The organism is Pseudomonas sp. GM49, assembly GCF_000282355.1.
In the GTDB taxonomy this organism is placed as follows: domain Bacteria; phylum Pseudomonadota; class Gammaproteobacteria; order Pseudomonadales; family Pseudomonadaceae; genus Aquipseudomonas.
Genome location: NZ_AKJL01000276.1, coordinates 1 through 57,671 on the forward strand (window position 1 = coordinate 1; position 57,671 = coordinate 57,671).

The 57,671-nt window shown below is 59.0% G+C and carries 50 protein-coding genes (1 of these 50 running past the window's edge); 28 read left to right on the forward strand and 22 right to left on the reverse strand.

Annotated features, from left to right (window positions below):
* Window positions 1-190 precede the first annotated feature (190 nt).
* Window positions 191-2,083, forward strand: coding sequence for a penicillin-binding protein 2 (gene mrdA / locus PMI29_RS05430; protein WP_008002401.1), 1,893 nt, complete (start codon window positions 191-193; stop codon window positions 2,081-2,083).
* Window positions 2,084-2,122: 39 nt separating this feature from the next.
* Here mrdA and PMI29_RS05425 read toward each other — a convergent pair whose 3' ends face one another.
* From PMI29_RS05425 to PMI29_RS05390, 8 genes are read right to left on the reverse strand one after another with little or no spacing between them, the layout of a single operon-like run.
* Complete coding sequence (locus PMI29_RS05425; protein ID WP_008002403.1) at window positions 2,123-3,253, reverse strand: glycosyltransferase family 4 protein; 1,131 nt, start codon at window positions 3,251-3,253, stop codon at window positions 2,123-2,125.
* Window positions 3,254-4,384, reverse strand: coding sequence for a glycosyltransferase family 4 protein (locus PMI29_RS05420; RefSeq protein ID WP_008002406.1), 1,131 nt, complete (start codon window positions 4,382-4,384; stop codon window positions 3,254-3,256). It abuts the gene before it with no gap.
* Window positions 4,368-5,741, reverse strand: a complete 1,374-nt coding sequence (locus PMI29_RS05415; RefSeq protein WP_008002409.1) for a glycosyltransferase family 4 protein — start codon at window positions 5,739-5,741, stop codon at window positions 4,368-4,370. The genes PMI29_RS05420 and PMI29_RS05415 overlap by 17 nt, the downstream gene beginning before the upstream one ends.
* Window positions 5,738-6,997, reverse strand: coding sequence for an ABC transporter ATP-binding protein (locus PMI29_RS05410; RefSeq protein WP_008002411.1), 1,260 nt, complete (start codon window positions 6,995-6,997; stop codon window positions 5,738-5,740). Before PMI29_RS05410 ends, PMI29_RS05415 begins: the two co-directional genes overlap by 4 nt.
* Complete coding sequence (locus PMI29_RS05405) at window positions 6,997-7,794, reverse strand: ABC transporter permease (RefSeq protein ID WP_008002413.1); 798 nt, start codon at window positions 7,792-7,794, stop codon at window positions 6,997-6,999. The genes PMI29_RS05410 and PMI29_RS05405 overlap by 1 nt, the downstream gene beginning before the upstream one ends.
* Window positions 7,795-9,237 (reverse strand): mannose-1-phosphate guanylyltransferase/mannose-6-phosphate isomerase, encoded by a 1,443-nt coding sequence (locus tag PMI29_RS05400; protein WP_008002415.1) that lies wholly within the window; start codon window positions 9,235-9,237, stop codon window positions 7,795-7,797.
* Between the two features lie 3 nt (window positions 9,238-9,240).
* Window positions 9,241-10,212, reverse strand: a complete 972-nt coding sequence (gmd, locus tag PMI29_RS05395; protein ID WP_008002417.1) for a GDP-mannose 4,6-dehydratase — start codon at window positions 10,210-10,212, stop codon at window positions 9,241-9,243.
* A complete protein-coding gene (locus PMI29_RS05390) occupies window positions 10,209-11,123 on the reverse strand; it encodes a GDP-mannose 4,6-dehydratase (protein ID WP_033052661.1) in 915 nt (304 codons plus the stop codon). The genes gmd and PMI29_RS05390 overlap by 4 nt, the downstream gene beginning before the upstream one ends.
* Window positions 11,124-11,547: 424 nt before the next feature.
* Here PMI29_RS05390 and PMI29_RS05385 point away from each other — a divergent pair, with 424 nt between their 5' ends.
* The 5 genes from PMI29_RS05385 to PMI29_RS05365 are packed head-to-tail and all read left to right on the forward strand — an operon-like array spanning window position 11,548 to window position 17,390.
* Complete coding sequence (locus PMI29_RS05385) at window positions 11,548-13,248, forward strand: glycosyltransferase (protein WP_033052663.1); 1,701 nt, start codon at window positions 11,548-11,550, stop codon at window positions 13,246-13,248.
* Window positions 13,242-14,546, forward strand: a complete 1,305-nt coding sequence (locus PMI29_RS05380; RefSeq protein ID WP_008002423.1) for a glycosyltransferase — start codon at window positions 13,242-13,244, stop codon at window positions 14,544-14,546. The genes PMI29_RS05385 and PMI29_RS05380 overlap by 7 nt, the downstream gene beginning before the upstream one ends.
* Window positions 14,543-15,409: a class I SAM-dependent methyltransferase gene (locus PMI29_RS05375; RefSeq protein WP_008002425.1), complete on the forward strand. Its 867-nt coding sequence runs from the start codon at window positions 14,543-14,545 to the stop codon at window positions 15,407-15,409. Before PMI29_RS05380 ends, PMI29_RS05375 begins: the two co-directional genes overlap by 4 nt.
* On the forward strand, window positions 15,406-16,563 hold the full coding sequence (locus PMI29_RS05370; protein WP_008002427.1) for an acyltransferase family protein: 1,158 nt from the start codon (window positions 15,406-15,408) through the stop codon (window positions 16,561-16,563). The genes PMI29_RS05375 and PMI29_RS05370 overlap by 4 nt, the downstream gene beginning before the upstream one ends.
* On the forward strand, window positions 16,557-17,390 hold the full coding sequence (locus PMI29_RS05365; RefSeq protein ID WP_008002429.1) for a class I SAM-dependent methyltransferase: 834 nt from the start codon (window positions 16,557-16,559) through the stop codon (window positions 17,388-17,390). Before PMI29_RS05370 ends, PMI29_RS05365 begins: the two co-directional genes overlap by 7 nt.
* A gap of 70 nt (window positions 17,391-17,460) precedes the next feature.
* Here PMI29_RS05365 and PMI29_RS05360 read toward each other — a convergent pair whose 3' ends face one another.
* The 6 genes from PMI29_RS05360 to PMI29_RS05335 form a co-directional block, all read right to left on the reverse strand.
* The gene (locus tag PMI29_RS05360) at window positions 17,461-18,249 is read right to left on the reverse strand and encodes an SDR family oxidoreductase (protein ID WP_008002430.1); all 789 of its coding nucleotides are present in this window, start codon (window positions 18,247-18,249) and stop codon (window positions 17,461-17,463) included.
* 59 nt (window positions 18,250-18,308) lie between these two features.
* Window positions 18,309-19,856 carry an amino acid ABC transporter permease/ATP-binding protein gene (locus tag PMI29_RS05355; RefSeq protein ID WP_008002432.1) on the reverse strand — a complete coding sequence of 516 codons (1,548 nt, stop codon included), beginning with the start codon at window positions 19,854-19,856 and terminating at the stop codon, window positions 18,309-18,311.
* Window positions 19,857-19,920: 64 nt separating this feature from the next.
* Window positions 19,921-20,715: an ABC transporter substrate-binding protein gene (locus PMI29_RS05350; protein ID WP_008002434.1), complete on the reverse strand. Its 795-nt coding sequence runs from the start codon at window positions 20,713-20,715 to the stop codon at window positions 19,921-19,923.
* Window positions 20,716-20,760: 45 nt separating this feature from the next.
* A complete protein-coding gene (locus PMI29_RS05345; RefSeq protein ID WP_008002436.1) occupies window positions 20,761-21,831 on the reverse strand; it encodes an isopenicillin N synthase family dioxygenase in 1,071 nt (356 codons plus the stop codon).
* 14 nt (window positions 21,832-21,845) lie between these two features.
* Window positions 21,846-22,697, reverse strand: coding sequence for a sugar phosphate isomerase/epimerase family protein (locus PMI29_RS05340; RefSeq protein WP_008002438.1), 852 nt, complete (start codon window positions 22,695-22,697; stop codon window positions 21,846-21,848).
* 435 nt (window positions 22,698-23,132) lie between these two features.
* Window positions 23,133-23,834: an EthD domain-containing protein gene (locus PMI29_RS05335; protein ID WP_008002440.1), complete on the reverse strand. Its 702-nt coding sequence runs from the start codon at window positions 23,832-23,834 to the stop codon at window positions 23,133-23,135.
* Window positions 23,835-24,122: 288 nt separating this feature from the next.
* On the opposite strand from PMI29_RS05335, the gene PMI29_RS05330 reads away from it, so the two are divergent.
* Window positions 24,123-25,313 carry an MFS transporter gene (locus tag PMI29_RS05330; RefSeq protein ID WP_008002442.1) on the forward strand — a complete coding sequence of 397 codons (1,191 nt, stop codon included), beginning with the start codon at window positions 24,123-24,125 and terminating at the stop codon, window positions 25,311-25,313.
* Window positions 25,314-25,433: 120 nt separating this feature from the next.
* Here the strand turns inward: PMI29_RS05330 and PMI29_RS05325 are convergent, their stop codons facing one another.
* From PMI29_RS05325 to PMI29_RS05305, 5 genes are all read right to left on the reverse strand, one after another.
* Window positions 25,434-26,207, reverse strand: coding sequence for a DeoR/GlpR family DNA-binding transcription regulator (locus PMI29_RS05325; RefSeq protein ID WP_008002448.1), 774 nt, complete (start codon window positions 26,205-26,207; stop codon window positions 25,434-25,436).
* A 55-nt stretch (window positions 26,208-26,262) separates the two neighbouring features.
* On the reverse strand, window positions 26,263-27,264 hold the full coding sequence (gene pdxA / locus PMI29_RS05320) for a 4-hydroxythreonine-4-phosphate dehydrogenase PdxA (RefSeq protein ID WP_033052658.1): 1,002 nt from the start codon (window positions 27,262-27,264) through the stop codon (window positions 26,263-26,265).
* Window positions 27,265-27,269: 5 nt separating this feature from the next.
* The gene (locus tag PMI29_RS05315; RefSeq protein ID WP_008002452.1) at window positions 27,270-28,550 is read right to left on the reverse strand and encodes a four-carbon acid sugar kinase family protein; all 1,281 of its coding nucleotides are present in this window, start codon (window positions 28,548-28,550) and stop codon (window positions 27,270-27,272) included.
* A complete protein-coding gene (locus PMI29_RS05310) occupies window positions 28,547-29,560 on the reverse strand; it encodes a 2-keto-3-deoxygluconate permease (protein WP_008002454.1) in 1,014 nt (337 codons plus the stop codon). Before PMI29_RS05310 ends, PMI29_RS05315 begins: the two co-directional genes overlap by 4 nt.
* 401 nt (window positions 29,561-29,961) lie before the next feature.
* Window positions 29,962-30,846, reverse strand: a complete 885-nt coding sequence (locus tag PMI29_RS05305; RefSeq protein ID WP_008002456.1) for a LysR family transcriptional regulator — start codon at window positions 30,844-30,846, stop codon at window positions 29,962-29,964.
* Window positions 30,847-31,010: 164 nt separating this feature from the next.
* On the opposite strand from PMI29_RS05305, the gene PMI29_RS05300 reads away from it, so the two are divergent.
* The 6 genes from PMI29_RS05300 to PMI29_RS05275 all read left to right on the forward strand — a co-directional run bounded on the left by PMI29_RS05300 (window position 31,011) and on the right by PMI29_RS05275 (window position 36,104).
* The gene (locus PMI29_RS05300; protein ID WP_008002458.1) at window positions 31,011-31,757 is read left to right on the forward strand and encodes an SDR family NAD(P)-dependent oxidoreductase; all 747 of its coding nucleotides are present in this window, start codon (window positions 31,011-31,013) and stop codon (window positions 31,755-31,757) included.
* A gap of 67 nt (window positions 31,758-31,824) precedes the next feature.
* Complete coding sequence (locus PMI29_RS05295; protein ID WP_008002460.1) at window positions 31,825-32,673, forward strand: alpha/beta fold hydrolase; 849 nt, start codon at window positions 31,825-31,827, stop codon at window positions 32,671-32,673.
* 58 nt (window positions 32,674-32,731) lie between these two features.
* A complete protein-coding gene (locus tag PMI29_RS05290) occupies window positions 32,732-33,481 on the forward strand; it encodes an SDR family NAD(P)-dependent oxidoreductase (RefSeq protein ID WP_008002463.1) in 750 nt (249 codons plus the stop codon).
* A 44-nt stretch (window positions 33,482-33,525) separates the two neighbouring features.
* Window positions 33,526-34,275 (forward strand): SDR family NAD(P)-dependent oxidoreductase, encoded by a 750-nt coding sequence (locus PMI29_RS05285; RefSeq protein WP_008002465.1) that lies wholly within the window; start codon window positions 33,526-33,528, stop codon window positions 34,273-34,275.
* Window positions 34,276-34,331: 56 nt separating this feature from the next.
* Complete coding sequence (locus PMI29_RS05280) at window positions 34,332-34,979, forward strand: glutathione S-transferase family protein (protein WP_008002468.1); 648 nt, start codon at window positions 34,332-34,334, stop codon at window positions 34,977-34,979.
* A gap of 207 nt (window positions 34,980-35,186) precedes the next feature.
* The gene (locus PMI29_RS05275; RefSeq protein WP_008002470.1) at window positions 35,187-36,104 is read left to right on the forward strand and encodes an alkene reductase; all 918 of its coding nucleotides are present in this window, start codon (window positions 35,187-35,189) and stop codon (window positions 36,102-36,104) included.
* A gap of 190 nt (window positions 36,105-36,294) precedes the next feature.
* Here the strand turns inward: PMI29_RS05275 and PMI29_RS05270 are convergent, their stop codons facing one another.
* Entirely contained in the window at window positions 36,295-37,284 is a 990-nt protein-coding gene (locus tag PMI29_RS05270) for a LysR substrate-binding domain-containing protein (RefSeq protein WP_162130687.1), read from the reverse strand.
* A 96-nt stretch (window positions 37,285-37,380) separates the two neighbouring features.
* Between PMI29_RS05270 and PMI29_RS05265 the strand changes: the two genes are divergently transcribed.
* From PMI29_RS05265 to PMI29_RS05240, 6 genes are all read left to right on the forward strand, one after another.
* Entirely contained in the window at window positions 37,381-38,550 is a 1,170-nt protein-coding gene (locus tag PMI29_RS05265; RefSeq protein ID WP_008002477.1) for a M20 aminoacylase family protein, read from the forward strand.
* A 59-nt stretch (window positions 38,551-38,609) separates the two neighbouring features.
* Entirely contained in the window at window positions 38,610-39,398 is a 789-nt protein-coding gene (locus tag PMI29_RS05260) for an ABC transporter substrate-binding protein (protein WP_008002478.1), read from the forward strand.
* A gap of 100 nt (window positions 39,399-39,498) precedes the next feature.
* Window positions 39,499-40,188 (forward strand): ABC transporter permease, encoded by a 690-nt coding sequence (locus tag PMI29_RS05255; RefSeq protein WP_008002481.1) that lies wholly within the window; start codon window positions 39,499-39,501, stop codon window positions 40,186-40,188.
* A complete protein-coding gene (locus tag PMI29_RS05250; protein ID WP_008002482.1) occupies window positions 40,185-40,895 on the forward strand; it encodes an ABC transporter permease in 711 nt (236 codons plus the stop codon). The genes PMI29_RS05255 and PMI29_RS05250 overlap by 4 nt, the downstream gene beginning before the upstream one ends.
* 20 nt (window positions 40,896-40,915) lie before the next feature.
* Window positions 40,916-41,683: an ABC transporter ATP-binding protein gene (locus PMI29_RS05245; RefSeq protein WP_008002484.1), complete on the forward strand. Its 768-nt coding sequence runs from the start codon at window positions 40,916-40,918 to the stop codon at window positions 41,681-41,683.
* A gap of 561 nt (window positions 41,684-42,244) precedes the next feature.
* Window positions 42,245-43,084 (forward strand): 5'-nucleotidase, lipoprotein e(P4) family, encoded by an 840-nt coding sequence (locus tag PMI29_RS05240; RefSeq protein WP_008002486.1) that lies wholly within the window; start codon window positions 42,245-42,247, stop codon window positions 43,082-43,084.
* A 401-nt stretch (window positions 43,085-43,485) separates the two neighbouring features.
* Here PMI29_RS05240 and PMI29_RS05235 read toward each other — a convergent pair whose 3' ends face one another.
* Window positions 43,486-44,697, reverse strand: coding sequence for a patatin-like phospholipase family protein (locus PMI29_RS05235; protein WP_033052659.1), 1,212 nt, complete (start codon window positions 44,695-44,697; stop codon window positions 43,486-43,488).
* Window positions 44,698-45,024: 327 nt separating this feature from the next.
* Here PMI29_RS05235 and mhpA point away from each other — a divergent pair, with 327 nt between their 5' ends.
* Both mhpA and PMI29_RS05225 read left to right on the forward strand, forming a co-directional pair.
* Entirely contained in the window at window positions 45,025-46,683 is a 1,659-nt protein-coding gene (gene mhpA, locus PMI29_RS05230) for a bifunctional 3-(3-hydroxy-phenyl)propionate/3-hydroxycinnamic acid hydroxylase MhpA (RefSeq protein ID WP_008002491.1), read from the forward strand.
* 2 nt (window positions 46,684-46,685) lie between these two features.
* Window positions 46,686-47,333 carry a TetR/AcrR family transcriptional regulator gene (locus PMI29_RS05225; RefSeq protein WP_008002493.1) on the forward strand — a complete coding sequence of 216 codons (648 nt, stop codon included), beginning with the start codon at window positions 46,686-46,688 and terminating at the stop codon, window positions 47,331-47,333.
* Here PMI29_RS05225 and PMI29_RS05220 read toward each other — a convergent pair whose 3' ends face one another.
* On the reverse strand, window positions 47,334-48,590 hold the full coding sequence (locus tag PMI29_RS05220) for an NADH:flavin oxidoreductase/NADH oxidase family protein (RefSeq protein ID WP_008002495.1): 1,257 nt from the start codon (window positions 48,588-48,590) through the stop codon (window positions 47,334-47,336).
* Window positions 48,591-48,941: 351 nt separating this feature from the next.
* Here PMI29_RS05220 and PMI29_RS05215 point away from each other — a divergent pair, with 351 nt between their 5' ends.
* The 7 genes from PMI29_RS05215 to PMI29_RS05185 form a co-directional block, all read left to right on the forward strand.
* Window positions 48,942-49,556 (forward strand): TetR/AcrR family transcriptional regulator, encoded by a 615-nt coding sequence (locus tag PMI29_RS05215; RefSeq protein WP_007984994.1) that lies wholly within the window; start codon window positions 48,942-48,944, stop codon window positions 49,554-49,556.
* Between the two features lie 86 nt (window positions 49,557-49,642).
* A complete protein-coding gene (locus PMI29_RS05210) occupies window positions 49,643-50,734 on the forward strand; it encodes a VOC family protein (protein WP_008002497.1) in 1,092 nt (363 codons plus the stop codon).
* 175 nt (window positions 50,735-50,909) lie between these two features.
* Window positions 50,910-51,866 carry a fumarylacetoacetate hydrolase family protein gene (locus PMI29_RS05205; RefSeq protein WP_008002499.1) on the forward strand — a complete coding sequence of 319 codons (957 nt, stop codon included), beginning with the start codon at window positions 50,910-50,912 and terminating at the stop codon, window positions 51,864-51,866.
* Window positions 51,867-51,868: 2 nt separating this feature from the next.
* Complete coding sequence (locus PMI29_RS05200) at window positions 51,869-53,770, forward strand: acyl-CoA synthetase (RefSeq protein WP_008002501.1); 1,902 nt, start codon at window positions 51,869-51,871, stop codon at window positions 53,768-53,770.
* A 152-nt stretch (window positions 53,771-53,922) separates the two neighbouring features.
* On the forward strand, window positions 53,923-55,242 hold the full coding sequence (locus PMI29_RS05195) for an OmpP1/FadL family transporter (RefSeq protein WP_008002502.1): 1,320 nt from the start codon (window positions 53,923-53,925) through the stop codon (window positions 55,240-55,242).
* Window positions 55,243-55,500: 258 nt separating this feature from the next.
* On the forward strand, window positions 55,501-57,405 hold the full coding sequence (locus PMI29_RS05190) for a sigma-54-dependent Fis family transcriptional regulator (RefSeq protein ID WP_008002505.1): 1,905 nt from the start codon (window positions 55,501-55,503) through the stop codon (window positions 57,403-57,405).
* On the forward strand, window positions 57,405-57,671 hold the 5' end (the start) of the coding sequence (locus tag PMI29_RS05185; RefSeq protein WP_008002507.1) for an ABC transporter ATP-binding protein. The gene runs 1,452 nt beyond the window's last position; only the first 267 of its 1,719 coding nucleotides appear in the window; its start codon is at window positions 57,405-57,407; the stop codon falls past the right edge of the window. The genes PMI29_RS05190 and PMI29_RS05185 overlap by 1 nt, the downstream gene beginning before the upstream one ends.

Genomic DNA, 57,671 nt, shown 5'->3' on the forward strand with positions numbered 1-57,671 from the left:
CGAAACCCCAATTGCGAAAGCAGTTGGGGTTTTGTTTTTGGCGTGAAAAAACAGGAGCGGCCCATTCAAGGTCAATTGTAAAAAAAATCACACAAACCTGACTCCACGGTTTTGCTAAGGTGCAGTTCATTTTTAATGGACTGAGTCTGCGCCCACGGATCGGCATTCTTTTCAAAGAGTTGCTGCACAAGTGCCTGAACCGATACCGATCAAGGACCACGAAAAAGAAACACACCTGGTCAACAAGAGACTCATGGCTTGCGCCTTGTTCGTTGTCGCCATTACCTGTGTTCTGGTGGTACGCCTGTATGTCCTGCAGGTTGTCGAGTTCGACTATCACTCGACCATCTCCGAAAATAATCGCGTACATGTCCTGCCGATTACACCTACACGCGGATTGATCTACGACCGCAACGGCGTACTCCTTGCGGACAACCGCCCCAGCTTCAACCTGACCATCACCCGTGAGCGCGCCAGCGATGTCAACGCCGAGCTGGACGAGGTGGTCAATCTCCTGCACTTGTCCGCTGAAGACCGCTCGCTGTTCGACAAGGCGATGAAGCAGGCACGTCACCCCTTCGTACCCGTGACGCTGTTCTATGAGCTGAGCGAAGAACAGATTGCCGTACTCGCGGTCAACGAGTTTCGCTTGCCCGGCATCGATGTCGAGGCGCAGTTCGTGCGCCATTATCCGTTCGGCGAGCACTTTGCTCATTCGATCGGATACGTCGGTCGTATCAACGAGAAAGAATCAAAGGCTCTGGATACGGTCGAGTACCGAGGCACCCAATCCATCGGCAAGACCGGGATCGAAAAGTTTTACGAATCGGAACTGCATGGCCACGTGGGTTACGAGGAAGTCGAAACCAACGCCCAGGGCCGGGTATTACGAGTACTCAAGCACACCGATCCGGTGCCCGGGAAAAACATTGTACTGAGCCTCGACGTCAAGCTTCAGGAAGCCGCCGAGCAAGCCCTGGGCGATCGTCGTGGCTCCGTAGTCGCGCTCGATCCGTCGACCGGTGAAGTGTTGGCCATGGTCAGCAACCCGAGTTTCGATCCGAATCTGTTCGTCACCGGTATCAGCTCCAAGGAGTACTCCACGCTACGGGACTCCATCGACCGACCGCTGTTCAACCGTGTGCTGCGCGGTCTCTATGCGCCGGGTTCGACCATCAAGCCGGAAGTGGCAATCGCCGGCCTCGATGCAGGTGTCGTCACACCACAGACCCGTGTGTTCGACCCCGGTTATTATCAATTGCCGGATGTCGATCACAAGTACCGCAACTGGAACCATAGCGGCGATGGTTGGGTGGATATGGATGCGGCGATCATGCGTTCCAACGACACCTACTTCTATGACCTCGCACACAAGCTCGGTATCGATCGCCTGCACGACTACATGGCAATGTTCGGACTCGGTGAGAAAGTCTCTCTCGATATGTACGAAGAATCCCCCGGCCTGATGCCATCCCAAGCCTGGAAGCGCGCCACGCGTCGTCAGGCATGGTTTCCGGGCGAGACGGTGATTCTCGGTATCGGTCAGGGCTACATGCAGGTCACGCCGTTGCAATTGGCCCAGGCCACGGCGCTGATTGCCAACAAAGGGGTGTGGAATCGCCCGCACCTGGCCAAAACCGTGGACGGCGTCGCGCCGGTGGATGAGCATCCAATGCCGAACATTCTGCTCAAGGATCCTCGCGACTGGGAACAGGTCAACCATGGCATGCAGATGGTGATGCACGATGCTCGCGGGATTGCCCGGGCCGCCGCCGTGGGGGCGCAGTACCGCATTGCCGGCAAGAGTGGTACCGCGCAAGTGGTGGCGATCAAGCAGGGCGAACGTTACAACCGGGAGAAAACCCGCGAGCGTAACCGCGACAATGCCTTGTTCGTCGGTTTCGCCCCGGCCGAGCACCCGAAGATTGTGATTTCGGTAATGATCGAAAACGGCGAGGCGGGTGGACGTGTCGCCGGACCGGTCGTCCGGGAGATCATGGACGCCTGGCTACTCGATCGGGAAGGGCACCTGAAGCCGCAGTACGCAGCGCCGAGCAAGGCGCCGGGCGATCCTCACGTCTGACCCTCATGGCTTCACAGCACGGGCTCGCGGCCGGTTGCATCATGCGTAGGCGAGGTTTTTTTCTTCCAGCAATTCCTCATACAAGGCCGCCCATTTGCGACCCATTTCGTCCGCCGTAAACAGATTCTGATAACGGGCCTGCGCCTTCTCGCCCATTTGCGCCGCTAGCACCGGGTTTTCCCAAAGCGTGCGCATCGCCTCGCGAAACGCCGCTGGATTGCTCGGCGGCACCACCAGCCCGGTCTCGTTATGGATATTGATGTAACTGGTGCCCGTGCCAATCTCACTGGAGATCATCGGTTTGCCATACATCGCGCCTTCGAGCAGCGAAATGCCGAAGGCTTCGGAGCGCAGGTGCGATGGGAACACGATGGCGTAGCTCAGTTGCAGCAGCGCTACTTTGTCCTCGTCCCCCAGACGCCCGAGGAAGTGAACATTGCGTAAACCCAAGGCGGACGCCTGGGCATGCAGCTCTGCTTCCATTGGTCCGGCACCGACAATCACTGTCGGGTAATCCAGGTCCTTCAGGGCGTCGAGCAGGATGTGCAAACCTTTGTAGTAGCGCATCACACCCACAAACAGAAAGAACTTGTCGCCAAGCTTTTGCCGCCAGTGAGCCGTTCGATTGCTGTCCGGCTGTGGGTAACCTGTCTTGTTCAATCCATAGGGGATCACTCGGGTCTTGTGCTGAAACTGTTGCAACACATCACTGGTGTGCAGGTAATTGGGCGATGCAGCGACGATCCGGTCGGCGCTGTGCAGAAAGCGATTCATCAGCGGCCGGTAAAGTTTGAGCAGGTGTTTCTGGCGGATAATGTCCGAGTGGTACGTCACCACGCAGGGTTTGTTCAGGCTGCTGGCGAAATGCACCAGGTCCATGAACGGCCAAGGAAAGTGGTAATTGACCACGTCGGCCTCGGCTGCCAGCTCGCGAAACTGTTTGAAGACGCTCCAGGAAAACCCTGTGGAGGCGAACTGAATGTCGAGTCTGGCTCGTTGGACTTCATGTTGAGCGATCTGCATCACCGGCGGTGTCGGATCGGCACTGAGTGTCAGCACCTTGCCTTCAACGCCGTGCAGGGCACCGCTTTCGCACAACTGGAAAATCACTTGTTCGATTCCGCCGACCGAGTCAGGCAGGTACGTCTTGAAAAAATGAAGAACCCGCATTCAACCTCCCATTGCCTGGCGGTAAGCGCTGGCCGTGACCTGCGCGCAGCGTTCCCAGGTAAAAAGCCTTGCCTGTAGCAATCCGGCTTCCCGGCATGCCTGCCAATGCGCTAGATCCTCGATCAGACGACTCATTGCATCGCGCAAGCCGTCGGTTTCATCCGGTTCAACATAGTTACCCGCAGAGCCTGCCACTTCGGGCATGGCCGAACGTCTGGTCAGAATGACCGGCGTGCCGCAGGCCATGGCCTCCAGCACCGGCAGGCCAAAACCTTCGTAAAGCGACGGAAAAATCAATGCCCGGGCACCGGCCAACAGCTGCGCAACGTGCTCGTCAGGCAGATAGCCCAGCAAACAGACATGACCGCCCGCCAGGGCATGGTGCAATTCTTCGCTGAACTGCTCGCGCTGCCAGCCGGCCATGCCGACGATCAGCAATGGAAAACGCTGACGGACTGATTCCGGCAATCGGGCGTGGGCGCGCAGTGCGAGCGACAGATTCTTGCGCGGTTCCAGGGTGCCGACACAGAGGAAGTATTCCCGCGCCTCGACGCCATGGGTCTTGAGTACGGCGTCGATAGCCTCGGGGGACCGCGGGTGAAAACGTGCGGCTACACCCAGCGGCGCGACAACAAACCGCTCCTTCGGTAGCCTGAAATGTGCCTGGGCTTCGTCAGCAATGTGTTGCGAGTCGGTAAGAATCAGGCTTGCCTGGCGCACGCCGTCGGCCACACGCCGTTCGATTTCTCGCAAGCGCGCCGGTGGCTGCGTTTCGGGATAGTGCAGGTGAGTCAGGTCATGCAGGGTGATGACGGTCGGGCCGTCGAACGACAGCGGCCACAAACTGGGTTCGTGGTAGAGGTCGATGGCTTGCGCGCGGCCTTGATCGAAGCGTTTCTGCTCCAGCCACCGTCGGGCCTGATAGGCCCCCGGAATCTGCCGCAGCAATGGCGTCAGTCGGGAATAACCGGGCATGGCCGCTTCAGGCAGCACAGCACTCCAGCCCCAGCCATGAAACAGCGCCAGTTCAATATCCGGTTCGCCCGCCAGGGCGTTCGCCAGTTCGGCAACGTAGTGGCCGATGCCGGTGCGCGGCGCCTGGAGGATGCGGGCGTTAAGGGCAATTCGCATGCTGACTCTCAGGCACCTTCGCATCGCTGTGCAGGTTGCGCTGGATGCGTCCGACCAGTTGCGCACTCGCCTCAGGCCAGCTCAGCCAATGCCAGTTATCCAGGTTGAGGGGCGCGGGGAAGGCGCCGCCGCTTTCCATGTCAATGACCAGGTCGGCCAGGTTCTGTGGATCGGCGAGGTCGAAGTACGCCATGTACTCACCGCCGATTTCGCGGAACACCGGGATATCGCTGGCCATGGCCGGCAGGCCTCGCTGCATGGCTTCGACCAGCGGCAAACCGAACCCTTCGACGTAGGAGGGGAACACCAGCGATGTCGCATGGGAATAGGCGTGTTCCAGGCTCTTGTCCGTGAGGGTGTTGAACATGAACAGACGCTGGTTCAATTGTGGATGCTGGCGGATACGCTCGATCAGCGCCTCGCACTTCCAGCCAATCTTGCCAACGATGCACAACCGGGCCTTGGACCCGGCCGCCCAGGCGCGTTCGAGCGCGTCCAGCAAATACGCATGGTTCTTGCGCGGCTCGATGGTACTGACCATCAGGAACACCGGGTCCGGCGTCTTGAACATCTGCAGCAGCCCCGGGTCGACGGCTGAACGGGCATCGGTCAGGTCGAGTTCAGAGCCGAGGTGAAAGTAGTCGAACCAACGTTGCTGCACCTGCCTGGAGCCGATCCTGCGGGTCATCTCCTGGCGAACCTGGTCACGGATGGTGGTCGAGATCGCGACGTAGCCATCGGCGGTGCGGGCGATCCAGTCGAACCATTCGTTGAAGACCTTCACCAGCCCGGCGTCGCAGAACTGCGGGTGGGTCAGGGGAATCAGGTCGTAGATCACCGAAATGATGCCGACCCCGTCACGCTTGAGTTGCTCGGCCAGGGGGAAGAAGTTGGCGTGCCAGGACGAATCCAGCAGCACCAGTTGATCGCCGGCGCGATGCTGCAACGGCACGCAGCGCTCGGGAACCTGGTCCTTGAGTACCCGATCGAGCATGCGCATCGGTAGGCTCAGGCAGGCGAACGCGGTGAGGCGACAACCGACATAAAGCACCCGGCGGGCGAACTTCGATGTGCTGAAAGGACGGCGCCGCTCCAGTGCGCGATGACGCAGCCAGTACAGATTGGCGAACTGTTCGAGCTTCACCCGCAGACTCATCAGGTCCACTTTGACGGTTGGCAAGGGCGCCAGGCTTTTCACCTCGAACAATGCGCCATTGAGCATCACCACCGGTATGCATTCACGCCGGGTGTCTGCGGCCGGCAATTGCTGGATTACATTACGAACGACCCGTTGAATGCCCGAGTTGGCTTCCGGGTGTTCGAATACGTAGGTACATTCCACCAACAGTCTGGTCATCGTGTTTCCCCAATGGATTCCACCCGATTCTCACTGGAACGGGTCACGCTGGTCTGCGCTTCGAGCCAGGAGCACCCTACGAAGTCCTCCTGGCGATTGTTGATCACGTGGAAGACCAGCCCGTAGTCACGCCATTCGAAATTGCGATCCAGGTGCGAATCCAGCCGCGACAGGCTCAGGGCCACCGAATAATTGCCCTTGCCCAGGCGCATGTCGAAGGCAAAACGGTAGGTGATGCGTTCGCCGGCACTCAGGTCGGTGAGGGCTTTGTCGACCCGATGGGTATTGATGCCGTACATGGGCTGGCCGAGGCGATCCTTGATCATGAAACCGAGAATCAGCCGCTCGATGTCCTGGCGCACCTCGACCTGCACTTCCAGGACCATCGTCTGACCGACTTCTGCCACCTCCACCGAACGGCCTTTCGGGTCCAGCAGGCGGACACTGAGAATGCCCGCTTCGCCGGTACCGGAAATGGTCTGTACCTGCCCGTTGGCGAGCATTTCCTGGCGAACTATCTGGCCCTCGCGCTGGGCGAGCATGGCGTTGTAGTAGTCCATCACTTCTTCGGGCTTGCCACGCATGGCCATGCGACCGTTTTCCAGGAGGATGGCGGTGTCGCAGATCGACTGGATCGCCGAGCGGTCGTGGGACACGATCAGCAACGTGGTGCCGGCCTTGCGGAAATTGCGGATGCGATCGAAGCTTTTGTGCTGGAAGTAGGCGTCGCCCACGGACAGCGCTTCATCGACGATCAGGATATCCGGCCGCCGTGCGGTGGCCACGCTGAACGCCAGGCGCATCTGCATGCCGCTGGAATAGGTGCGAACCGGATGGTCGATGGCCTCGCCGATTTCGGCGAAGCTCTCGATCTCTGGCATCAGCGCTTCGATTTCTTCCACTTGCATGCCGAGCAACTGGCCGGCCATGAAGGTGTTCTGCCGCCCGGTGAAGTCCGGGTGGAAGCCCATGCCCAGTTCCAGCAATGCCGCCACGCGACCTTGCAGCTGGATGTCGCCGCAGGTGGGCTGGGTGGTGCCGGTGATCATCTTCAACAGCGTGCTTTTGCCGGCACCGTTGACCCCGACGATACCCACGGCTTCGCCCGGCTGAATCTCGAAATCGACCCCCTGCAGCACCCAGTGCAACTGATGTCGGGTGGGGGAAAACGGCACCAGCCATTCGAACAGACGGCTCCAGCGATTCGGGTACTGCTTGTAGGCCTTGCCCAGGCCACTGACACGTATATGTCCCATCAGAGCTCGTCCACCATTTCACCGACACGCTGACGGAACAGCCGCAGCGCCATCCCACAGAACAACAGGCCGATCACCAGCAACGGGACCAGCGAGCTCCAGTCTGGCCACTGGTTGTAGAGAAACAGGTTCTGGTAGCTGTTCATCAGTGCCGTCATCGGATTCAGCCCGATAACGCGCTGGATGCCCGGCGGCAGGATCGACAACGGATAAACGATGGGTGTCAGCCAGAACCAGAATTGCAGGCAGATGCCGAAAAACTGCCCGACGTCGCGAAAGAACACGTTGAGCACGCCCAGAATCATCCCCAGCCCCGCGGCGAAGATCACTTGCAGGATCAGCAACGGCACCAGCACCAGCAACGCCATGCCGGGCAGTCGCCCGCTGATCAGCAGGAAGCCGAGGAACAACCCCAGGATGATCGCGAAATTGATCCCGGCATTTAGCAGCACGATGACCGGCAGGCAGATGCGCGGGAAGCTGATTTTCTTCAGCAGGTTGGCGTTTTCCAGGAACATGCTCTGGCTGCGTGTCGTGATCTCGGCGAACAGTCCCCAGGTCAGCAGGCCCGCGCACAGGTAGACACTGTAGGCCAGCCCGTCATCCACGCCCGGCAAGCGGGCGCGCATGATGGTGGAAAAGATCACCGTGTAGACCAGGATCATCGACAGCGGATTGAGCACGGTCCACAAGGCACCGAACAGCGAGTTGCGATAACGCGCCTGAAACTCCCGTTTGACACTGCCGAGGATGAAACCCCGGTAACTCCACAGCGATTGGTAAAGATTACGCAGCATTCAAACCGTCCTGCCGTATTGATCTTCGAAGCGGACGATGTCGTCCTCTCCCAGGTATTCGCCGCTTTGCACTTCGATGATCACAAGGTCGATCACGCCCGGATTCTCCAGGCGATGCTTGTGACCCGCCGCAATGAAGGTCGATTCGTTCTTGGCCACCAGGTGCGTGCCGGTGCCGTTGTTGGTGACCTTGGCCATGCCTTCGACCACTACCCAGTGTTCATTGCGATGGTGGTGCATCTGCAACGACAACTTGGCGCCGGGCTTGACCACGATGCGCTTGATCTTGAAGCGCGGGCCTTCCTCGAGCACGGTATAGGTGCCCCATGGACGGCTGACCGTACGGTGCAGGCGATAGGCTTCGTGTTCTTTATCCTTGAGTTGCCTGGCCACCCGGCGCACATCCTGGGCGCGGTCGGCGTGGGCCACCAGCACCGCGTCGGCGGTGTCGACAATGATCAGGTTATCCACACCCACGGTCGCTACCAGGCGGTTTTCGCTCTGGACGAAATTGTTGTGGCTGTCGATGAAGATCGACTCGCCGACGGCACGGTTGTTTTGTGCATCCGCCGGTACCAGCGCGGCCACCGCACCCCAGGAGCCGATATCGCTCCAGTCGAAACGGGCTGGCACCACGACCACCTTGTCGGAGCGCTCCATCAACGCGTAGTCGATGGAAATGTCCATGATTTCGCCAAACAGGGCCGGTGACAGTTCCTGTTGCACGCTCTCGGCGTTTTCCACGGGAGCGCTGGCGGCCATGCAGGTTTGCGTCTGCTCCAGCAAAGTTGGCGCATGGGTTTGCAGTTCGGCCAGCAGGGTGGCGACCGAGAAGCAGAACATCCCGGAGTTCCACAGGAAGTTGCCGCTTTCCAGGTAATGAGTCGCGGTTTGCAGGTCGGGTTTTTCGACGAAACGCCGCACACTGGCAGCGCCTTTATCGTCCAGTGATGTGCCGGCTTCAATGTAGCCAAAACCGGTTTCCGCAGCGGTCGGCACGACACCGAAGGTCACCAGTTGACCGCGCCTGGCCAATGTCACGGCATGCTCGACCGCTTCCTTCAGTGCATCGACATTGACGATCAGATGGTCGGCGGGCATGACCAGCATGATCGCGTCGTCGCCATGCAGGGCCTGGAGGGAGAGGGCGGCGGCGGCAATGGCCGGCGCCGTATTGCGACCCGTCGGCTCCAGCAGGAAATGCCCGCGATGACGGCCCAGGTGCGCGTCCCGAAAGTGATCCTTGCTCTGGAAGTAGTACTCGCGGTTGGTCACCGTGACGATATCGCCCCAGCCGTCGAGCAGGTCCGCGGCACGCCGATAAGTCTTGCCCAGCAGCGACTGGCCGTCAGGCAATGTCATGAACGGTTTGGGATGGCCTTCACGCGACACCGGCCACAACCTCGTCCCGGCACCGCCGGAGAGAATCACGGGAATCAGCATGGCCTACTCCTTGGCGACGCGTTTCATGTCCGCATCCATCATCATGCGGATCAAGGTGTCCAGATCGGTTTTTGGTTTCCAGCCCAGCACACGCTGGGCCTTGGCCGGGTTGCCGAGCAGCACTTCCACTTCGGCCGGGCGGAAGAATGCCGGGTCGATCTTCACGTAATCGCGGTAGTTCAGGCCCACATGGTCGAAGGCAATCCGACACATCTCGCGTACGGTGGTGGTCACGCCGGTGGCCACCACGAAGTCGTCGGGTTTGTCCTGTTGCAGCATCAGCCACATGGCTTCGACGTAGTCCCCGGCAAAGCCCCAGTCGCGCTTGGCGTCGATGTTGCCCAGACGCAGCTCCTGCTGCTTGCCCTGCTTGATCCGGGCGGCGGCGTCGGTGACTTTGCGCGTCACGAACTCGATGCCGCGCAGCGGTGATTCATGGTTGAACAGAATCCCGCTGCTGGCGTGCAGGTTGAAGCTTTCGCGGTAGTTCACGGTGATCCAGTGGCCATACAACTTGGCCACGCCATAAGGGCTGCGCGGATAGAACGGCGTGTTCTCGTCCTGCTGCTCGGCCTGGATCAGGCCGAACATTTCGCTGGTGGATGCCTGGTAGAAGCGCGTTTGCGGACTGAACTGACGGATCGCTTCGAGCAGGTGGGTCACGCCCAGGCCGTCGACGATGCCGGTGGTCACCGGTTGATCCCAGGAGGCCGCGACAAAGCTTTGCGCGGCCAGGTTGTAGACCTCGTCCGGCGCCGACTTGATCACCGCGCGCTGCACTGAACAGGCATCGGCCATGTCGCCGTCCAGGTAGACGATGTCCGCCTCGACCCCCATCTCACGCAGGCGCCAGCGCGAGTCGCTGCTGCGGCGCGCTACCAGGCCGTGCACTTTGTAACCCTTGTCGAGCAACAGTTTGGCCAGATACGCGCCATCCTGGCCGGTGATACCTGTGATCAATGCACTTTTAGTCATTCTTGTCGTACTCGCTTCTCCCAGTCGGACAGGATCGCCCGCAGGGATTGTTGTGTTGTGATTTCAGACTTCCATCCGGTGGTTTCGACCAGCCTGGCAGGGCTGCCACACACCCGGCGCTGATCCGCGCGGCGAAGTCGCGCGGGGTCCTGGACCAGTTGCAGGTCGACCTGGGCAAGATCTGCCAGTTGTTCGATCAAGCTGCGAATGCTCTGCTCGCGCCCCGAGCAAATGTTGTAGACCTGCCCCGGCGTACCTTTCTCCAGCAAGGCCAGGTAAGCCGAGACCACGTCTGCGACATCGAGGAAATCGCGCGTGACGTCGATGTCCCCGACCTCCAGTTGTGGCCCTTGCAGGCCTTGCCTGATCCGGCAGATCTGACGGGCGGCGCTGGCGATCACGAAGCTGTCTTTCTGCCCGGTGCCGATGTGGTTGAACGGACGGGCAACCAGTACCGGCCAGCCTTCGCTCAGGCCCCATTGCAAGCTCAGGAACTCTGCCGACAGTTTGCTCACGGCATATGGATTGCGCGGGCAGGGAGGTTGCAATTCAGTGATGGGCAGATGGGCTTCAGTGACCTGGCCATAGACATCACCGGAGCTGACGTACAGGAACGTGCCGGTGAAGCCGCGTGCCTTGAGCGCTTGCAGCAGGTTCAGGGTGCCCAGCAGATTGATGTTCAGGGTGCGCGCCGGATCACGAAAGGCGTCCGGGACGAACGTCTGGCCGGCCAGGTGGATCACCGCGTCGGGCATTTTCGGCCACAAGCCTTCGAGGCTGTCCGGCGCGGCGAGATCGTAGCGGCAAGGAACAGGCAGAAGTTCCCATTCCGAGGCATCGGCCTGCAAGCGCGATTGGATGTGTTGTCCGACGAATCCAGTCAGACCCGTGACAAACAGACGTTTTTTCAACAGCGACCCCCAGGTCATGCATTTCATCCATTCCTACAGGTTTAATGGAAGGGTCTCACGAACCAGCAGGATCGTTCGCAAAGACAGATGAAATGTTTGTTGTAGTTATTTGCTAGCCAATTTGTGCCATTTGTTCGGCAATTTCAACAAGTCCAATCGTGACTGATCAGTTCTCGTCAGCGTGGCCCGATTTATTCTCGCCGAGCGGTTCACGAACCCTCGATGGATGTGTTTAGAATGCCCCTCGTCACGATGATCCAGAGTTCGGCAGCGTCGCTTCGAAACTGCGAGAAACTGACCACTAAAACAAGAACGAAGACGGGTAGGAAGACGGTGGACGAGCGCCAGTAAACACTGACTCGAACCGTGTCCTTCCCCGTCATGCCATGAGGCTGCCGGGATGGCGGCGTCACCGTGGGGTGCCATGAATTTTATTCTTTACTCCGACGTCAACGACAGCTCCATCAGCCAGAGTCTCGGCCGTCCCGAGTACAGTTACTACTTCGTACTCAAGGCGTATCGACCGCTCTTCGAAAGCCTCGGGCCGGTGCATGTGGTGTCATCGGCCGCCGAGGTCGATCCGCTGTATCGGCAGTTGCAGCAGGCCGGTCAGGACTGCCTGTTCATTTCGTTCGCGCCACCGCACAAGACTCCCACCGACTTGCAATGCCCGATGGTGTGCGTGGTCGCCTGGGAATTCGACACCATTCCCGCCGAGCACTGGGACAACGATCCGCGCCAAGACTGGAGCCAGACACTGGCACGTCTGAGGCGGGTGATCACCTTGTCCACCCATACAGCCGAAGCCATCCGCCGGACCCTGGGCGACGATTTCCCGGTGCTGGTGTTGCCGACGCCTTTGTGGGAACGCTTCGCCGACATTCGCCAGCAATATCCCGGTACGCCGGTGAACGCGGGCGCCACGTTGCAGATCAAGGGTTGCATTCTGGACAGTCGCTCGATGGGGTTGTCCGCCGATGGTTTGATCGCGCCGATCATCGAGCAACTGCCGCAGGAAATCGTCGAGCCCGAACCGGAGCCCGAGCCTGAACCTGAACCCGAGCCTGAACCCGAGCCTGAACCCGAAATCGAGCCTGAACCTGAACCTCCGGTGCCGCCGTTGACCCTGCGTCGACGCCTCTTCATTACCAGACATTACCTGCTGTTGTGGTATCGCGAAGCCGTTCGCGATCTGGTGCCGGATGCGGTTCGTCCATGGCTGGCCAGATTTCGGACGCCTCAACCGTTGCTGGTTGAACCCGCAGTGAGCGAAGCGCCCGTGGCGAATGAACCTGCCATCAGCGAAGCCCCTGTGGCGGATGAACCTGCCATCAGCGAAGCCCCCGTGGCGAATGAACCTGTCGTCAGCGAAGCCTCCGCGCAGGACGAGCATCCACAAGCGGCTTTCCCCGACACCAGCCAAACGGTTGAAATCGAGGTTGATGGCGTCATCTACGTGAGCGTGTTCAACCCCGATGATGGTCGCAAGAACTGGCATCACCTGATCACGGCGTTCTGCTGGGCACTGCGTGATGTGGAAGACGCCACGCTCGTGTTGAAGATGACCCAGAACGACCTGTCGACCTATTACGTCGAACTCATCACCTTGCTGTCCCAGCTCTCGCCCTTCGCTTGTCGCGTGGTGGTCATGCACGGTTATCTGCAGGACGAACAGTTCGCCCGGCTCTATGGCGCGGCGAGTTACTACGTCAACGCTTCACGCTGCGAAGGCCTGTGCCTGCCACTGATGGAGTTCATGTCGTGCGCCCGGCCCGTCATTGCACCGAACCACACGGCGATGCGCGACTACATCGACGAGCGTGTGGCTTTCATCGTCAAGTCCAGCCAGGAGCCGACGATCTGGCCGGAAGACGCACGCATCCTGTATCGCACCCTGCGCCAACGGCCGGATTGGGGTTCGTTGAAAATAGCTTATGAGAACAGCTACGCGATGGCAAAAAACCAGCCGGACGCCTGGCAGGCCATGGCGGACGCGGCCAGCGAACGCATGCACCAATACTGCAGCTTCGCGCCGGTGCAGCAGCGGCTGGCGCTGTTCTTCAAAGAGGAGCCTGCCCGTGACGTCGTGCCGGTGATTGCCGAAACGGGGACTGCATCGTGCTGATCATCATTCATTCGGAAACCAACAAGAGCAACATCCAGCAGAACCTGGGGCGGCCCGAGTACAGCTATTACTTCGTCCTCAAGGAATTCCGCCCGGTGCTCGAACGGCTGGGGCAGGTGGTCGAGGTCAGCAATCCGGACGATCTGGTCGATCGGCTGTATTTCGATTGCCTGAGCCGGGGCGAAGACTGTGTGTTCCTGTCCTTCTCCCCGCCGCATCGCACGCCGATCCACTACGCGTGCCCGACGATTCCGGTGTTCGCCTGGGAGTTCAGCACCATTCCCACCGAGAGCTGGCAGAGCGAACCACGGCATGACTGGCGAACGGTGCTGGGCGCCAGCGGGACGGCGATCACCCACTCCAGTTTTACCGTGAATGCCGTGCGCGATGTGATGGGCCCCGATTACCCGATCAGCGCTATCGCAGCGCCTGTCTGGGACCGTTTTGCCGCCCGTGGCGAGCTTCTGGACACGCGTCCGGTCGTGGGCCCTACGCGTCTGAACCTGCGCGGGCTATTGATCGACAGTCGCACCACGGACTTGCGCCCCTACGGTCCCGAACGATTGCGCGAGGGCACACCGATCGCCTTCGACCAGCCGCCGCGCGACTGTGAGCTGCTGCTCGAGGGCGTGGTCTACACCTCGGTGTTCAATCCCTACGACGGACGCAAGAATTGGAAGGACATGATTAGTGCCTTCTGCACCGCCTTCCGCGACACGCCCGATGCGACCCTGGTGCTCAAGCTTACGCACCATGACATATCCAACGCACTGAACGACATGCTGCACCACGTCTACAAGAATCAGTCTTATCAGTGCCGCATCGTGCTGATCCACGGCTATCTGTCCGACGTCGATTACGAGCGCCTGGTCGAGGCCACCAGTTACGTCGTCAATTGTTCCTACGGCGAAGGACAATGCCTGCCGTTGATGGAGTTCATGTCCTGCGGCAAGCCGGCGATTGCGCCGCTGAACACCGCCATGGCCGACTACATCGACCGTGACAACGCGTTTATCGTCGACAGTACCGACGAACTGACATCCTGGCCCCACGATCCTCGCGCCGCGTATCGTACCCTGCGCTACGTCACGGACTGGGACTCGCTGTGCACGGCATTTTCCGCCAGCCATGACGTCGCCAGGCAGGACTTCGAGCGTTATCAACGGATGTCGGCCCATGCCGTTCGCAGCCTGCAGGGATTCTGCAGTCAGGCCGTTGCCGAACAGCGCCTGAAGGCGGTATTCGAGCAGTTGCTGGAGCAGCGTGATGCAAACTCCGTACAAGCGTCGGGCACATGATTCGGCGCCTGCTTGCGAAGTTGCGGCCTGCACCGGTAGAGGTCACCCCGCCGCAAACGAGGGTCTCGCCCCGTGATATCGGTTTGTACGATGCCCTGCTTGATGGCTGGTTTCTCGGCGACAGCGGCGAATTGCTCAAGGGGTTTGCCATCACCGCCGAAGACACCTTGCTGGATGTCGGTTGCGGCGAAGGCGTGGCGACGTTGTTCGCAGTCCGCCAGGGTGCTTCGGTGATCTTCACCGACAGTGAACACGACAAGGTCCGCGAGCTTGCCCGGCAAGTGGCGGCACAGTCGGACAAACCGAACCTGGGGCTGGTCAGCAACAGTTTGCCGCTGCCATTGGCCGAGGGCTGCGCCAGCAAAGTCGTGTGCATGGAGGTGCTCGAGCACATCGACCAACCAGAACCCTTCATGGCCGAACTGGTACGCATGGGGCGCCCCGGCGCACTGTATCTGCTGAGCGTGCCGTCCCCGGTGGGCGAGCATTTGCAGAAAGGCATTGCCCCCGCCAGCTACTTTCAATCGCCCAATCACGTGCAGATTTTCAGCCCCGAGCGGTTCGCCGCGCTGGTGGAGGACGCGGGCCTGGTCATCGAACATCGCCAGGCCACCGGGTTTTTCTGGGTCATGGGCATGATTTTTTTCTGGGCCAGTGAACGGGCCGCCGGACGAGACCTGGGCGGTGCGGTACGCGACCGGATTCAGGCCCCATATCCACCGCTGATGGAGAGCTGGGCGAAAACCTGGCAGGACCTGCTGGCACAGCCCGACGGGTTGGCGATCAAGCAGATGCTGGACCGGTTCATGCCCAAGAGCCAGGTGATCATTGCTCGTAAACCCTATGCCCAGGAGGGCGTATGAGTAACGACAAGCGGATCATGGACATCGAGTTGTTGCGCGGCATTGCGGTGCTCGGCGTGCTGTTTCATCACTTGCAGGACAGCCTGTTCGCGGCGGCTGTGCCGTTGCTGCAGACGATCACGCTGTACAGCCAGCCGTGGTGGGGCGTGGATCTTTTTTTCGCGATCTCGGGCTTCGTCATTGCCCGTAGCCTGATCCCGGCCTTGCGCCGCTGCACAACGCGTCAGGAGTATTGGCAACAGACGCGCGATTTCTGGTTGCGCCGGGCCTTTCGTTTGCTGCCATCGGCCTGGTTATGGCTGGCGCTGATGTTGCTGGCGTGCCTTTTTCTCAACCGCTCCGGTGCGTTCGGCACGCTGCACGCGAACCTTCAGGCGACCCTGGCCGGCATCGCGCAATACGCCAATTTCCGTTTTGCCGACAGTTTTTATCGCTATGAGTACGGCACCAGTTTCGTGTACTGGAGCCTGTCGCTGGAGGAGCAGTTCTATCTGCTGTTTCCGCTGATGATCGTGCTGTTTCGCAAGCACCTGGTGTGGCCTTTGCTGGCGTTGGTTGCGGTGCAATTGTTCACCTTGCGCACGCCGATCCTGATGGTGATACGCACCGACGCGCTGGCCCTTGGCGTGCTGTTGGCGATGTGGAGTACGCAACCGTCGTACCTACGCTGGGAGCCAAAATTCTTGCGTCGTCCATGGGCGGGTGTTGCCGCATTGATCACGGTGTCGCTGCTGCTCAGCTTCATGGCAACGGATCGTTTCACCTTCACTTCTTACCGGATCGGCGTGATTGCGGTGCTGTGCGCGCTGCTGGTCTGGATCGCTTCTTACAACCGCGATTACCTGTTGCCGCGCGGCGTGTTCAAAAACCTGATGACGTGGGTCGGCAGTCGTTCCTACGGGATTTACTTGATCCATATCCCGGCCTACTTGCTGGTTCGTGAATTCATTTTCCGATTACAGGCTGCCGGGCTGCCCAGTCCGGCTGGCCATCCGATACTGATGTTGCTGATGGCTGGCGGCCTGATCGTGCTGCTGAGCGAACTCAACTATCGCTACATCGAAATGCCCATGCGCAACCGCGGAGCTTCGCTGGTCAAACGCCTGGGCACCTCCCGAACAGCCGTCCCATCCTCTGGAGCCACCTCATGCTGAGCCTTTTGAAGAAACTCACGGCGGGCACGCCCGCGCCTGTGCAGCCAGAGACACCGCTCGCGTCGCCAGTGGCGGACAAGGTCGACCCCTATATGCTCGGCCTGCACGACGCGATGCTCAGCGGCTGGTTCAATCAGCAAACCGGCGAGCTGTTCAGCGGTTTCCCGGTGACCCCCGAGGACACGCTGCTGGATGTGGGCTGTGGCGACGGCGGCAACGTGCATTTCTGCGGGATGCGCGGGGCGAAGATCATCATCGCCGATATCGACGCGGCCAAGGTCGAAGCAACCCGCCAGCGCCTGAGCGATACACCGGCCCGCGACGTCGAATGCCATGTCACCGACTGCAACCCGTTGCCGATTGCCGATGCGACCGCCACGCGGGTGGTGTCGACCGAGGTCATCGAGCACGTGGACGATCCGGCGCAGTTCCTCGCCGAACTGGTGCGCGTCGGTAAGCCGGGTGCGTTGTATCTGCTGAGCGTCCCGCACCCAAGCTCCGAAGACCTGCAGAAAGATATCGCGGCGGCCGAGTATTTCAAGAAGCCCAACCACATTCGCATCATCAGCGAAGAGCAGTTCAAGGCCATGGTCAGCGATGCCGGCCTGGAAGTGATCAGCCACAGCCAGTACGGATTCTACTGGTCGATGTGGATGCTGCTGTTCTGGGAAGCCAAGGTCGATTTCAGCAACCCGGACCATCCGTTGCTCAACCACTGGGCGGATACCTGGCAGGCGATTCTGGCTTCGCCACGGGGTGCACAGATCAAGCAGGCGCTGGATGCCGTGGTGGCGAAAAGTCAGGTGATCATTGCGCGCAAACCCTGATCACCCATGACGGTGACGGACGGTCTGCAACAGGCCGTCCGTCACCGCCATGGCTACCATCCCGCGCCCATTATTGGCTGGAGCGAACGGCCCCACCATCGATCAACAGGTTCTGCCCGGTCAGGTAGCCCGCATGGCTGCTGCAAACGAAGGCACAAAGCGCACCGAATTCCTCGGGTGAGCCGAAGCGTTTGGCCGGAATTTCGCTACGGCATTCGTCAAGGAATGCCTCACTGTCTTGCCCTGACTGTTCAGCAGCAGCGACCAGGTTGTCACGCAGTCGATCAGTGTCGAATGAGCCCGGTTGCAGGTTGTTGATCGTCACATTACGACTGGCAATGTTTTCTTGCCGGGCAAGCCCTGCGATAAACCCCGTCAGACCACTGCGTGCGCCATTGGACAGACCCAGGCTTTCGATAGGGGACTTCACGGCACTCGACGTGATGTTGATGATCCGGCCAAATCCGCGTGCCGCCATACCATCGATCGTTGCCTTGATCAGCTCGATGGGAGTGAGCATGTTGGCATCCAGCGCCTTGAACCAGATGTCGCGATTCCATTCGCGGAAATCCCCGGGGGGAGGGCCTCCAGCATTGTTGATCAAGATATCGAAATGCTCATGGGCCATGAGCGCTGCCGCCCGACCCTCGGGCGTCGAAATGTCTCCGGCTACGGCGATGACCGTCACTTCCGGATTGATTGCTCTGAGCTGACGGGCTGTTTCATTCAGCGTGTGTTCGCCTCGGGCGGTGATCACCACGTTCACGCCCTCGCTGACGAGTGCCTGTGCGCAGGCTTTACCCAGGCCTTTGCTGGCGGCACACACCAGTGCCCAGCGTCCTGCTATTCCAAGATTCATGCGTGTATTCCTGAAAGAAGGAAGCTCAATGTAAGGGGTTGCCTAGAGCAGCACCATGCTCATGCATGATCCACAGTTTTAGACAGGCTTGGCGATCGGGTACTGATTCCCATGAAGCGCCGCACTCTTTCCCCTTCGGCATCGCATCGTATGGTTTGAGGTGCCGCATCCAGTTGGATATTACCGTTCTCCATGAATACGACCCTGTCGGATATCGACATGGCAAAGTCCATTTCGTGGGTCACGATCAGCATGGTCATGCCTTCCTTGGCCAAATCGCGGATCACATTCAGCACGTCGTTGACCAGTTCCGGGTCGAGGGCCGAGGTCGGTTCGTCGAACAGCATGATCTGCGGCTCCATCGCCAGGGCTCGAGCAATCGCCACGCGCTGTTGCTGCCCACCGGAGAGCTGGTGCGGGTACTTGTGGGCATGGGCCAGCAGGCCGACCTTGTCCAGTAGCGCATAAGCACGATGTTCACTCAGCTCGCCCGGCTGGCCATGGTAACGCGGCGCCAGGGTGACGTTGTCGAGAATGGTGCGGTGCGGGAACAGGTTGAAGTTCTGGAACACCATGCCGATGTGCCGCACGCCTTTGCGCAGGCGGGAGCTGTTGGGTTTATCTGAGGCTTCGATGAAGGTTTCGCCAAACAACTTGATGTCGCCGGTATCGATGCTTTCCAGGCCGTTGACCGTGCGGATCAGCGAGGTTTTGCCGGAGCCGGATGGCCCGATGATCGAGACCACCTGGCCGCATTCGACATTCAGGTCGATACCCAGCAGCACTTTGTGCGTGCCATAGCTCTTCTGGATGTTCTTCAGTTGCAGGATTGGCGTCGCGTTGCTGCCTGTGGTTTTACGCGCATTGTCGGGCAACGCTTCGGCGCTGGCCCTGAACTTGGCGATGGTGGCTGCGTCGAGTGTGTGCGGCTTGCGGAAGTTCAGGTCCAGGTAGCGCTCCAGACGCTGCAGGAAATAGCCGAACACGGTTACGATCAACACGTAGTAGACGCCTACTGCAGCCAGGGTCTCCATGACCAGGAAGTTAGTGGCATAGAGGCGTTGGCCGACCGTGAGGATTTCGGTCAGGGAGATCACCGAGACCAGCGATGTCAGCTTGACCACCGTGATGTATTCATTGATCAAAGTGGGCAGCGAAATACGGAAAGCCTGGGGGATCACGATCAAGCGCTGCATGCCGAACAGGCCGACACCCAGCGCGCGCCCGGCTTCCTTCTGGCCCTTGGCCACGGAAATCAGGCCACCACGATGGATCTCCGCCATGTACGCCGCTTCGGTGACCACCAGGGCCAGCAGGCCGGAGTAGAAGGGGTTGGACAGAATCGGTCCGCTGCCGGGAAACAACTGCGGCAAGTTGTAGACGAACACCACCAGCACCAGCAACGGGATGCTGCGGAAAAACCAGATGTAGACCGCTGCGGGAATGCGCAGCAAGGGCGATTGGGACAGCTTGGCGGTGGCCAGGACAAAACCCAGCAGCATGCCGATGAACCAGGCCAGGGCACTGAGCTGGATGACCGTGACGCAGGCATTCCAGAAGTCTGGCAGGGAGAACAGGGAGAAGAAATACGACCAATCGAATTGCATGGGACACCTCGATCTGCCGCCCCCACGCAGGGACGGCAGATAACCAGACTACAAGGACAGGTTCTTAGTTGGCGGTCGGTTCTTCCAGGCCGTATTTCTTGAGGATTGCTGCGTATTCTCCGCTCTTTTTCGTTTCCTCGAAGGCTTTTTGCACGGCCTGGTAGGTTTGGTCATTACCTTTCTTGACGAAGATGCCCAGGGTTTGTTGATAGATCGGGTGCTCGGTGGTGATCACGACCCGGCCATTGGTCTTTTCCGCGATCATTTTGGCGGCACCGGCGATTTCAACCTGGGCCTGGATGTTCTTGGACAGCAGGGCCTGGGTCACTTCGGGCGCCGAAGGGTACTCGCTGACGGTGATGGCGCCCTTGTTGTTCGGCACGCAGTATTCGTCGGACAGCTTCCTGAATTCCTTGACCCAGGTCGTGCCCTGTTCCAGGCCCAGCTTCAGGCCGCACAGGTCTTCAGGTTTTTTCGCATTGATCTCGCTGCCCTGGGGCACCATGACCGCGGCACCGGTGTTGGCGTACGCAATGGTCTGCGCCTGGGTCTGGCGCTCCGGCGTGATGTACATGCCGGAAATGACCGCGTCGTACTTGCCGGAATTCAGGCCCAGGATCAGGCTCGGGAACTTGGTGTCGACGAACTCCACCTTGGCGTTCATATGCTTGGCCAGTGCGGTTGCCAGTTCGGGGTCCGAACCCACCACATTCTTGTCCTTGTCATAGGACTCGAAAGGAGGGTAGGTGATCTCCATGCCGACCTTGAACGTATCTGACGCGGCCATGCTTACCGAGGCACCGAACATGCCGGCTGCCAATACAGCCAGGCACAAAAGGTTCTTTTTATTGTTTTTCATTTTTACTGACTCCGGCATAGGTAGGGGTTTAGCTGAAAACTTCAATCAGGACGGTTGCGCCTGATTTTTCAAGTGTCCGAAACTGGCGGGCTTGCGTGCCTTGCCTGGCAGTTGAACTTCCCCGTTGGCCACCCTCTGGCGCAGATACTGATAGGTCTGCAGCGCCTGGCCATACATGTGTTCGCCGATCGTGATCTCTTCGTAGTCGTTGCCGGCCTGGGCGAACCCGGGCAGCGGTTTGATCTGGGTGTGGTAGTCACAGGCATAAAACAGCGGGAAGGAATAACGCTCCTCCTTCACACTGCGCACCCGGTGCGCAGTGGCAACGAATGCGCCTGCCGTCATCACTTCCAGCATGTCGCCGATGTTGACCACAAAGGCATCGGCCATCGGTGGCGCATCGATCCATTGGCCAAGATTGTTCATCACCTCAAGGCCCGGTTTGTCGGCCAGGAGGATGGTGAAGCACTCGTAATCAGTATGGGCGCCAAGACCCGGTGCGTCATGGGCGGCACCGTCGAACGGGTAGTGGATCAGGCGCAGCTTGGACGGCGGACGGGTGACCAGGCTGTCGAAATAGTTTTCTTCCAGGCCCAGGGTCAGGGCGAAGCCACCGAACAAGCGCCGGCCCAAGGCGAATATCGCTTCGTAGTAGGCCTGCACCGACGCCTTGAAACCTGGCAACTGCGGCCAGTCGTTGGGCCCCAGCAATGGGGTGTTGGCCAGTACCAGCGGGTCATCGGCCTGGACTTCGAAGCCGACGTCGAAGGCTTCCTTGTGGTCCGGCTTACCTTTGGAATAGACCTCTTCGCCTTCGGGTACAAAGCCCTTGTGGGTTTGCGAGGTGCCGATGTAGTGGCGCATCTTGGTGTCCAGGGACTGGTCGAAAAAGTCCCTGGCAGCCTTGCGCAGGTTGGCGATCAGTTGCGGGTCGATACCATGATCGGTGATATAGAGGAACCCGACCTCGCTGGCGGCGCGCCCCAATTGTTCGGCTACGGCCAGGCGATGCTCCAGTTCAAAGCTGAACAGACCGGCGATGTTGACCACCGGGATGCTATTGAAGTTGGCTTTGTGTGTGTCAGTGCAGGCGCTGTTGTTTTTATTGTCAGGCATGACGCATCGGCTCCCTAAGGATGGCTTGAGTGGTGGAAACGCTCGAAGTGTTCGCGCTCGGTCTGGCCCATCCACACGTTCAATGACCACAGGTCGGCGACCGGGACATTGGTGAAGGGCAAATGATGCAGGTAGCCGTCGGCGCCGAATTCCGGGGTCAGGGTGCTGACCTGGTAACCGCGGGCTTGCTGTGAGCGCCAGATGCTTTCCCAGTGCTGCTGATGGAAGGCCAGTTCCTTTGCATATTCGGGAGCCGCCGGGTGCGGAACCTGCGGTCCCTGGTCATAACCAACCCGGGCCTGGATATGGTGAACCCGCTCGATGAAGGCGCTCAGGTCATCGGCCGGGTCATTCAACAGACGCTCGCAAGTCACGACCCAATGGCTGATGTCACTGGTGAACAACAGATCGGGCAGTTGGCGGATCAACTCCAGGGTCACCCAGGGGTTGAACAGCGAGCGCGAGCGGTGAGTTTCGAAACTGCAGACCTGGCCGTGCTTGCGCGCCAGTTCAAGTGCCCGACCGAAGAACTCCACTTGTTGTGGCAAGGACCAGCGATCATTGCCCGCCAGCACGTTGACGAAACGTGGGCCGAGTTCGGCGGCCCAGGCGAGTTTCTGGTCGAGGTCATTAAGGTGGACGGCAGGGCTCGCCGACTGGTCCGGCAGTACGTCGTACGCGGTGAAGACTGTGCTGATATAGCCCAGGCGATTGGCCTGGAGAAACGCGCCAAACTCAGCCCGTTCACGGGCGTCCAGTGGCAGGCGTGCTTCCATGCCATCGAAGCCTGCGTGCAGCAACTCCTCAAGCGCCTGAGCTTTGCTGGCGGTATAGCCCCATAGCGTACGGAAAATTTCCAGCTTCATCGGTGATCCTCAAAAATCCCAGGGCCTACTGCAAAAGCACTTCGACGACGCCAGGCTGCCAAGAGGCTGGTTCGCTGTGGAGTCGATGTTAGGCACAGGCCGCGCACTGAAAGAATCTGAAAGTTCAAATGAATACTTCAGGCTTTCGTTAACAAATAGCTAGCTACTTATCGCGCTTGTCAGGAGGGATTTTATCGGCGAGAACGTGTCTACGTTGGCTATTAGCGAGATATGCCATTGCTACGGCATCATTTTGAGGACTCCCAAGCGACACCGGGCCGCCGATGGTTCGCTTTTGGCCCAGAGCCACCAGGAAACCCGCCGGGGGCATGGAGGACGGCTTCGCTCGGGTTTTCATGCGCAAAGCACTTCAGGCTCGATAATCAAGGACCAGGTCTGGATTATCCGGGCTTCACGCATGACGATTTCCCGGTCCTACAGGCAGTACTGGCTGGTGGGCAGCACATCGATCTTGTCGAAATCGATGAAGCGGCTGCAGCTGTCCATCATCGCAGCCAGGTTGCGCTGGAATTTCGCTTCGTCGCCCACCGCATCGAAGAAGGCCCGGGGATCGGTCATGGCAGCTGGCGGAAAACACTCCTCGACGATGGCATCGATCCGTGGGGCCCCGTGCGACAGTGCCGACACCACCAGGTTTTGCACGTATTGGAAGTTGTCTTGCGTGTCCACGGCCACCGCAGTGTGATGGTTGCGCCAGATGTCCAGCCAGGCCTCGGGGGTCAGGCGGGGAGGGCGGGTCAGCAGGGCCAGCTGGGCAAACCCGTGGGTACGCTCACCGGGCATTGACGGGAAGCGAGTATTGGCGATGGCGACCGACTCGCATACCAGGTAGGCGGCCATGCGCGCCGTTGCCGCACTGATCAAGTGGTCGAAAGGGAGACGAGCTGGCCCGTTGGCACTGTCCAGCCACAGCGACAGACTGCCATCGGGCAATGGCCGGTTGTTTTCCTGGCGCAGGCCGGCTGCAGGCTGCACATCGGCATCGGACAGGTTCAATTGCACACCACGGGCACCGAGTGCCTGCAATTGCCCGGCGACCTCACTGCGCAGGCGATGGGCGAAGGTATCAGGACTGACTTGAGTATCACGCCACAGTAGATAGATGACTTTTTCCATAGCTATCAAGCTCCTCGTTGCGGTTGATGGATGGAACAGACGTAGTGTGCTGCCTGGTCCATCGGAATGACCTGGCCCGTGCAGACATGCGGGGGTAAATCCCTAGCGTCATAGTCAATCAAGGTCAGCTTTCGGTAATACCTCAAACAGACTATTGAGCAACACTATGGGGGCAATTACATCGTTCTGGTTTGAGCGGCCGCTCTGGCGGGAACCTGATTCGCCTGCAAGCACTACCAAACAGCTTTCTCAGTCTCTCCTTGATGCCAATGAGTACAGGATGAAAATATGAGTAGCGAATGTTCAAACACCAAAGCTGAGCCTGTTCGCATTCCGCGCACGATTTGGGCTCTTGGCTTTGTCAGCCTCTTTATGGATCTATCATCCGAGCTGGTACACAGTTTACTGCCTGTGTTTTTGGTCACGACATTGGGTGCGAGTGCATTGGCCGTCGGAGTGATTGAGGGTATTGCCGAGTCGACCGCCATGCTCGTCAAGATATTCTCTGGTGCTATCAGCGACTTTATTGGTCGGCGCAAAGGGTTGCTATTGCTTGGATATGGTTTAGCCGCTCTGACCAAACCACTTTTTCCTCTGGCTTACTCGGTTGAAGTGGTCTTTACGGCACGCTTTCTGGATCGAATTGGCAAAGGCATTCGTGGGGCGCCACGAGATGCTCTGATCGCAGATGTGTCGCCACCAGAAATCCGTGGCGCCTGCTTTGGACTGCGGCAGTCGATGGATACCGTAGGGGCTGTTCTTGGCCCTGCTCTGGCCATCGTGCTCATGTTATGGCTCGCAGATATACAGCTTGTCCTGTGGTTTGCAGTTATTCCGGCAGCAGTGGCGGTGGTTCTCATTGTCACAGGAGTAAAAGAACCCACACACCTCCCGAGCGAACACAAATTTCGATCTCCAATTCATTGGAGGGTCCTTCACGACTTCTCCTCTGGTTATTGGTGGGTTGTCATGACTGGAGGGGTGTTTACGCTTGCTCGTTTCAGCGAGGCGTTTCTGGTATTACGAGCACAACAGACAGGCCTGTCGACTACCTGGACTCCGCTGGTGATGGTGGTAATGGCACTTTTTTATACGCTGTCCGCATATCCTGCCGGCTGGCTATCTGATCGCATCAGTCGCACCAAACTGCTCTGCCTGGGTATGGGGTTGCTTGTCATGGCGGATCTGGTACTCGCTCAGTCCGGTTCTGTCATAACGATGATGTTGGGTGTTGTCTTGTGGGGGCTTCATATGGGATTTAGCCAAGGCATTCTTGCCTCGCTGGTAGCTGATAAAGCTCCCACGGAACTCAAGGGCACGGCCTTCGGCATTTTCAATCTTGTCAGTGGTATATGCATGCTGATCGCCAGCGTTCTTGCAGGCTGGCTTTGGCAAAGCATTGGGTCAGACAGCACTTTCCTTACGGGTGCACTGCTTGCCGCAACAGCTCTGTTCTTACTGTTATTCAAGAAGCAGTAGGCGCAACCAAAAAGTAAAACAAATGGTTCTCAACGAACAGCTCACCGTTTTAGGACTGGGCTGCTGAAAAACGTCGGGGTTTCCTGGCGCAATGCCTCGTTCCCCACAAAAGGCAGGCAATCAGGCGAGGTCCACGGTTTCCACAGTGATTTGCGCAATCGCGTGAAACGGTGCGAGCGCAGCTTCATCGGCAGTAGCACAAGTAATCAATCGCCATTCGCGTTCGATAGGCGTCCAATGCTGCTGCCGCGCCCGCCCCAGTTTGTCGGTGTCGGCGAGAACGACGATCTGCGCAGCCCGCTTGATGATGCATTCCTTGAGATAAGCCTGCTGTGCACTCGCCTCGCACAAGCCGAATTCCGCGACGACGCCGTCTGCGCCGAGGAAGGCTTTGTCCACGCTCAAGCGACTCAATGTCAGCTCGGCCAATGGCCCCAAGGTACTCATGCTCGAGCCGCGCAAATCGCCGCCGATCAAGGTCAGGCGCACGCCCGGCGCGTTGGCCAGGGTCATTACGGCGAGCAGGTTGTTGGTCACCACGTGCACGTCCTGGCGCGAGCACAGATGATGAGCCAATGCGGCGCAAGTGGTGCCGCCGTCGAGCAGCACAGTGTCGCCGTCCTGGACGTGGGCAGCCGCTGCAAAGGCGATGGCGTCTTTCTGTTCCCACTGGCTGGTTTTGCGCTCTTCCAGCGAGGCTTCCGGTTCATGGACGCCCACCACGGCGGTGGCGCCGCCGTAGGTGCGGACCAGGTGCCGCTGCTTGGCGAGCATGGTCAGGTCGCGCCGCACGGTCGCTTCCGAAACGCCGAGGGCCGCGCTCAATTGCTCGACGTTGGCATCGCCGATGCGTACGAGATCGAGGATGGCGCGGTGGCGTTCGGACACTTTCATGGCGGGTCTCGTTGGTTGGACGGTGGTCGATCTTACACGACAACACCGCTGCACCTCATCCCCGTCGCGTGGCCAGCTCCGCGCCCTGGCGCAGTGCTTCGAGCAGGCTGCGCTCATCGGCGATGCCCTTGCCGGCGATGTCGAAGGCGGTGCCGTGATCGACCGAGGTGCGGATCACTTCAAGGCCGACGGTCACGTTCACTCCGGCTTCGAGCCCCAGTACTTTGACGGGACCGTGGCCCTGGTCGTGATACATCGCCACCACCAGATCGAAGTCGCCACGCCCGGCGCGGAAGAACAGGGTGTCGGCCGGCAGCGGGCCGGTCACGTCAAGGCCGCGTTCCTGCAGCAGCTTCACCGCCGGGATGATTTTTTCTTCCTCTTCGCCATAACCGAACAGGCCGTTTTCACCGGCATGCGGGTTGATCCCGCACACGCCAATCCGCGGACGGGCGATGCCCGCCTTGATCAGTGTGGCGTTGCCGCGTTCGATAGTGCGCTGGACCAGGCCCGGTTCGATCTTGCGGATCGCATCGATGATGCCGATGTGGGTCGTGACGTGAATCACCCGCAGTTGCGGTGCCACCAGCATCATCGACACTTCGTCGACGTGGGTCAGGTGCGCGAGCATTTCGGTGTGGCCGGGGTACTTGTGACCGCCGGCATGCAGCGCTTCCTTGTTCAGCGGCGCGGTGCAGATCGCATCGATCTGTTTGGCCTCGGCCAGTTCCACGGCGCGGGCGATGTATTGATAAGCGGCGTCACCGGCAATGGGTGACAGCTCGCCGAACGGCAGGTCATCGGGGATCAGGTCGAGGTCGATGCAATCGATGGTACCGGCCTCGTACAAAGCCTGGGAGGCGTCTTCGATACGGCGCACTTTGGCGCTGCCGCCGACGATCACGTTGGCCTGCTCCAGGCGCCGCGCATCGCCGATCACCAATGGCCGGCATTGTTGGTAGACGATGTGGTGGGTCAGGCTCTTGACGATGATTTCCGGGCCGACACCCGAGGCGTCGCCCATGGTGATGCCGATGATGGGGAGGTAGTTGCTCATAGTGTTCATTGGAGTCCTTGGATTCGTGTACGTTGGGGCGGGGAGCGATCGGCGCGTTCGCTCAAGTGCTGCCATGCCGCATACAAGGCGTGGTCGGTGCCGAATGCACCTGCCTTGGTAACAATGCCGGGACGATGCCCTTGCCGGGAAACGGTGGGGCGCGCGAAAGCCACGCCGGCTTCGATTTCAGTGAGCAATTGCAGGCTGTCGATGCCGACGGTGGTCAATATGGCCCGCGCCGTCTCGCCACCGGTGGCAATCAGGCCGCCGACCTTGGCGAAGTGCGGTTCTACCAGCACGGCCAACCGGGTTGAGAGTTGAGCGCCCTCCTGGGGATCGAACGCCTCATCGCGACCAATGCGCAGCAACAGGTCGCTCCAGCCGTCCAACTGCTCGCCGATGCGCGCTTGCCACAGCGCCCAATCGACGTGTGTCGTGCCTTGGCGAAGGACTTCAGGCGGGACAACCAGTTCGCTGACCCCGCCACGCTCCTTGAGCTGTGCGCATTGCCGTTCGCAGACACCTGACAGGCTGCCGACCATGATCAGAATCGGTCCCTGACTTTTTTCCAGCGCAGTGGGTTCGATAGCCGTGAAGCGTGCTTCGGAAAAATCCGCAAGACTGGCGATTTCCCGCGCCAGCCCACCCGAGCCGATCCAGAACAGCGGCTGTTCCATCGACGCGGTCAGGCGAGCGATCGTCAGCAGGTCGTCTTCGGTTTGCGCATCGACGATCAGCGCCTGGGTACCCTTGCTCGCCACTTCAGCGATGTGACGCACGAGTGCTTCTTCATTACCGCGCAAGGTGTCGAGATCAAGCTTGGCGCTGCTCAGGCCTGCGGCCACCAGCATCGCCTCGACATCCGCCGGACGATCGGCGTTTTCGAGCTTCCAGGTATCGGTGGTTTCCAGTGGCTGGCCGTTGACGAACACCCGTCCACCTCGCAACGTGCGCCCGGTCGCAGGAAACGCCGGGGCGACGATGGCCAGGCCCGCCAGCGGTTGCAGGGCGGCAACTTCCGCCGCCCAGTTGCCGCGCAAGGTCGAATCGATTTTCTTGTACAGCCGCTGACCAGGACGATGCAGCGCCTTGTACGCAGCGACCGTGTGTTCGGCGGCTTGCGTCGGGGACAGGCGCCGAGTGTCTGTATCGGCGGCAATCACCTGGGCGTCAGCCTTGTCATGCAAAGGCTCGAGCGTGACGACCGTTTGCATCCCCATGCTGGCAAAGCCGATGGCACAATCCGCCGCGCCGGACAGATCGTCTGCGATGATCAGAATGCTCATCGCAGGGCTTCCTGCTTTTGCGGTTGGGGGGCCGACTCGGGGATGTCGACGGGGTTGCGCTGTTGCACGCGTTTGGCCACCGCTGCAGTGAGCAACGGTGCGAGGATCGCGGTGACCACAACGCAGGCAGCCACCAGAATTGTCGCGCTCTTGGCCGCTTCGGCGTACACCGGGTTCGCCGCTGCGATCAACGCCGGAACGGCGGCGGCATTGCCCGCGGTGGTGGCTGCCGCCACGCCGGCAACACCGGTGCCACCGGTCAAACGATCGGCGAAGAACAGCGGAATGCCGGTCAGCACGACCACCGCGACACCCATGCCAAGACCCAGCAAACCAGCCTGCCAGACGTTATGCAGATCGAGGCTGGCACCCAGTGCGAGGGCGAAGAACGGGATCATCACCGGCACGGCCTTGGCCAGGAAGTCGCGCATGTCGCGGTCGAGGTTGCCCAGCAGCATGCCCAGGGCCAGCGGCAGGATGCTGCCCACCAGCGTCGGCCAGGGGAAGGCTGACAAGCCGGCAATGCCGAGGGTAACCATGGTCAGAAAAGGCCCGGACTCCAGCGACATCACCGAATAGGCACCGACGTCTTCGGAGCGGCCGTACTGCCCCATCAGCGCCATGTACAAGCCGCCGTTGGTATCGTTCATTGCGGCGACCACCGCCAGCGTGGAGATACCGGCGAAAAGCCCGGAGGATACCGGCTGCTCACCCAGGAAGTGGCCAAGCACGATGCCGATGAGCACGGCGATGCCGACTTTGGTGATGAGCAGCGTGCCACCCTTTTTGAGCAGGTAAGGCGTGGCCTTGATATTGATGCTCGCGCCCATGCACACGTAGAACACCGCCAGAATGGGCAGTGCGCCGGTGAACAGCGCATTGGTGAATGATCCGAAAAATTTGGGCGTGTCAGGCAGGAATGTCGCCACGAGTGAGCCGATCAGCAGAGGCACGATCATCATGCCGCCGGGGATGCGTTCAATGGTGCGCTTGATAGGAATCTGGGCCACGAGGGTCTCCTTTTATAATTGTTTGGCAAGACGTGTTTCACCTCGAAACTGACTGAATCGATCATCTGATGATTGATTCAGTCAAATCGATCTTAGGCCAACAACTGAAATTGCGCAATTCAATCATTCAAATGATCGTTTCGCTCATTTCTAATAAGGATTCCGATCAGCGCAAGCGGTCCGAATTTTCCTGTGGTGCGGGCCACCGGTTGAATCCGCAGCCGATAGCTGCCCGTTAACGCGTTACACTGCTGTGCGTTTTCGGACTACTTAAAGGCGTTCGAAAAAGTCTCGTGTCATACCGGTCCGCTCACAAGGCCTGACAAAACCAGATATGAAGACGAATGCGAGCGGGCGGCCAGAACGAATCCAATATGTCTTCCCTTTATTCTCTACAGGTTTCACTTCGGTGCCATCAGTTCGCCGAGCCGCGACAGAAACAGCTTGAGAATCGGTGAGGTGTTCGACTTGCTGTAGCCCACCGCTAAATCGATCACCGGTGCCTCGCCTTCTAGCGGACGGCTGACGACAGACCACGGCAGCAAATTCTTGGCATAGGCGGGCATCAACGCCAGTCCGCGGGTGGAGGCGACCAAGGACATGGCCATCGCCAAATTGTCCACCCCGTGATCCAATTTGATGTCGAGCCCTGAGCGACGCAGATAGTCTTCGGTGACTGCACGCAGCACCTTGGCCTTGTTCGAGCCACCGATGAAAATCTCGCCCACTAAATCTTGCGGGCGCACTGCTTCGCGCGCAGTGAGGCGATGGTCGCTCGGCATCAGGACGATGAGTGGCTCCCGGTCCACCACGTGGTACTCGAGGTCGTAATCCGGTTCTACGCGCAGGAAGGCCAGGTCCAGCCGGCCGCGGACGAGCGCTTCGGCGAGATCTGGTGAATAGTCGCTGGAGACCATGACCTGGATGTTCTTCATTTCGTCGCGCAGCACGTGCATCGCTCGCGGCAACCAGTTCATCTCGTGCCCGGTCTGGAAGCCGATGGAGAATGTCTTCCTTGTCGGCTGCGCCGCCCTGCGTGCCGTTTCGACCGCAGCATCGACCTGCATCAGCGCCAGGCGGGCGTGGTCGAGAAAGGCTTTGCCCGCAGCGGTCAGCTCGACGCCATGAACGCTGCGCGACAGCAACTCGACCCCGACATGATTTTCCAGATCCCGGATCTGCCGGCTTAACGAAGGCTGCGAGGTGTGCAGTCGTTTCTCGGCTGCTTCCGTCAGGCTACCCGTCTCGGCGACGGCAATGAAATATCGAAGATGTCGCAGTTCCATGGTGCTCTCATGCCTGTCAGGTATGCCCACAGCTTACAAAGTCTTTTTCAACTCCACCATAAGCTCCTAGTTTGTTGCCTATGGCGGCGTCGGGGGATTACTCCCAGCGCCGAAGCCATTCGGCGATCTATACGCCGCAAGTCATACCTTGCAGGAGCTTAAAAATGAACAAGCCCGTTATTCTGATCACCGGAGCCCTCACCGGCATCGGCCGAGCCACTGCCGTCGCCTTCGCCAGGAAAGGTGCGCAGGTGGTCGTTACCGGTCGACGCGACGAAGCCGGCAACGCACTCGTTGAGGAGTTGCGCTCTTTCGGCTCGGAGGCCGAATTCATCAACGCCGACGTCCGCAACGAAGATGACGTCCGCAATATGGTCGACAAGACCGTTGCGCGGTTTGGGCGTCTCGACGTCGCCGTGAACAACGCTGCCACTGAAGGTATGGTCGGCCCGATCACGGAACAGACCGCGCAAAGCGTTGCCGCGACCTTCGATACGAACGTTCTCGGCGTGGTCCTGAGCATGAAGCACGAGGTGCGTGTCATGCAGGCCCAGGGGAGCGGCAGCATCATCAATATTTCCTCGACCTACGGGCACAAGGGCGCGGCCTATGCCTCGATCTATGTGGGCGCCAAGCACGCTGTCGAAGGCATCACCAAGTCGGTGGCGCTCGAACTCGCCGCGTCGGGCATTCGCGTGAATGCGGTCTCGCCGGGCCCCACGGACACCGGCATGCTCACCCGCTTCACCGGTACGCAGGAGAACAAAGCGGCCTTGGTGGCGCAGGTTCCGCTGGGCCGACTCGGCCTCTCGGAGGACCTTGCCAATGCGATCGTCTTCATCGCATCGGACGAAGCTTCATTCATCACCGGCCATGTCCTCAACGTCGACGGCGGTCATACCGCTAACTGATCCTGCCCGGGTGCGCAGATTTGCTCCGCACCCGGTTAAGGGGGGGGCATCACCAGAGGGAATCTCAATGACTCAGTACAATCATCAGAGCGCGCCGACGCAGTTCGTGGACGCAGCGGGTATTCGGTTCGCATACCGACGCTTCGGCAAATCGGGTGGGGTTCCACTCGTCCTCAATATGCATTTCACCGGCACGATGGATCACTGGGATCCTGCGGTGACGGACGGATTGGCGCACGACCGTGAAGTCATTCTGTTTAACAACGCCGGTATCTCCAGCAGTTCGGGGGAGGTGCCGAACTCAATTGAGGAAATGGCGGCCAACGCCGCGGTCTTCATCAGGGCGCTCGGCCTCACACAGGTGGACGTACTTGGCTTTTCGCTCGGCGGCCTGGTCGCGCAGGAACTGGCGCTAGCCGAACCGGCGCTCGTACGGCGGTTGATCCTGGTGGGGACCGGACCGCGCAGCGGTGAGGGTATGGCCTCGCTGACGCCCGAAGCGCAGGAGATCTTCGGAGCGACCTACGACGAGCCAGATCACTTGTGGCTCAGGGTGTTCTTCACCCCGTCCCAAGCCAGCCAAGCGGCGGGCCATGCTTATCTCAAACGCTTTCGACAACGCACAGTGGATCGCGATCCAGGCGTTAGCGACAAGGTCGGACCTGCGCAGATCGGGGCGTTGACCAAGTGGGGCGCACCACGCGAGAACCCCTTCGATTACCTGAAGGCGATCAAGCAGCCAACGCTGGTCGTCAATGGTGACAACGACGTGATCATCTATTCGGTGAACTCTTCGATCCTGCAGCGGCATCTGCCGAACGCGCAACTGATCCTCTACCCGGATGCCAGCCACGGTTCGCAGTATCAATACCCCGAGCGCTTTGTCGGCCACGCGTCCCTGTTCCTTTCTGAATAGACCAGGCACGCCTGAATCTGGCACCGGGATTCTGGATCAAGACCAAGGGATGCTTATCATGACCAACCTCTACGGCAAGACGGCACTCGTCACCGGTGCCTCCCGCGGCATTGGCCGTGCCAGCGCACTTGCGCTGGCACAAGCCGGAGCACAAGTGCTCGTCCACTACGGTCGCGCAGAGAAGGAGGCGACAGCAGTGGTCGCCGAAATTCGCAAAGCGGGCGGGAAGGCAGAGAGGGTCGCCGCCGATATGGGCACCGCGGACGGGCCGCATTTGCTGGCCGAGCGCGTGCGCGCCATCATCGGTGGTCGATTGGACATCCTCGTCGCCAATGCGGGCATTTCGAAGGCCGACACGATCGAAAAGACCACCGTCAAGGACTTCGACGATCTGTTTGCGGTGAACGTGCGCGCCCCGTATTTCCTGGTGCAGCAGTTGCTACCCGCTCTGTGCAAGGGCAGCAGCGTCGTTTTCCTGTCATCGCGTGCAGCAGCGCACACCGGCGTTGGGACGCTGTCCGCCTATGCAGCCACCAAGGGCGCCATCGATACCCTGGTCAAGTACTTCGCATCGGAACTTGGCGGGCGGGGCATCCGCGTCAATGCCGTAGCACCGGGCGTGGTTCTAACCGAGATGTCCGGTTTCGCCAAAACCGATGCGGGGCGGGACTTCACGCTGAACATCCAGGCGCTTAAGCGTATGGCACAGCCCGATGACATCGCAGCGGCCATTGTCTTCCTCGCCTCCGATGACGCCCGTTGGATCACCGGCGACACCCTGCACGTCGATGGCGGCACAAAGCTCTGAACGATGGTTCCTCGAGCTACGCGTACTTAACCAGGACAAAGCAAATGTCTACTCAATCTGTTGTTCTCATCACAGGCGCACTGACCGGCATAGGTCGAGCCACCGCGGTCGCCTTCGCTAATGAAGGTGCCAAAGTTGTCGTTTCCGGACGTCGTGAAGAAGAAGGTCAGAAACTGGCGGCCGAACTCCGTGCGCTGGGCGCCGAAGCGGAATTTCTGTTGTCCGACGTGCGTCATGAAGATGAGGTTCGCAATCTGATCGAAGCAACGGTCGAACGCTTCGGCCGGCTGGATATTGCGGTTAACGCCGCCGGCACAGAGGGGCGGTCCATTGCCGTAACAGAGGTGACGCCCGAGAACTATGCGGCAACGTTTGATACCAATGTGCTCGGCACGGTCCTCTGCGTGAAACACGAGATGAGGGTGATGTTGGCTCAGGGTACCGGCAGCATCATCAACATTTCGTCAACGATGGGCGAACGTGGCGGGGCGAATTTATCCCTCTATACCGCCAGCAAGCATGCCGTGGAAGGTCTGACCAAGTCGGCTGCTCTTGAGGGCGCGGCTTCCGGTGTGCGGGTCAATGCAATTGCCCCTGGACCGGTTCAGACAGCGATGCTCGACCGGCTAACCGGTACGGCCGAGCGCAAAGCCGCTTTCCTGATGAGTGTTCCACTCAAGCGTGCCGGAGCCCCGGAAGAGATTGCCGATGCCATTGTGTTTGTCGCATCCGGTAAGGCGACCTTCATTACCGGCCAAATCATTCGAGTCAACGGCGGCAAAACCGCTTCATGACCCGTGCCCGCCATCACATTGCTCTACCTCTGAATTCTCACAAAGGACATCAAGCCATGACCGCCAATACACTCAAACTCTATCAATCCGCGGGCTCGCCCAACTCGCGGCGCGTGCGCATTTTTCTCGCCGAGAAGGGCTTGTCGATTCCGCTCGTCCCGGTCGATCTGGGCCAAGGTGAACAGCATTCCGAGGACTACCGTGCAATCAATCCGCGCCGAGTCGTTCCGACCCTGGTGCTGGAAGACGGCACCGCCATCGGGGAGGTGCCTGCCATCATCCGATACCTTGAAGAGGCCTATCCGCAAACGCCATTGCTCGGCGAGACCGCAAAGGAAAAGGCTTTAATCACGATGTGGGAGCGGCGCGCCGAACTGGAAGGTTTCGCGGCCGTCATGGAGGCCATCCGCAATGCCGCACCGGGCCTCAAGGGGCGCGCGATTGCAGGCCCCTATGACTACGAGCAGATCCCGGAATTGGCCGAGCGCAGCAAACTGCGGGTGAAGAACTTCTTCGTCGACCTTGATGCCCGTTTGGCTGGGGTTCCGTTCGTGGCGGGTGATCGCTTCTCCGTGGCCGATATCACGGCCTTGGTCACCGTGGATTTTGCGGCTAAAGCGATCGACTTCCCCGTACCGGAGGAACACGTCGCCCTGAAGCGCTGGTACGACCAGGTTTCAAAGCGCGCGGGCGCGTCGGCCTGACAACAAGCAGGAATTTACGCATCAGCTTTCCATGGTTCTTTTGGGACGGTGCGTGGCGCGCCGCCTGAAGTAGCAAGCAAGACGGCGCGAGGCTGGGCGATGACTGCGATGAGTGCAATCGGTGTTCCGCGGCTTCGGCCAGGTTGCAGGTGTTGGCCCTATTTGAACCGCTTGGCGCATTGGTGCCAGGCGATGGAGATTGTTGTCATGACTACTGCGCGTGAACTCTTCGAAGCCCTTCGCCTTGGTGCGATCGACCTTACTCATCGAGTTGTCCATGCCCCTACGACGCGATTACGCGCCGATACGGATGAAAGCCCCAGTGCAATGATGATTGAGTACTATCGCCAGCGTGCTTCAAAAGGCGGCTTGCAGATTACCGAAAGCGCCCACCCCTCCCATGACAGTCGTGGCTACCTTGGCGCCCCGGGCATTTACACCCAGGCACACGTTGATGCCTGGCGTAAAATCACTGATGCGGTTCACGCCAAAGGCAGCCAGATTGTCATGCAAATCGCTCACTGTGGTCGTCATTCCCATGTCGGCCTGAGCGGAGGTAGAGCGCCCATTGCGCCCTCTGTGGTGCCATTTGAAACCCAGGTGTTGACCCAGGATGGCTGGATGCCGAACTCACCTCATCGGGCGATCGAACTTTGGGAGATTCCGGTATTGGTGGAGTCCTTCCGTATAGCCGCCGTGCGGGCAAAGGAAGCAGGGTTTGATGGTGTGGAGTTGCACAATGCCAATGGTTATCTCGTTGACACCTTCCTTCAGGATGGAACCAACAAACGCACCGATGCCTATGGAGGGAGCCTGGAAAATCGCGCCCGGTTTTCTCTCGAAATACTGGAAGCGATGATCTCGGTGTGGGGCCCAGGCAGGGTTGGTGTCCGGGTCTCGCCAAGCGGGCAGTGGGGGAATATTTCGGACAGTAACCCTGAGGCGACTTTTGGCTATTTCGCCGCGCGGCTCAATGAGTATGAACTGGCTTACCTGCACATCATCGAGCCGCGCATCAAGGGCGCGGAGGTGTCCCAGCGATCGGTGGCAGTCGCCACGCTACGTAATATCTTTCGCGGACCGATCATAGAAAATGACTATCTCGCTTTTCCATTCGCAAACTGATGGTTGACATGTCGGGGCGGGAGCTGCCATCGGTGAAGTATGTATTCAGGTTAAGGCCATTGGTCTTGATCGAGCTGAATCCATGTGGTGCAACGGCGCCTGTGTTGAGCCTGCTCATCGAGTTTTTTCGCGATAAGCTCGAAAGTGCGTAACCGGAGAATGCCGACGATCAGCAAACTGCGGGGTCACCTCACAGCAGCAGCCGTAAGGTTTCAAACAGCGCGCGGTCTTCCTTTTTGGCCGAGCGGGCATGGCGCCGAATGACCTGCAACAGGCATTCGGTGAAGCAGATCGCCGGATTGCTCAGTGCGCCATTGCGGCGAGTCACGATACTCAGCTGTCGGGGCTCGAACTGCTCGGTCAGCCCCAGGGATACCACGCGCCCCAGAAATGGCGGGGCTGTGCTCACGATGGACGGTCCCCAGGTGCACATGTCGGCCCGCTCGACCATCATCTGCAAAATGGCCAGTGAATGAGCACGCACGATTCGATTTTCATCAATCTGCGCGCCATGTTTCCAGAACAGTTCCTGCATCAGCCCATCGTGACCGTCCGGCGCGTAGTTCAGGGTCCAGTTTTCTTCCAGCAACTCGTGGATCGATCGCGCATGCTGTCGGGCGTGACCCTCGCGGACCAGCACCGAGGTCTGGTAATCGAGCAAGGTTTCGCAGGCGAATTCCTGGGTCGATTGTGTGGGATGGAGTTGGCCAATCGCGAAGTCCATGCTGCCATCGCGCAGCAGCGGTTGGGCAACGGCCATCAGGCTTTCGAACAGCTCCAGCTTGATTTGTGGCATACGTTCGCGAAAAGCCAACACGACTTCGGGCAGGAAGGTCAGGGCGACCCATGGGGTGATCCCGACGCAGAGCCGGCCTTGAGCCTTCCCACGCATGTGATCAAGCTCAGTCTGTGCGTGTTCCAGTTGCTTGATCACCAGCCGGGCGTGAGTCAGCAGCACTTTGCCGTATTCGGTGAAGTTAAGACCGCTGGCGGTTCGGGTAAATAGCGGTAGCTGCTGGCTGGTTTCCAGCTCGCGCAGCGCTTTGGTCACAGCGGCCTGGGAAATCTCCAGCGAACGAGCGGCCGCGCGGATACTGCCGGTTTCGGCGCTGGCAATCAGCGCCTGTAATTGATGCAGTTTCATCTGCTCACCTTGATGACAACTCATGGTTGTCATCATAACCAAACTGCGGCTCCCCAGCCCAGCGCCGGTTCCCTAAGATCGACCCCAACAGCGCTTTCGCTGCTGCACAGCCCCTGTCGAAGGAGAACACCCATGAATGCCGGCTTGGTCCTGCCTGGTATTGCCGCGATGCAAGATGAAATGATCGCGATACGTCACCGCATTCACGCGCACCCTGAACTGGGTTTTGAAGAATTCGCCACCAGTGAGCTGGTTGCAGCGTGTTTGACTCAGTGGGGCTTTGAGGTCAGTACTGGGGTGGGCAAGACCGGGGTCGTTGCCACCCTGAAAAATGGCGAGGGTCGGTCCATTGGCTTGCGCGCTGACATGGATGCGTTGCCGATACAGGAAACCTCCGGTTTGCCTTATGCCAGCCGGATCGACGGTATCATGCATGCCTGCGGTCATGACGGTCATACAGCAGTCCTGCTGGCCGCCGGTCAGTATCTGGCCCGGACACGGGCATTCAACGGCACCGTGCACCTGATTTTCCAACCGGCGGAAGAAGGGCTGGGCGGTGCCAGGAAAATGCTGGAGGACGGGCTGCTCGAACGGTTTCCGTGTGACGCGATCTTCGCCATGCATAACGTGCCGGGTTATCCCGTCGGGCATTTGGGTTTTTATAGCGGACCGTTCATGGCGTCTGCCGACACGGTGAACATCAAGATCATCGGCAACGGTGGCCATGGCGCGGTGCCGCACAAAACCGTCGACCCGGTGGTGGTCGGTGCCTCGATCGTGATGGCCCTGCAAAGCATCGTCTCGCGCAACGTTAACCCGCAGGAGATGGCGATTATCACGGTGGGCTCCCTGCATGCCGGGAGCGCCTCGAATGTCATCCCGTCCAGCGCCGACCTGAGCCTGAGCGTACGCGCCCTGACCCCCGAGATTCGCCACTTGCTGGAGGTCAGAATCACTGAATTGGTCAAGGGCCAGGCCGAGAGCTTTGGCTCCCGGGTCCACATCGATTACCAGCATTGCCATCCGGTGTTGATCAACGATCCCGAACAGACGGCATTTGCCCATGCAGTCGCCCGCGACTGGCTGGGAGAGGAACACCTGATCGATGACTTGCGGCCGTTCACGGCCAGCGAGGACTTTGCTTTTGTCCTGGAAAAATGCCCTGGCAGCTATCTGGTGATCGGCAACGGCGAGAGAGAAGGCGGGTGCCTGCTGCACAACTCCGGCTACGACTTTAATGACGGCTGCCTGCCGGTGGGCGCGAGCTATTGGGTCAAGCTGGTCGAACGTTTTCTGAGTTGAGACGGCGCATTTTCACCCGTTGTGCCTGTAAAAAATCTACGGTCTGGAGAGGAATAAAAATGAACAAGATGATTGCAGCCGTTTCCCTGGTGTTCCTGACGGCCTCGAGCCTGGCGGGTGCGGCCGACTGGTCTGGCAAAGTGTTGAAGCTGGGGGTGGACCCGACGTATCCACCGCTGGAATACAAGAACCAGGATGGCACGCTGACCGGCTTCGGGGTCGACATCGCCGAGGCGTTGTGCGCCGAACTGAAAGCCCGCTGCGTCTGGGTAGAAAGCAGTTGGGACGGGATGATCCCGGCACTGCTGGCGCGCAAGTTCGATGCGGTGGCGTCTTCGATGACCATCACCCCCAAACGCCTGGAGCAGATTGCGTTTACCGACAAGGTGTCCAATGCACCGGCACGGTTAGTGGCCAAACGTGGATCGGGAATACAGCCGACCCTCGAATCGCTCAAGGGCAAGCGCATTGGTGTGGAGCAGGGCTCGACCCAGGAGTCCTATGCCAAAGCGGTCTGGGGTTCCAAAGGCGTGGACGTTCTTTCCTATCAGAATCAGGATCAGGTGTACGCCGACCTGGTAGTGGGGCGACTTGACGCCTCGTTGCAGGGTGCCATTCAAGCCAGTTACGGCTTCCTGAAAACAGCGGCGGGTCAGGACTATGAATTTGCCGGTGCCACTCTGGATGACCCGGGCTTCTTCGGCGTCGGCGATGGCCTTGGTTTGCGCAAGGAAGATGTCGCGTTACGCGAAGACTTGAACAAAGCCCTGGCAACCATTCTCGTCAACGGTACTTACACGCGGATCAACGACAAATACTTCGATTTTGATGTTTACGGTGCCCGATAACGGCGCCAAGTAACGCGTCGTCGTTACCTTGAACAGGGCGCTCGATAGAGCGCTCTATTGCCCCCCTTCACCTCACCCTAACAAGAACAAGGAGAGTGAGATGCTACTGGAAGGTTTTGGCCCGCAGATTCTGCTGGGCACCCTGGCTACCATCAAACTGGCGCTTTGTTCATTGCTGATCGCCGTACTGGCCGGGCTGATGGGCGCCAGTTCCAAGTTGTCGTCCAATCGATTGTTGCGCGCACTGGCTGCGGGGTATACGACCGTGATCCGCAGCATGCCGGACCTGGTGATCATGTTGCTGCTGTTCTTCAGCCTGCAGATGTTGCTCAACCGGATGACCGATTGGCTGGGGATCACTCAGATTGACATAGACCCGTTTCTGGCCGGTGTCGTGACGTTGGCCTTCATTTACGGTGCCTACTTTACCGAGACGTTTCGCGGTGCTTTTCAGGCGGTCCCGGTCGGTCAGATCGAAGCGGCGAGGGCTTACGGCATGACCCGCGGGGAAACCTTTCGCAAGGTCCTCTTTCCGCAAATGCTGCGCCACGCCTTGCCGGGCATTGGAAATAACTGGCAGGTGCTGATCAAGTCGACGGCCCTGGTGTCGATCATCGGCCTGACCGATGTGGTCAAGGCCACGCAGGATGCGGGCAAGGGCTCGATGCAGTTCTTTTACTTCACCCTGGTCGGCGGCCTGATTTACCTCGCCATTACCACGGTCTCCAATGGCGTGTTGCTGTGGCTTGAGCGCCGCTACTCGGTCGGTGTCAGGAAGGCGGCGTTATGAACATTCTTCAGGACTACTGGCAGGCCTACCTGTGGAGTGACGGGCCGTACTTTTCCGGGTTGGCGGTGACTTTGTGGCTGCTCATACTTTCGGTGGTGACGGGTTTTGTGCTCGCGGTGCCGTTGTCGATTGCCCGCGTCAGCCGCAACCCGCTGTTGCGCCTGCCGGTGTGGTGCTACACCTACGTGTTTCGTGGCACCCCGTTGTACATCCAGCTGCTGTTCTTCTACACCGGGGTGTACAGCTTGCATGTGGTGCGGTCCCAGGATTTTCTCAACGCGTTTTTCCGTGACGGCTTCAATTGTACGGTGCTGGCTTTCGGGCTCAATACCTGTGCCTACATGACCGAGATTTTTGCCGGCGCCATCAGGGCGACCGCCCACGGTGAAGTCGAGGCCGCCAGTGCCTACGGAATGAGCCGGTTCACGCTCTATCGGCGGATTATTCTGCCGTCGGCGTTGCGCCGCGCGCTGCCGTTTTTCAGCAATGAAGTGATTCTGATGCTGCATTCCACTTCGGTGGCCTTTACCGCCACGGTGCCCGACTTGCTGAAGATCGCCCGGGATGTCAATTCGGCGACCTATGCATCCTTTACCGCCTTTGGCATTGCCGGGGTGTTGTACGCCGCCAGTGCTTTTTTCCTGATCTGGCTGTTTCGACGCGGCGAACTGCATTGGCTGGCCTACCTCAAACCGCGCACGCACTGACCCCTATCGGACTTGCTCGAATGTATAAATTGATCGTTGAAGATGTCCATAAAAACTACGGCAACCATGAAGTGTTGAAAGGGGTTTCGCTCAAGGCCCGGGCGGGTGATGTGATCAGCATCATCGGCTCCTCCGGGTCCGGGAAAAGTACCTTCTTGCGTTGTATCAACCATCTTGAACAACCGTCGGCCGGGCGCATTGTCGTCAATGACGAAGAGTTGCTCACCCGCAAAAACTCAAGGGGCGAGTTGTGTGTGGTTAACCCCGGGCAGTTACGGAGCCTGCGCAGCCGGTTGTCGATGGTGTTTCAGCACTTCAATTTATGGAGCCATATGACCGTGCTGGAAAACATCATCGAGTGCCCGATGAGCGTGCTTGGTATCAGTCGGACGCAGGCACTGGAGCGGGCGCGTCATTACCTTGCCAAGGTGGGGCTGCCACAAAAAGTCGAGGCCCGGTACCCGGTGCATTTGTCCGGCGGCCAGCAACAGCGGGTGGCCATTGCACGTGCGCTGGCTATGGAACCTGAGGTGATGCTGTTCGACGAACCGACCTCAGCCCTTGACCCTGAGCTGGTGGGCGAGGTGCTCAAGGTTATGCAGCAACTGGCCGAAGAGGGCAGGACGATGGTGGTCGTCACCCACGAAATGGCGTTTGCCAGGCAGGTGTCGAACCACGTCATGTTTCTGCATCAGGGGAGGGTGGAGGAGTCGGGAGCGCCAGGCACGCTGCTGGAACAGCCTCAAAGCGAGCGGTTGCAGCAGTTCCTGGCCGGGAGTCTCAAGTAGTTACCCTTGGTGGGCCAATCAACGCAGATTTGCCCTTGGAGCTGACTCCGCTCGGCGGGCCTCCCCACCATAAGGTGAATTGCCAATGCCTCTCAGGCTTTTGCCGCCGATAAACAATGGGAGGGGGGCTTCGGTGATCGAGTCGGCAACTAATCTGCGAAAGAAAGTCACTTCATCGCCAGGCTCGCGACCGACCATGCGTCACTAATGTGTGCCCCTCAATCCGACCCTCCCTGCCGACCATGCCTTCCCTTTTCCGATTGGGTAATTGCACGGACTTGCCCACCCATTTGCATTCGACCTGACCAGTCATTTGCATCGGATTTGACAAGCACGATTCGTGGACATGACCGGCAGAGAACAGCCAGAAGCGGTCACTCGCAGGTCAACTGAAATGGGTGGCGACTTGGCTCATTGCGACTTTATTACAGAATAATGACAAGAATTACGCCCGATTAATCTAGAAATGCGACACCGGCGTTGAGCTCAAACACGGGCTGATATAGAACACCTTGGCAGCATTTTCCGAAGTGGTTCAATACGCGTTCCAAGGGCTCGAATATGAAAATAAAAACAAACAAAAACCTGCTCTCCCCCTTGCTCCTCTCTCTAATGATGCTTCACGGTGCTCCCACCTTTGCCGAGGAAGTCGCCAACCCGCCTTCAAATCTTTTAACGGCAGCCGTCGCCTGGAAGCAAACAGCCGCCGAGTTTGAAGCGCTTTATTATCAAGGGTTCAACGTAGCAAGAATGCAACTGGATCGAGCCCTCCAGGCTCACAAAGCGGGTGACCGACCCTTAGCTATCATCAGCGATGTCGACGATACAGTGCTCAGTAGCAACAGCTATTGGGGCTATATGATCAATGCCAACAAAGAGTTTTTCGACGATGCAGCATGGGATAGATGGGTGGCTGACAATGGCCCGGTTGCCACGCCTGGCGCGGTGGATTTCTTGAGCTATGCACAATCGAAGGGTGTGGAGGTTTTTTACGTGACCAGCCGTGACCAAGGCGAAAAAACCTTTGAATACGCGTTGGCGAATCTTCGGAAAAACAATCTTCCATTTGCCGATGATAAACACCTGACGGTTTATCGCGACAGCTCCAACAAGGAACCACGCCAATCAGAGATCGCCAAGGATTACGATGTGGTGGTGATGCTGGGTGATAACCTCAACGACTTTAAGCGCAAGTATTACGTCGCTGACGTTAAACAACGTAATAGCCTTATGACTGAAGACAAGGAGCAGTTTGGCCGCAAGTTCATCATCTTTCCGAACCCTACCGATGGCCACTGGCTCAAAGCCATTTTTGGCGATTCAGAACCACCGGCCACACCGGAAAACCGTGCGAAGTTCAAGGCAGCTGCCAGCACTACAGCTTGGCAGCTTAAGCAATAACAAGGCTGGGTGGCAGCAGGTTTTTGGGGGTGGCAACCATCGTTCCCCCCTGAAGTCTGTCAGACCACGATGGGATTGCTCATTTCACTCTGGTCGTAGCCGCCCCGAACTTCCCAATAGAACGTGATAGTTTTTGCGCCTCATGAATCCTGTGTCGACCTCTGCCATGCCGACATTGGAGAAGTAAATCACTCTCGGCGTTGTAGGCATCTTTGAACGTTGAAAAAAGGACTACCTGGAAGCGACTGTCCCTGGTTCACTCAATGACGATTTCAGACAGGCAGCTTTGAGTGGCTGTGTGTCCGTCGGGGGAGGCAGAAAACGGCCAATTTCAGTCATAGCTGACTGGCAGCTATGGGCTGTGGATTCAACCGGTGGATGCAACAGATTGGCTCTATCGTTCAGCGGGTGTTTCGTAGTTGAGTGATTTCCGAGGGCGGCGATTTATGCCACGGATAGCCCTTCGCGCTGAGTTGAAAGGCGTAATCGTATAAACGCCTCATGTACTCGCCATCGAATTTCTGATTGTGCGGAAAGTAAAAGTCGGAGCCAATGTACGCAAGATTGAAATCCGCTCCATCTTGCTGCGCCATACGGTAAATTCGCTCCAGGTCGCTGATCCCCTGAGTTTGAATCAATGCACTGATGGCTCGACCGCCGATGCTCAATGTACGGCGTTTCGTCCCGGACCACTGCGGCTCCAGTGTCCCATTACGAATGACATAGAAATGACGCTCGAGTCGCAAAGGTGCTCCGGTGGCTCTGTTCAGCGCCATCTTGGTGCCAGGAGGGTAAAGGAACACCTGAGTGATTACCCCGCCGTCCACGTGCATTTCCTGAAACTGTTTGCCGTCAACGTCCACATCGATCATGACGGGTGAGACTGCGCCGGGAATACTCATCGACGCGATCATGATGTTGCGAAAGAGGTCGAGCGCTCCCGGTGCATCGCTTGCGGCAATAGTGCCCATGTTCCAAGTGACTGGCCGCCCTGAATCAAGGTCGGTTGTACCGATCAGCAGGATTCGTCCTTTGGCGTATTCCGCCGCAATCGCCGCAAGAGTCTGCGCAGTGACGTACTTTGTAATGAGCCGCAACAGTGGCTTGCTGTCCGCTATACCGTCGCTGGCAAGACGGGTCAGCACGTTTCGCGAATGAAAAACGTCTTTTGGACCGATGGCGTTGGCGATATACCGAATGACGTTGTCGTACCCGGATCCCAGGTAAGCGAACGGGGCGACCAGGGCGCCGGCGCTAATGCCCGTGACGACCTTGAACATGGGGCGAGTCCCATGCGTGGTCCAACCCGTAATGAGTCCCGCTGCGAATGTGCCTGCGTCACCGCCTCCTGAAACTGCCAGCATACTTGCCAGCGGCAGGATGTTGTTCGGTTTCCCAGCCTTGGCGAGAGCCTCGCTCTCGCGCTTGTTACCCTCAATTGCATCCTGAATGAACAGAGACAGGTCGTGGTCCAACCAGTAGCGAGCATTGGGAATGCCTGGGATGACCGCTTTTTCCGTTAGCGTTTGCGGCACAGCGTCACGGCGTGGCAAGCCCCCTTGCAGGAACATGTTCAGAGTTGAGGCACCAGGTCTTGGCGGGAATGGTTTCAAAACGCCTCCTCCGGCCCCTGCCGTCGACAGCAAGCGCGCTCATCGTACCCGAGAAAGTCCTTACCCATGGTGCCCGAGATGACTGCACGCCAGCCGACTGCGACACGTCATTCGAACGCCAGGCAGCTCATTTTGCGCTCCTTTGCATGATAAAAAAACTCATTGGCCGCGCGCTTCAGGTTCTATACGAAAGTCCCTGAAATATCCGGGTCGAAAATTAATGACAAAAACATCAATATTGAAATTAATCTCAATTTTGCTTACCTTGACCCTGCCTGACGATGAGACCTGCGCGCCTCACGACTTCAATCACAACAAGGGCTCGAGATGAACAACAACAAGAAAGTTTCCGAATTGCCTCCCTCCGCCGTCGATGTACTGGTCGTCGGTAACGGTCCGGTGGGTGCGACAATCGCGGCGCTGCTCGGCCGCTACGGGGTTACGACCCTGGTGCTGGACAAGCTCCATGAAATCGTACTGATGCCGCGTGCCATTGCTCTGGACAACGAGGCCCTGCGCATCCTGCAACTGGCCGGATTGTCGGAGGACGCTTTCGAGAAGATCGTTATCCCTGAAGTGAGGATGCACTCTCCGGTCCTCGGGCAATTCGGTCGAGCCAATACTGAAGGGTGTATCCACGGCCATCCCAAGCTTGTGACGTTCTATCAACCTGACCTCGAACGAGCGATGCGTGGCCAGGTTTCCCGACTGAAATCAGTGACTAGCCTGGGTGGTTTCGAGCTGGAGAGTCTGGTCGAGGAAGCGGAGTGCGTGGTCGCCACCGTTCGGGATCAGGATGGGCGCTCGCATTCCGTTCGCGCCCAGTACCTGATCGGTGCGGACGGTGCAAGCTCCAAGGTCAGGGCGCTGATCGGCCAGGAGTTCGAAGGACAAACCTATGCAGAGGATTGGCTGATTGTCGATGCCAAGAACCGGCATCAGTCAGCCATTGATCATATTGAGTTTATCTGTGATCCGCGGCGGCCCACGCCGCACATGCCCGCCCCGGGTGGAAGGGAGCGCTGGGAATTCATGCTGCAACCCGGCGAATCCCGGGAGGAGCTGGAAAGCCCGGAAAGCATCGCGCGGCTCATTGCGCCATGGATCAATCCGCAGGAACTGGAAATCGAGCGCAAGGCGGTGTATCGATTCCACGCGCGTTGCTGCAATAGATTCAGCAAGGGACGTACTTTTCTGGTCGGTGACGCTGCACACATCACCCCCCCTTTTGTGGGGCAAGGTCTCGTGGCGGGCCTTCGTGACGGTGCCAACCTTGCCTGGAAGCTGGCTTGGGTTCTTCGTGGCCATGCCGCGCCTGCGATACTCGATACCTATGATGTAGAGCGCCGCCCGCATGCCCAGGCGATGATCAATCTGGCAAAACTCATGGGCCGTCTGGTAATGCCCAAGAACAGGATCGCGGCTTTCTTCATCCACGGCCTGATGCGTATGCTGGCGTTGACTCCAGCGACCAGAAGGTACTTCGAGCAACTGGATATCAAGCCGAAGAACACCTTCAAGCACGGCCTGTTCGTGCAGCATCGTAGGGGTGACAAGCTGGTACGTGGCAGCCTGTTTCCCCAGGCCTGGGTTCGCACCCTGCAAAAGCAGATCAAGCTAAGCGACGATGCACTGGGAGATAACCTGACCCTGGTTGGATTCGGTGTTGACCCGTTGTCACTGCTCACCACTGATCAGATCGTTTCCTGGGAAAAGCTGGGGGGCCACTTCCTGGAGGTCAGGCCCCGCGGTCAACGCTGCGGCGGCAGTTGTGACTTCATCGAAGACATGAACCATGACATCCTGCCGCTGGCTGCGAAAGGCACACTGGTCGCCGTTCGTCCTGACCGTATCATCATGCACCACGCCCCCGGCACAGAGGCCAGCAAACTCCTTCGAGACTGCCGGGGCCTGTTGATGAGCGATGACGCCACGCCTGACAACGTTTCGATTACCATCAACGAGCCGATTAAATTACGAGCCTGATCATGCATTCCCCCACTCATCCTTTAGAAGCTGCTGCGCCAGAACCTCTCACCAGGGGGCACAAGAAGCGTGAGCGCACCCGTCGCGGTCTGGTGGACGCGGCATTGCGACTTGTCGCACGCAAGGAGGTGGGGGAGATCGCATTGTTCGAAGTCGCCGCCGAGGCGGCCGTATCCAACGGCACCATCTACAACTATTTCCGAACGCGCGACGAAGTACTCGAAGCGGTGGGCATTGCCATGGCCGCCGAGTTCTCTGACGCCATTTCCGTCTTGAACGCGGACGTGCAGTGCGGAGCGCAGCGGCTTTCGATTGGCGTGCGCATGTTTGTATGTCGAGCCGCCACCGACCACCAATGGGCGAATGCATTGCTGCGCATCATCCATTTCGACCAGGCAGTGCGCTCGCGTTTGGCTGCCCATGTACTTGGCGATCTGCGTGAGGGGCTGCGTGAGGGGACTTTTGCTTATGAGGACGAAGGGGTCGCCCTGGATTTAGTCTTATCGTGCACAACCGGAGCAATGCGCTCAGTTGTCGAGGGCCGCGCAGTGGTGGGGCACGATTTGCGGGTCGCCGAAATGATTCTCCAGGCTCTGGGCGTTACACCCGCCAGAGCCAGGAGGATCGCTGGAAAACCCTTGCCCGCCTGATCAGATGTCGTTCTTGATCTGACAGGCGTTATTAATCCATTGCCGATAACGCTTCGCCTGGCGTCGGGATTTCAGCTGATTGCTGATCAATGCCATGAGTGGCGACGCCCCGGGTCGTGTTCGTTTCCCTTGGCTCAGCAAGCCAAGTTGCTTCTTGATCAACGACGCCACTGCAAGCGACGCCAGCGCCTTGTTCTTCCAGCGAACAACGATGGGCTCCACTTCGGTGTCCTGGCCTGCCATCCACTTTCTGGGCAGGGTCGGCTCGATTGCCAACGCCGTGGCAAGCCCGACCATCGACACCGAGCCGCTCACCACTCGCTCCGCGACTTCCTTTCTTCGCACGCCACCAGTGACCATCAGCGGCATGCGCGCGATTTCTCCTATCTTCTCCGCGAATTCGAGAAAATAGGCTTCTCGAGCCAATCGACTGCCATCGCGGGTCTGCCCCTGCATTGCCGGGCTTTCGTAGCTGCCACCTGACAACTCGACCAGATCGACCGCCTTGGCGTTAAGCATTTCCACCACGCGAGCTGCATCCTCGGCATCGAATCCGCCGCGCTGAAAATCCGCGGAATTGAGCTTCACAGCGACACAGAAGATCGGCGCCACACGCTGACGTATTGCATCGATGGTGCGCAGGAGAATTTGCGCACGGTTTTCCAGGCTACCCCCCCAACAGTCGCTACGCTGGTTGGTCAAGGGCGAAAGGAATTGGCTGAACAGGTAGCCATGCGCTGCGTGAATCTCCACGCCGGTGAATCCGGCACGCTCTGCCAACACCGCCGCTTGGGTATAGCGCCCAATCAGTTCTTCGATCTCCTGCTCATCCAAAGCCCTGGGCGGCACAAACGCTTTTGAAAGTCCGGGTATATCGACCGCAACTGCGGAAGGGCCTCTTGCCGGCTGCCCCATTGATGCCAATAGCTGCCGTCCGGGATGATTGATTTGCATCCAGGCCTGGGCTCCACGACTGCGGCAGGCATCGGCCCATAGCCGAAAATTCTTCAGGTTCCGATCGTCCTCAAACACCACGCCAGCGGGTCCCGTCAAGGCGTGGCGATCAACCATGACGTTGCCAGTGATGATCAGACCGACCCCTCCCTCCGCCCAGCGCCGATAGAGCTTGATCAGCGCTTCCCCAGGAGCGTGATCCTCATTGGCAAGGTTCTCCTCCATGGCAGCCTTGGCAATTCGGTTTGGAATCACCGTGCCGTTAGGCAATCGAAGCGGTTTGAAGAGCTTTGAGCCGGTCATTTTCTGTCCTTCAGTTAATGAAAAGTCGGCCAGCCATCGCTAAGGGTCATACCGTTGAGCACCGCCTGAACAGTACTTGCTCAAATTGTTGAGGTCCCGGTTTACATCGATGGGCCGGCTTGATGGCCTGCAGGGAAGGCGAGCCACAAACACAACACAGCTGAACATGCGTGTTCAATTGTGTCAATGTATAGGGCCCTCCACTGATCCTGTACATCAACCAACCATTGCATTTTTCGGGTGTATAACGGTTTTTTATTGAGGTTGATGTACTTGGCCGGAAAAACTTTGTTGACGTAAACTGAACACAGGTGTTCAATCGGGTCACAAGGTAATCCTGGAGAGAGAACCGTGGAATCCCTAAATCCAACTCAGCGCCGCATTCATCAAGCCGCCTTTCGCCTGTTCGCTGAAAGAGGCACCTCACAAGTGAACATTCTCGACCTTGCACAAGAGGCAGGAGTGGCGCGCGGAACGGTCTATAGCAACATCGACAGCATGGAAAGCCTGTTCGAGGCAGTCGCTAGCCATCTTGCGAGGGAGATGCATGAGCGCGTCAACAAGAGCTTCAACTCCCTCTCCGATCCGGCTCAGCGCCTTGCCAATGGCATTCGATTCTTCATTCGTCGAGCGCATGAGGACTCCCAGTGGGGCGCATTCATACATAAATTCGCCATGAGCAATTCTTCGTTGCGCGAAATGTTTAGCAGCCAAGCGACTACGGATCTTCTGGGCGGGCTTTCCACTGGCCGCTACACGTTTGCGCAGGAGCAATTGCTCTCAGTACTGACGCTGATATCGAGCAGCGTCCTGGGCTCGATTTTCCTGGTACTGGAAGGTCACAGAACGTGGCGCGAATCGGGCTCTGACACCGCCGAACTGGTACTGCGGGCATTGGGCGTGTCGCCAGAGGAGGCTCGTGCGCTGGCGACCAAAGAGTTGCCGGCACTTCCGTCTCTCGACTGAGCACCTGACTGACTCAACTACAAAACACCCCTGATTTTTCAGGGGTTCGGGACAGCTTTGCCCTAAAAACCCGGAAAACAAGAACAATGAACAACAAAAACGAATTGCACCGGTTGGCAACACAACATCCCGCCCGGCATCCGCAGCCGACGGTGAAGGCCCAGGATCTGACTCACCTGATCTTTCAAAGGCCGGACTTGAATGAGGCGGCGCGCTTCCTGACCGACTTCGGTCTGACGGTAAGTCGGCAGGACGCCGATACGCTCTATCTACGGGCCACCGACGCCAGTTCATATTGTTACCGTGTCCATCGTGCCGACCATGCATGTTTTATCGGGTTCGGACTCGCAGTCCAGTCTCTGGAGGATCTGGAAAAGCTCACTCGAATCCCGGGTGCGTCATCGGTAGAGAATTCGGAACATCCTGGCAAAGGGCATTACGTCAGACTGACTGATCCGTCCGGTTTCATTGTGGAAGCCGTTTGCGACCAGACTCCAGGCAAGTCTCTTGCACATAGAGCTCCTCTGCACTGGAATCTGGCGCATGAGCAACCGCGAATCAACGCCCCGCAGCGCCCGCCGATTGCTCCCCCTGAAGTACTGAGACTTGGCCACATCGTGATCGAAGTGGCCGACTATCAGGCAACCTGTGCCTGGTATACACAGCATTTCGGGTTTATTCCCAGCGATGTGCAAGTACTCCCCGACGGCACGCCTATCGTCACTTTCATGCGCCTTGATCTCGGTGACATTCCCGCGGCTCACCATACGCTCGCGATTGCGCAAGGGTTCATGGCGACCTATAGCCATAGCGCCTATGAAGTCGTCGATGCAGACGCGGTGGGAATGGGGCAGCGCGTCCTGCGCGAGCGCGGTTGGGAGCATTCATGGGGAATCGGCCGACACATTCTGGGCAGTCAGATCTTCGATTACTGGCAAGACCCATGGGGCGATAAGCACGAGCATTACTGCGACGGGGATATTTTCACGGCCACCCGGCCTACAGGCATTCATCCCGTGAGTCCCGAGGCAATGGCGCAGTGGGGGCAGCGTATGCCCAAGAGTTTTACCAAACCCAGGATGAGCTTCAGCAATGTGCGTGCGCTGATCCGCAACCTGCGACGCAGCCCGGACTTGACCATTCGCAAGTTGATAACACTCATGCGGATGTTCGGGTAGAGCTGCCGCCATGGCGGGTAACTCAACCCGGTATGGCCGGCGGGATGTGCTCAAAGCCGGTGCCTTGATCGCCGGCGGCTCGTTGGTCTACAGCGTTGCCAGCCCCCCTTCAGAACAACACCACAGTTCCCACGCCACCGAACGCGGGACAAACGCCGCTCCAGGAGTACCTTCAATGTCTGCTGTACATGTAGTCCGCTTTGAATTCGAGAACGGTATCCACTGGGGCGTGCTTCGCCAGGGCCGTATCACGGTCATCCCCGGTGTTTTTGAAACCACCGGTGATTTCATCCGCCAGAACAGTATTGACGACCTCGCTCAGCTGAAAGGTTCGGAGTTGGATGAGGGCGTAGTAAAACTGCTGTCGCCGGTGACCCGCAACCAGCAGTTCGTCTGCCAGGGCGCCAATTACCGTCAGCACATGATCGAGTCGGGCATGGATCCGGATGCGAAGAAATTCAACATGATCTTCACCAAGGCGACGAGTTGCCTGGTGGCGGCTGACAGCGACCTGATCAAGCCGCGCACCGTGCGCTTCCTCGACTACGAGATTGAACTGGGGCTTGTGATGAAGCGCGCGATCACCGGTTCCGTGTCTGTCACTGACGCCAATCTGCATGAGTTCATCGCAGGCGTCGTCATTGTCAATGACTACTCGGCCCGCGACATTCAGATTCCCCAGATGCAGTTCTACAAGGGCAAGAGTTTCCGCACATTTGGTCCGGTCGGTCCTTACCTCTGCCTTCTGGATGCCAAGGACATGCATTACCTGAAAGCTTTGCGGCTACGCCTGACGGTCAACGACCAGGTGCGACAGAGCGACAGTACGGCCAACCTGGTTTACGGTCCCGCTGAAACCCTTACCGAACTCTCCGCCGTGCAAGATCTCGCCGTTGGCGATCTGATTGCCACCGGTACTCCTGCGGGATGCGCGCTGACCATACCTTCACCGGCCAAACAGCGCATTGCGGCCCTGATGCCAGAAGCCACCAAGTGGAAGCTTTTCCTCAAGGCGCAGGAAGGGCGGTCTCAGTACCTCAAGCCAGGAGACATCGTCGAAGCGCGCATTAGCAGCGCGGATGGCGTGATTGATCTGGGTGTGCAACGCAACCGAGTCGTAGAGGAAGCCTGACGATGATGGTGCGATCACTGAACGACATTGAACGTATAGAGCAGGTCCCGTTGGCAGAGCGTAGCCTGGCTTCCAGCACCTATGAAGCACTGACACGGACAGCCAGGCTCAGCCCCAACGCGCCCGCACTGAGCTTCTTCGCCGACGCCAGCTGCTTCAGGAACACCCACCACTGGAGCTATGCCGAACTCGTTGAAGATATCACTCGCGCGGCGAATGCCTTCCATGACCTGGGCATTACCCCGGGTGAAGTGCTGGCCTTCATCCTGCCCAACCTGCCGGAAACCCACTTCACCATCTGGGGGGGCGAAGCGGCCGGTGTCGTCATGGCGATCAATCCGCTCCAGGAAGCCAAGCAGATGGCTGCCCTGCTACGGGCCGCCAAGGCCAGCGTGGTGGTAACACTCGCGCCGACTCCGGGCAGCGACCTGTGGCCCAAGCTGGCCTCTCAGCTCGATCAGCTTCCCGAGATCAAACACGTCGTTTGGGTTGGCATGGGACCCTACGTTGATGTAGCTCAGCGTGAATCCCTTGAATCCCTGGCACAGAAAGAACGTGAGTTGCACAGGGGGGCCACGATTCACGAATTACGAACGTTGATGGACGCTCAGCCCTGCACGCAACTGAAGAGTGCGCGGCTGTTCCGCCCTGAGGATCGTTCCTCTTACTTCTGCACCGGCGGTACCACCGGGCTGCCCAAGATTGCGATGCGTACGCATGGGGCGGAGGTCTTCAACGCGTGGGCCATGGACACGCACATGCAGCCACATGGGAGTGGCCAGGTCATTTTCTGTGGGTTGCCGCTGTTCCACGTAAATGCACAGCTGGTGACAGGCCTGATGCCTTGGAGCCAGGGTGATCATGTCATCCTCGGCACGCCGCAGGGGTATCGTGGTGAGGGTGTGATCCCACGCTTCTGGGAGATGGTTGAGCACTTCGGCATCAACTTCCTCTCGGGTGTTCCTACTGTCTATTCCGCACTTTTGCAAAATGAGCTGGAAGGCCGCGACCTGTCCAGCCTTCGTTATGCCATGTGTGGTGCCGCGCCGATGCCGGTCGAACTTTTCCGGGAATTCGAAGGCCGGACCGGGGTAAAGATCCTCGAAGGCTATGGACTCACGGAAGGCGCATGCGTCTCCTCGGTCAATCCACCCCATGGCGAGCGCTACATCGGTTCCATCGGTATACGGATTGCCTACCAGGACATGCGCGCAGTCATGCTCGATGACTCGGGAGAATATCTGCGCGATGCCAAAAACGACGAAATTGGCCTGATCACCATCACGGGTCCGAACCTGTTCGAGGGTTATGTTGAGGAAAGCCATAACCGGGGCCTGTGGATCGAAATCAATGGTCAGCGTTGGCTGAATACGGGCGATCTGGGGCGCCAGGATGAAAATGGCTATTTCTGGCTGACCGGGCGCAAAAAGGAACTGATCATCCGCGGCGGCCACAATATCGATCCCAAACAAATCGAGGAGGCTTTGCAGGCCCACCCAGCGGTGGCATTGGCGGCCGCCATCGGCAGCCCGGACGCCTATTCGGGTGAAGTGCCGGTCGCCTACGTGCAACTGCGACCAGGCCACGTCTGCAATGTTGAAGAACTTGAGCAGTTTGCTCAGCACCACATCAGTGAGCGGGCGGCCATTCCCAAGCGGATCGAAATCCTCGACGCACTGCCATTGACTGCGGTTGGCAAGATCTTCAAGCCCGCTTTGCAGCAGCGCGAGGTGGCCCGAGCAGTTCGGCAGGAAGTGGAACGCATGTGTCTGAAGGACATTGCGGTAGAGGTGATTCAGCACGAACAACGTGGGTTAGTCGCCTGCATCCGGGCCGGGAGAAATCAAGAGTCCCTGGCCCTCCTTCTAGGTCGCTATAGCTTTCAGGTGGAGTGGCTCAAATGATCCTGACTTCGTAAGTTCGGCACCTCGGCCCTGGTAGTAGTCAGCCAGGGCCTCTTTCACAACTTCGATCAACTCCAACCGGCACTGCCAAGTGCACCGGAAGGCGAAGCCTTGCCTGCGCACCAATCAATAAAAACAATACGAGGTGGGAAATGAAACCGAGTAACCGTGCAACCCCGTGTCTCTCAGCTGTGCGAGAAGTGTCTTCCTGGATTAAGTTCACAGGTGCCGCGGCAATACTCAGCGTTTCAACAAGCGCAAGCGCCAATGGCATTGCCTTGAACGAGCAAAGTGCAAGTAGTGCGGGTACTGCTTATGCGGGAAGATCCTCTTCCGCGCTGGATGCCAGCACTATCTTTGGCAATCCTGCAGGTTTGACCAAGTTGAAACGTACCGAAATTTCCGGCGGAGCCGCGGTCGTCTCGGTGAGCGATGACATCAGTGATGCGCAGAGCAGTGCCCCGGGAACGAATAAAGGGGACTCGGTACCTTTGGGGGTTGTGCCTTTCGCTTATATGTCGACGCCGCTTGACGATCGTTTTTCGATAGGTCTGGGCCTTTATGCTCCTAGTGGTCTGATCAATGATTACGAGAGCGGTTTTCAGGGCCGCTACCATGGTTCCTATAGCACGACCAAGGAAGTAACCCTGCAGCCCACCATTGCCTGGCGGATCAATGATTACGTGTCCATTGGTGGCGGACCGACCCTGAACCGTTTCAGTGCAAAGCTTCAGAATTACCTGGCCACCGGCGCCCTGAACAACGGCCAGGACACACTGGTTACCATCAAAGGCGATGACACGGCACTTGGCTACAACGTCGGCGTCTTGTTTGATTTGAGTGATGCGACCCGTTGGGGGATTAACTATCACTCGAAGGTGAGCTATGAACTCAAAGGGCATACTGAGGTTTCCGGCTCCCCGAGCGTTATCCCGCTGGACGGAAACTATGACAACAAGATAGACCTCACGATGCCCGAATCCGTGGACACGTCTATCACCCATCATTTCAACAGTCGCTGGACGGGATACCTGGGGACCACCTGGAAACGTTGGAGCCGGATCAAGAAGGTCGAGGCAGTCAACAGCGGTCTTTCCCCCTTGGGTCAGGCGGCTGGTCTGGGAAGTGTGACCGAAGAAATGAACTGGCACGACACGTGGGCCACCGCAGTTGGCGCATCCTGGCAATTGAACCAGCAATGGCTGCTGCGCGCAGGCTACGCCTATGATCCGTCACCCATCAGGAATGCCGATCGCAGCGTGCGCGTTCCGGTCGGAAATCGCCAGGCCGTGACCCTGGGGGGCGCTTATTCGCCGAATTCCGATCTGACGATAGACTTTGCTTATGGTTATCTCTGGGATTCCAAAGCCTCAGTAAAGCAGTCGAACAACTCCGGCCTTCAACCTGAATACAGTGCCAACTACGAAAACAGTGCGAATGGCATTTCAGTGCAGGCAACCTATCGGTACTGATCCAATCGACGCCAATGTCGTTTGACACACCGCTTTCGCGAGCAAGTCGGATCGCCGCACCGTCGCTCCCACAGTTGACCGGGTTGAAACACAGGCATGTGATCATCCATGCCCCCTGTGGGAGCGAGCTTGCTCGCGATGAACGATAACGCGGTCTGTAAGCGCCCTACGGCACTTGCCATAGCCCTTACGTTAACGTAAAGATTGCGGCAGGGCGCCGACGTATGAAGGCGCAGGGCGGATGACCCGGAGCGCTTGATGACGCTAATAAAAACAAATTCCCCCAAACTGCATCGCGAAGCCCGGCTGGCCCGGGAAAAGCTGCACCTGGAAGGCGAAGTGCCGGATGGCGTCCTGCGGGCGGAAATCGATGCCTCGTGGCGGCGCAGCCTGAGCCATGGCGTGCATTTCAATGCCAAGCATGAGCTGGCGCTGGAGTCGAGTGCCAGCCTCGACGTGTTGCTGGCCAGCAATCGCTTGCTGATCGACGCTGCGTTGCCGGCGATCGATTACCTGGCCGAACGTCAGGGCAAGGAAGGGCTGATCATCCTGGCCAACTCTGACGCCACCATCCTCGCCGTCGAAGGCCGCGCCGACCGTCTCAAGGGCAGTGGCCTGCAGGACATCACCCTCGGCGCCTGCTGGAGTGAAGCCGTACGCGGCACCAACGCCCTCGGCACGGCACTGGTGGAAGCCCGGCCGACCCTGATCGATTGCGGCGAACATTATCTGGATCGCCTCAGTGATTTTTCCTGCACCTCGGTGCCGATCCATTGCCCCCAAGGCGACATTCTTGGCGTCCTCGACCTGACCCGCGAAGGCCCGCTCGGTCGCGCCCACGACAGCACTGCGTTGCTGGCCATGGCAGTCAGCCAGATCGAAAGCCGGGTGTTCAACGCCAGCTATCCGGACGAAATCGTCCTGGCCTTCCACAGCCGCAGGCAATACCTGGAATCCCCGTGGCAAGGCCTGCTGGCCGTGAGCCTCGGCGGGCAGATCCTGGCGGTCAGCGCCCAGGCCTGTCAGTTGCTCCACGCCGAGCGCTCGGCCCTGGTCGGGCGGCGCTGCGAGGAGTTTCTCGGAGTCGACGGCCTGCAGTTGTTGGCGCGTCTGCATCAGGGTGGTATCGGCAGCCTGCAAACTGCCAAGGGTGAATTCTTCTACAAAACCCTGCGCGCGCCGCAACGCTCGATCAACGTCAGCAGCTCGCCGCGCAGCGTCGCGAAACAGGTCAAGGCACAACCGGATCTGGATTCACTGGCCGGCAGCAATACGCGTTACGCTCGTGCCTTGCGCATGGCCCGTCAAGGCCTGGCCAATGAACTGCCGGTGTTGTTATTGGGCGAAACCGGCACCGGTAAAGAGGTTATCGCCCGCGCCCTGCACATGGCCGGAGCGCGCTGCGACAAACCCTTCGTGGCGGTGAACTGCGCGGCCATTCCCGAGGGCCTGATCGAGTCCGAACTGTTCGGCTATCGCGAAGGCGCGTTCACCGGGTCGCGCCGGGGCGGCATGGTCGGGCGCCTGCAACAGGCTCACGGCGGCACCTTGTTCCTCGATGAAATCGGCGACATGCCATTGGCCTTGCAGGCTCGGCTGTTGCGCGTGTTGCAGGATCGCAAAGTCGCGCCCCTGGGTGCTGGCGAAGAGCAGGATATCGACGTCGCATTGATCTGCGCCACCCACCGTGACCTCAAGCGTCTGGTGGAAGAAAAACACTTTCGCGAGGACTTGTTCTACCGGGTCAATGGCATCAGCGTGATGCTCCCGGCCCTGCGCGAACGCGAAGATTTCGCCGCGCTGGTCAGTCGCATGCTGACGACACTGGGCGCACCCACCGTGGTCCTGCACGACGATCTGAATCGCTTGCTCAGCGGCTATCACTGGCCCGGCAACATCCGCCAGCTGGAGATGGTCCTGCGTACCGCGCTGGCTATGCGCGAGCCAGGTGAAACCGTGCTGACCCTCGACCACTTGCCCGACAGCATGCTCGACGAGTTGACCGCCAGCGAACGGCCCCAGGCAGGCAGCATCCGTGAAAACGAACTGGAGCTGATCCGTCAGTCCCTGGACACGCATCAGGGCAACGTCTCGGCCGCCGCCGACGCCTTGGGCATCAGCCGTGCGACCCTGTATCGCAAGCTCAAACAGTTGCGTTCGTGATGCAGCGCTTGATCGTCCGGCTGATCGACAGCCAGAACCCCGAGGCCCTGCAAGCGTCGCTGCGCTGGCTGTACAGCTTTGTGCGCCCCCATCGCCTGGCGATTGCCGGGCTGCTGGGCCTGTCGGTTTGCGCCTCAGCGCTGGTGCTGGTGCAGCCGTGGCTGACCAAACTGCTGATCGACGATGGCCTGTTGGCGCGCAACTTCCCGATGCTGGTGTTGATTGCAGGGCTGATGATCGTTGCCGGGTTGTTGGGGACAGCGCTT

What these genes read in the sequence shown, in the direction of transcription:
- PMI29_RS05200 (WP_008002501.1), top strand. Translation starts at nt 51,869, where the DNA reads ATGATGGTGCGATCACTGAACGACATTGAACGTATAGAGCAGGTCCCG.
- PMI29_RS05220 (WP_008002495.1), bottom strand. Translation starts at nt 48,590, where the DNA reads ATGACCGGCTCAAAGCTCTTCAAACCGCTTCGATTGCCTAACGGCACG.
- PMI29_RS05370 (WP_008002427.1), top strand. Translation starts at nt 15,406, where the DNA reads ATGAGTAACGACAAGCGGATCATGGACATCGAGTTGTTGCGCGGCATT.
- PMI29_RS05245 (WP_008002484.1), top strand. Translation starts at nt 40,916, where the DNA reads ATGTATAAATTGATCGTTGAAGATGTCCATAAAAACTACGGCAACCAT.
- PMI29_RS05400 (WP_008002415.1), bottom strand. Translation starts at nt 9,237, where the DNA reads ATGCTGATTCCCGTGATTCTCTCCGGCGGTGCCGGGACGAGGTTGTGG.
- PMI29_RS05250 (WP_008002482.1), top strand. Translation starts at nt 40,185, where the DNA reads ATGAACATTCTTCAGGACTACTGGCAGGCCTACCTGTGGAGTGACGGG.
- PMI29_RS05290 (WP_008002463.1), top strand. Translation starts at nt 32,732, where the DNA reads ATGACCAACCTCTACGGCAAGACGGCACTCGTCACCGGTGCCTCCCGC.
- PMI29_RS05335 (WP_008002440.1), bottom strand. Translation starts at nt 23,834, where the DNA reads ATGGAAAAAGTCATCTATCTACTGTGGCGTGATACTCAAGTCAGTCCT.
- PMI29_RS05305 (WP_008002456.1), bottom strand. Translation starts at nt 30,846, where the DNA reads ATGGAACTGCGACATCTTCGATATTTCATTGCCGTCGCCGAGACGGGT.
- PMI29_RS05375 (WP_008002425.1), top strand. Translation starts at nt 14,543, where the DNA reads ATGATTCGGCGCCTGCTTGCGAAGTTGCGGCCTGCACCGGTAGAGGTC.
- PMI29_RS05280 (WP_008002468.1), top strand. Translation starts at nt 34,332, where the DNA reads ATGACCGCCAATACACTCAAACTCTATCAATCCGCGGGCTCGCCCAAC.
- PMI29_RS05270 (WP_162130687.1), bottom strand. Translation starts at nt 37,284, where the DNA reads ATGATGACAACCATGAGTTGTCATCAAGGTGAGCAGATGAAACTGCAT.
- PMI29_RS05190 (WP_008002505.1), top strand. Translation starts at nt 55,501, where the DNA reads ATGACGCTAATAAAAACAAATTCCCCCAAACTGCATCGCGAAGCCCGG.
- PMI29_RS05360 (WP_008002430.1), bottom strand. Translation starts at nt 18,249, where the DNA reads ATGAATCTTGGAATAGCAGGACGCTGGGCACTGGTGTGTGCCGCCAGC.
- PMI29_RS05420 (WP_008002406.1), bottom strand. Translation starts at nt 4,384, where the DNA reads ATGCGAATTGCCCTTAACGCCCGCATCCTCCAGGCGCCGCGCACCGGC.
- PMI29_RS05300 (WP_008002458.1), top strand. Translation starts at nt 31,011, where the DNA reads ATGAACAAGCCCGTTATTCTGATCACCGGAGCCCTCACCGGCATCGGC.
- PMI29_RS05325 (WP_008002448.1), bottom strand. Translation starts at nt 26,207, where the DNA reads ATGAAAGTGTCCGAACGCCACCGCGCCATCCTCGATCTCGTACGCATC.
- PMI29_RS05410 (WP_008002411.1), bottom strand. Translation starts at nt 6,997, where the DNA reads ATGGGACATATACGTGTCAGTGGCCTGGGCAAGGCCTACAAGCAGTAC.
- PMI29_RS05225 (WP_008002493.1), top strand. Translation starts at nt 46,686, where the DNA reads ATGCATTCCCCCACTCATCCTTTAGAAGCTGCTGCGCCAGAACCTCTC.
- gmd (WP_008002417.1), bottom strand. Translation starts at nt 10,212, where the DNA reads ATGACTAAAAGTGCATTGATCACAGGTATCACCGGCCAGGATGGCGCG.
- PMI29_RS05210 (WP_008002497.1), top strand. Translation starts at nt 49,643, where the DNA reads ATGAACAACAAAAACGAATTGCACCGGTTGGCAACACAACATCCCGCC.
- PMI29_RS05260 (WP_008002478.1), top strand. Translation starts at nt 38,610, where the DNA reads ATGAACAAGATGATTGCAGCCGTTTCCCTGGTGTTCCTGACGGCCTCG.
- PMI29_RS05240 (WP_008002486.1), top strand. Translation starts at nt 42,245, where the DNA reads ATGAAAATAAAAACAAACAAAAACCTGCTCTCCCCCTTGCTCCTCTCT.
- PMI29_RS05365 (WP_008002429.1), top strand. Translation starts at nt 16,557, where the DNA reads ATGCTGAGCCTTTTGAAGAAACTCACGGCGGGCACGCCCGCGCCTGTG.
- pdxA (WP_033052658.1), bottom strand. Translation starts at nt 27,264, where the DNA reads ATGAGCAACTACCTCCCCATCATCGGCATCACCATGGGCGACGCCTCG.
- PMI29_RS05315 (WP_008002452.1), bottom strand. Translation starts at nt 28,550, where the DNA reads ATGAGCATTCTGATCATCGCAGACGATCTGTCCGGCGCGGCGGATTGT.
- PMI29_RS05195 (WP_008002502.1), top strand. Translation starts at nt 53,923, where the DNA reads ATGAAACCGAGTAACCGTGCAACCCCGTGTCTCTCAGCTGTGCGAGAA.
- PMI29_RS05295 (WP_008002460.1), top strand. Translation starts at nt 31,825, where the DNA reads ATGACTCAGTACAATCATCAGAGCGCGCCGACGCAGTTCGTGGACGCA.
- PMI29_RS05330 (WP_008002442.1), top strand. Translation starts at nt 24,123, where the DNA reads ATGAGTAGCGAATGTTCAAACACCAAAGCTGAGCCTGTTCGCATTCCG.
- PMI29_RS05345 (WP_008002436.1), bottom strand. Translation starts at nt 21,831, where the DNA reads ATGCCTGACAATAAAAACAACAGCGCCTGCACTGACACACACAAAGCC.
- PMI29_RS05265 (WP_008002477.1), top strand. Translation starts at nt 37,381, where the DNA reads ATGAATGCCGGCTTGGTCCTGCCTGGTATTGCCGCGATGCAAGATGAA.
- PMI29_RS05340 (WP_008002438.1), bottom strand. Translation starts at nt 22,697, where the DNA reads ATGAAGCTGGAAATTTTCCGTACGCTATGGGGCTATACCGCCAGCAAA.
- PMI29_RS05275 (WP_008002470.1), top strand. Translation starts at nt 35,187, where the DNA reads ATGACTACTGCGCGTGAACTCTTCGAAGCCCTTCGCCTTGGTGCGATC.
- PMI29_RS05425 (WP_008002403.1), bottom strand. Translation starts at nt 3,253, where the DNA reads ATGCGGGTTCTTCATTTTTTCAAGACGTACCTGCCTGACTCGGTCGGC.
- PMI29_RS05350 (WP_008002434.1), bottom strand. Translation starts at nt 20,715, where the DNA reads ATGAAAAACAATAAAAAGAACCTTTTGTGCCTGGCTGTATTGGCAGCC.
- mhpA (WP_008002491.1), top strand. Translation starts at nt 45,025, where the DNA reads ATGAACAACAACAAGAAAGTTTCCGAATTGCCTCCCTCCGCCGTCGAT.
- PMI29_RS05405 (WP_008002413.1), bottom strand. Translation starts at nt 7,794, where the DNA reads ATGCTGCGTAATCTTTACCAATCGCTGTGGAGTTACCGGGGTTTCATC.
- PMI29_RS05355 (WP_008002432.1), bottom strand. Translation starts at nt 19,856, where the DNA reads ATGCAATTCGATTGGTCGTATTTCTTCTCCCTGTTCTCCCTGCCAGAC.
- PMI29_RS05255 (WP_008002481.1), top strand. Translation starts at nt 39,499, where the DNA reads ATGCTACTGGAAGGTTTTGGCCCGCAGATTCTGCTGGGCACCCTGGCT.
- PMI29_RS05415 (WP_008002409.1), bottom strand. Translation starts at nt 5,741, where the DNA reads ATGACCAGACTGTTGGTGGAATGTACCTACGTATTCGAACACCCGGAA.
- PMI29_RS05205 (WP_008002499.1), top strand. Translation starts at nt 50,910, where the DNA reads ATGTCTGCTGTACATGTAGTCCGCTTTGAATTCGAGAACGGTATCCAC.
- PMI29_RS05385 (WP_033052663.1), top strand. Translation starts at nt 11,548, where the DNA reads ATGAATTTTATTCTTTACTCCGACGTCAACGACAGCTCCATCAGCCAG.
- PMI29_RS05285 (WP_008002465.1), top strand. Translation starts at nt 33,526, where the DNA reads ATGTCTACTCAATCTGTTGTTCTCATCACAGGCGCACTGACCGGCATA.